The organism is Campylobacter sp. RM6914 (assembly GCF_004803835.1).
GTDB lineage: Bacteria > Campylobacterota > Campylobacteria > Campylobacterales > Campylobacteraceae > Campylobacter_A > Campylobacter_A californiensis.
Window position 1 is genome coordinate 1,207,113 of the sequence record NZ_CP012545.1, and the last position, 57,671, is coordinate 1,264,783.

Here is a 57,671-nt window from a genome sequence, read left to right on the forward strand (position 1 = left end):
ACCTAAAGTTTTAGCTACCCTATCAATGCCGTTTAGTGCGTTTTCGTCGTATTTAACACTATAAAGATCTTGTGAAATTTTACTTATTTTAGGCACAAATTTAGTGCGTTCGGCTTCTAAAATTTTAAAACTTCTAGCTACACCCTCTTTGAAATTTGCCAAAAATTCTGTTGTGAATTTAGCCCGTATAAAATTTCGCTTAAATTTTTCATCGACATTACTCTCATCGACAAAGTAAGCTAATTTTCCCTCTTTTAGATACGCTAAAATTTCAGCCTTACTTATGCCAATGAGCGGTCTATAAATTTCACACCACTCCCTGCTTTCATGCTCATTCATACCTAACATCTGCAAAAGTCCGGCGCCTCGTGAAAGCTGCATCATAAACCACTCCAAGCGGTCATCAAGCTGATGGGCTAAGATTAAATTTTTATATCCGTGTTCAAGAAAAATTTTCTTAAAAAATTCATACCTTATTTCTCTTGCCTTGGCTTCAAAATTCCCGCCTTCAAGCTTAACGCTAAGAGTAAAGATCTTTTTTTTAAAGTTTTTTGCAAGAGCTTTTGCACTTTTTACTTCGTCTTTGCTTTGCGCTCTTACGTTATAGTCTACAATAGCGATATCAAACTCAACTCCAGCATCATTTAGCAGATAAAAAAGTGCCGAACTATCGACACCATGAGAAAAAGCCAGTAAATTTTTACCGTTTTTTAAAGCATCGATACTCTCTTTTGATAAATTTATCATAGGATTAAGCTCTTTTTATAACCCTTGCAATTAATTTGTTATCAACAGAGTCAGTAACCTCACAAAGATACCTAGCACCAACTTCAAGCTCACGCTCATCACTTTCGTTAATTAAAATTTCGCCGTCTATATCTTTATCCCAGACATCCATTTTACCACCAAAAAACATCTCACCCTCGCTACTTTCGCCTTCTATACTGGCGATTATCTCGCGTCCTATTTGTAATCTAAAGCTATCATCTAATGTTTTTTTAATAACCTTTTCTATCTTTGATAGTCGTTTTGAGATGATTTTAGTAGGAATTTGCTCCATATCAAATGCAGCAGTATCCTCCTCTCTTGAGTAGGCAAATGCTGAAATTCTATCAAATTTAAACTCTTCTAAAAATTTACAAAGTGAGTCAAAGTCCTCATCGCTCTCTCCTGGATGTCCCACGATAACGCCGGTTCTTAAAAATGAATTTGGAGTAGATCTCATGGCGCTTAAAATTTCACGCACCTTTGCTTCATTGCTTCCTCGTTTCATCACGCGTAGCATTTTATCACTAATATGCTGTATAGGCATATCAAAATAGTTATGAAATACAGGCGAAGCAACTATCCTATCGATCAACGCCATTGTTGTTGTGCTTGGATAAAGGTATAAAATTCTAGCGCTTTTAACCCCATTGATCTTCTCTACTTCATCAATAAGCGATATAAGTCCGTCACTAACGCCATTATCACGCATCCACGAGCTGCTATCTTGAGATAAAAAGCTAAAATCGTAGTAGCCCTTTTGGACTAGTCTTTTTACTTCATCTATGATATTTTCAAGACTTCTTGACTTAAGTTTGCCTTTAAAGGTGGGTATCGCACAAAAGCTACATTTTTGATTACAGCCTTCAGCGATTTTAATATACGCATGATAGTTTGAACCAGTTATAATACGTTCTTCGTTGCTTTGTAGATACACGTCCGGGCTAAATAAATTTTGCTTTTTTAAGATTATTTCATCGATCTTGTCATAGTCACCCACGCCCGTAAAAAGATCTACCTCAGGTAGTTCACGCATAAGCTCTTCGCGGTATCTTTGCATCAAACAGCCGGTTACAACAAGTGTTGCGCCTTGTTTTTTAGCCTCTGCCATCTCAAGTATAGTGCGTACACTCTCCTCTTTTGCCGAAGCGATAAAACCGCATGTATTTACGATTATCACGTCTGCATCTGAAATTTCATTTGTTAGCTCGAAGTTGCGAAGACGACCAAGCATTATTTCAGAATCAACTAAATTTTTATTACAGCCAAGAGATATAAGATGAAGTTTGCTCATTTTAAACCCACAAATTATCTATCAAACGTGTTTTGCCGACATAGGCTGCAACAAGGATTATGGCATTACCAAGTTCTATCTTTGAAATTTCATTAAATTCTCTATCGACAACAGCAACATAATCAACCTGCAAAGGCTCAAGCGTATTTAGCATGCAAGCCTTTATCTCGCTAACATTTAATTCACCCTTTTTGATTAAATTTGAAGCATTCATTAGCGAGCGAGACAGCCTTAAGGCGTGGCATTTTTGCTCGTCGTTCAAGTAGACATTTCTACTTGAAAGCGCCAAACCGTCGCTTTCTCTTACGATCTCACAAGGTATTATCTGGGTGTTTATAAACATAGTTTTTACCATATTTTGCACTATTAAGACTTGTTGTGCATCTTTTTTACCCATATAAACACGCGTTGGACGGACTAGATTAAAGAGTTTTGTAAGCACTCTAAGAACTCCGTCAAAATGACCAGGACGAGTTTTACCCTCTAAGATATTTGCAAATTTTTCAGGTGCTTTTATCTTTGGTTCATTTTCAAAATACATCTCTCGCCCATTAGGTATAAAGATCGCATTAACGCCGGAAAGTTCGCACATTTTTATGTCTGACTCTTCCTTTTTGGGATAGCTTTCAAAGTCCTCTCCTGGCAAAAATTGAGTTGGATTAACAAATGTAGAAACGATACTGATACAGTTTTCGCTTACACATTTTTTTATCAAACTCAAATGCCCCTCATGCAAAGCACCCATCGTAGGCACAAAACCGATCTCGCCGTTACAGCTGGCTATAAATTCACGTAGCTCTTTTACGCTTCTTAAAATTTCCATTATATACTTCTTTTTTATGATTTTTAAGGCTGTATTTTAGCAAAATGCTCTTAAACTCATGATTAAATTTTGACTATAAGCTTTTTTTGGATAAAATCAGCCAAAAATTCAAGGAAATCATGTGGATAATTACGAATATACCGAGCTTTTAAAAACCCTATACACAAAAGTTCAAAACATCTCAGCTATCATAAAACCAGAAAATATTAAAGCAAGACTAAAAGAGATAGAAAATTTAGAACAAGATGAAAATTTCTGGCAAGATATCGCAAATGCTACTGCTATCGGCAAAGAAAAAACTAAAATTTCAAATATGCTTGAAAAATTTAACAGTGCAAAAAGTGCTGTTGATGACGCAAAAGATCTTTATGAGCTAGCAAACTCTGAAAACGACGAAGAGACTGTAAATGCACTATTTGACGATGCTTCAAATTTAGAAGACAAGATAACCAATCTTGAAATTTCAATGCTTCTAAGTGGCGAAGATGATAATAAAAACGCCATCATCTCTATCCACCCTGGAGCAGGCGGCACAGAGAGCAACGACTGGGCATCGATGCTATACCGTATGTATCTACGCTTTTGCGAACGCGAGGGATTTAAGGTTGAAACTCTTGACTTTCAAGAGGGGGACGAAGCCGGCCTAAAAGATGTTAGCTTCATAGTAAAAGGAGAAAATGCCTTTGGTTATTTAAAGGCTGAAAACGGTATACACCGTCTTGTTAGAGTAAGTCCTTTTGATAGTGCCGGACGCCGCCATACAAGCTTTTCAAGCGTCATGGTAAGCCCAGAGATAGATGACGATATAGAGATTGAGATCGATGAAAAAGATCTTAAAATAGACACTTACCGTGCAAGTGGGGCCGGCGGTCAGCACGTAAACAAAACCGAAAGCGCCATACGTATAACACACGCGCCTACTGGCATAGTAGTGCAGTGCCAAAACGACAGAAGTCAACACAAAAACCGTGCAACCGCTATGAAAATGCTCAAATCACGCCTTTACGAGCTTGAGCTCATGAAACAACAAGAGGCAAACGCAAATGTGGAAAAAAGTGAAATCGGCTGGGGGCATCAGATACGATCATACGTACTTTTCCCTTACCAGCAAGTAAAAGATGTAAGAAGTGGAGAGGCATATAGTCAAACAGACGCCATACTTGACGGCGATATTAAAAAAATGATAGAAGGTGTGCTAATTAGCCAAAAGAGTTGAGATTAAAATTTCAACTCTTTAAATTTTTCGCATGCTTCATTTATGCCACCTGCACAAGCTCTATTTAGAAATATTTTAGCGTCATTTTGCTCGTTTGTTTTAAGATATAACAGGCCAAGATCATAATCTGCCAAAGCAGAGCCCAAATTTGACGCTTCATAGTAATACGCCTTTGCTTTTTTGAAATTTTGATTAACCCCAAGACCATACTCATACATATAACCAACACTTCTTAAAGCCTTGGTATTACCATATCTTCCTGCTGTTTTAAACCAAAACATAGCACGCAAAAGATCTTTACTCACATGAAGCCCATCTCTATAATAAACTCCGACTTGATACATTGCAAGGATATTTCCGGCTTTTGCCTTTTCTTCAAAACGCATAAATGCCTTTTTGTATTTACCCTCTTCATGAAGCATTAATGCCTCTTTGAGCTCTAGAGCTTGCGGATCATCGTAGCTAATGTCGGAATTTGATTTTTGATTAAACACGCAGCCTGATAAAAACAGTGTCAAAACGAACACAAATATAAGCTTTTTCACCACTTTTCCTTTAAATTTAGCAAATATTATCCTAAAAGTCTTATAATGTTTATAAATTTTTAACAAACAAGGAGATTATAATGGATTATAACGCGCTTTTAAGTCAGCTAGGTTACACTATCAACGAAACTACAGTAGCTCAAATGCAAAGAATTTTTAACAACATGGACGGCGTAAATATACAAAATATCGTATCTTTAAACGATCATTTAAAGCCACATCTTTGTTTTGTTGCAATGAGTGGTAGCGAAGATAGGCTTAAGATAAAAAACGTAGCGACTATTGCAGAGATAAAAGAACGCGTTGAAGACATTATCGCTGATTGGGCGGAGAAATACAAAATAAAACTTGAAAAGATCAACGACACAACATACTACATCATCGGACGCGAATAACACTATACGCCACACAAGTTTTGTCTTATGAGCAAAACTTTTGGCGATCTAAGTGACAAATTTTACTCATCTAAGCTCAATCAAGGCGTTAAAATAATCTTTTTTGAGTGATTTTAAGGAGCAAATATGAAAAATTTTATACCATTTTTATTAGTAATACTTTTAACAGGATGTTCACAAATATCACAATTTTACCCGCAAAAAGATGACCAGATAATAGACCAAGAAAGTAAGTGGCAAGAAAGCGAAGATCAAAAAATAGTCAAAAACAAAAAACAGATCTCTCAAAATGCCATAATGCTTCTTGTTCCAAAATGCAACGAAGGAGAAATGTCAGCTTGCAATGATGCCGGAGCTAACTATGAATTTTTAAAACAATACGAAAATGCGGCAATATACTACGAAAAAGCCTGCAATGGCGGTGTTGAGCTTGGATGTGCGAATTTGGGCATACTTTACGAGCATGGTCTTGGAGTCAAAAAAGATCCTAAGCGCGCAGTAGAAATTTATAGAACAAGTTGCAACCAAGGAGGCGCTAGATCTTGCTATAACTTAGCAAATGCATACCGAAAAGGAGAGATCGTAGCACAGGATTATGCTCTTGCAATGAGTGCCTACGAAAATGCTTGCAAAAAAAACGATATCCCATCATGTGCAAACATAGGCGCTATGTATGAGCTAGGTCTTGGCGTAGAAAAAGACGAAAGAAGAGCGTATCAAATTTATAAAGTCGCTTGTTTTAGAGGTTTTAGCAAGGCTTGCCCTCAAATGAAACGCCTTGGCATAAAACTAGGCGAGATAAATGAATAAAAAGATCATAAATTTAGCTTTAATAATCGCTTGTGCATTTGCTTTTAGCGGTTGCTGGTCATGGCAAAAGATAATAAGCTTTGGCTATCTGCAAAGCGAAGAGGAAAAATTTGAAGAAAAAGCCAGGCAAGAGCAAGAAAAACTTATCGCGCAATGCGAAACCGGTCAAAGTATCGCATGCAACAACCTTGCTGTAAATTTTAGCAGGCTTTCAAATTTTAATGATGCTAAAATTTATTATGAAAAAGCTTGCAACAACGGGCTTGTGACAGCTTGTTCAAATTTAGGACAAATTTACGAGCAAGGGCTCGTGGATGAAAATATAGACGAGAAAAAAGCTATGCAACTATATGACTTTGCTTGCAAAAACAACGATGGAGTTGGATGCTATAACCAAGCCCTATTGCTCCACAAAAACAATCCTCAAGATAGCAAAAAAGTGCTTGAGCTGTTAGCAAAAAGTTGCAAATTTGAATACGCTCAAGCTTGTTTTTTATTAGCAAAACTAAGCAACAATGAGGCAAAAGCGAGAAAGCTATACGAGTGTGCTTGTAAATTTGGCAAATGCGAAGACAAGTAAGCTAAAACTTTTCTTCGCTTTACCGATATAGTTTTATGACTAAGTTAGAATTTTACTTTTGTATAATATAATTTTCAAATAAATTTTTGTAAAGGAAAAAAATGAAAAAATTACTTATTGTTTCAAGCGTTGTAGCCTTGTTTGCCTCTTCTATGTTTGCAGCTGACGGCGCAACTATCTATAAAAAATGTATCGCCTGTCATGGAGCAAAAGCAGAGAAAGTGTTTAACAACAAAGTTCCTGCACTAACATCACTAGATGCTGCTGCCATAGTTGCTTCTTTGCAAGACTACAAAGCCGGCAAAGCTAATAAATTTGGCATGGGTGCCATGATGAAACCTATCGCTACTCCACTTAGCGAAGATGATGCAAAAGCTGTTGCAGGGTATATTCAAACTCTAAAATAATCCAAAGAGGGGCATAGCTCCTCTCTTCTCTTTAAAAAATTTATATTTTCTTTCGTTTTTTAATGTTTAATTTTTACTAGGCATAAATTGTTTTATATTAAAATTTAAACGGCAAAATGAAACAGTTATTTTAAATAAGATATATTATGATTTGGATTATAAATTTTGAAGTGGTGACCCATACGAGACTCGAACTCGTGTTACCAACGTGAGAGGCTGGTGTCCTAACCGCTAGACGAATGGGCCAACAAATAACAATGGTGCCCCGTGTAGGGCTCGAACCTATGACCCCATCATTAAGAGTGATATGCTCTACCAACTGAGCTAACGAGGCTCTTCGGGTAATGCTTACCTTACTTCAACTTTAAACTAAAGTCAGGATGGCGCAGCGGACGGGGCTCGAACCCGCGACCTCCGCCGTGACAGGGCGGCATTCTAACCAACTGAACTACCGCTGCACCTAAAGAATAATGGTGGTCGCTATAAGACTCGAACTTATGACATCCACCTTGTAAGGGTGGCGCTCTACCAACTGAGCTAAGCGACCAAGTGGTGTCCTGTGTTGGATTCGAACCAACGACCCCCTCATTAAAAGTGAGATGCTCTACCGGCTGAGCTAACAAGACATTTTTAAAAAATGAAGTGTGATTATACTAAAAACATTACTTTTTGTCAAGAGTTGCAAAATCATTTCGTGCATTTATAGTAAATAAATATTTTATTTGCCATAAAGTTAATTTTATATAAAATTAATATCCAAAAATATTAAAGAAAGGCTGCATTGGACATGGGGCAAGTATTTTTTACCTGGGGTAAGGAATTTGCAACAAATATAGAGATAGTTGATATAGAGCATAAGTATTTAGTTGATATTGTAAATAACTTGGGTAATAAATTATCAAAACCAACCACTACTGACCAGGAAATAAAAAACATATTAGTAGAGCTTATAGAGTACTCGAAGTATCATTTTGCTCATGAAGAAAGCATAATGCAAAAATCAAACATCGACAAAAGACACGTTAAGCAACATTTAGCAGCACATAAAAATTTTATCAAAGAAATTTCACTACAAGAACAAAAGCTTGGCAAGAAATACAATAAAGAAAATGTTAAAAAATTACTTGATTTTCTTATACAATGGCTAACTTTTCATATACTTGGTATCGATAAAAATTTAGCAACCCAAATACACCTCATAGAGCTTGGCTGCGATCCAAAAGATGCTTATATACAATTAGATGATACAAACAAAGAGCAAGTAACAACGCTACTTCGTTCGTTTAACAACATTGTAAATGTTTTAATGAAATACAATGAAGAACTTTTAGTACTTAAAAAATCACTAGAAGAAAAAGTTGAAAGCAGAACAAAAGAGCTTGTCAACATGAATTTAATGCTTGAAAGCATTGCAATGAAAGATCAATTAACGGGAATTGCAAACAGACATAAAGCAATGTTAACTCTAGACAAACTTATAAAAAAATTTCAGAAAACAGGCGAGAAATTTTCTATCATAATGCTTGATATTGATAATTTTAAATTTATAAACGACACATATGGACACGACGCTGGAGATAGAGTTATGGTCGCCTTTGCCGATACTTTACAGCATAATATCAGAAACGACGACATGGCCTGCAGACTAGGCGGAGATGAGTTTTTAATCATCTGTCCAAAAACAGACAAAATAGGATGTTATCAGTTCGCCACAAAAATACATAAAGCAATTTTGCAAATACGCATCAATTTTCACAGTAGCTGTTGGTATGGCTCAACCAGTATAGGTATATCAACATATGATAACAAAGAACTTACAAAAGAAGGGTTGATAAAAATCGCCGACAATGGCGTATATCAAGCCAAAAAACAAGGCAAAAACAGAGTTTGTTGTTTTGATATATGAGAATTAAAATTGGACGTTTAAACGAACCCACACGCTTCAATACCGCATATAATATAATTTCAACATTAGTTTACATGCTATTTGATGATAAAATTTCTTCTAAATCACAAGCAGACATCCCCCCCCCACATAACCCATAAGAGAAATACCTTTTTACCGTCTCTCTTATAATCTCTCTTATAATCTTGCCTCTTTCTAATCTCTTTATAATTACGCACTTGCTCATAACTACATAGCATATAGCCATTAAAAGCCTTAGACTTCTAGCACATCTAAAAATACTTAATGCCATTGTTAAACCCAGGTAAATATCTTGCGCAAATAAATAAAAACAAGGATAAATAAATTTAGACCCTCTTTTTATTTATTTATTTATTTAAGTGTAAAGCCTTATTTACTTTGATGATATATGGTATTGACTTCATGATTAAATTTATTAAACTATAAAAACCTTACATATGCCATCTCTAGTAACTAGGCACTGTTTATTAAGCGGTATTTTTTAAAGACTAGTGATATAAAAGAGAAACATAAAGATTAGCACTAAAAAAGCAAAGAGCTAAGCAATTTATGATTTTTCCTGCTTTTATTTATCTCTTGCTTTTGTCCTACTTTAAATTTCTCTATTTTATTATAATGTTTTGTGTATTTATTTTACTCTTAATCTACTTATTTTGTTTAAGCTTTATGCTCTTACTTACTTATTTCCTCTTTGGCCTTCTCTTTTACCTTATCCTTGGCACTGCTTTTAATATCTTTTATCTCACTGCCTTTCTTGCTTGCATTATCTTTTGTCTTACCGGTTTTATTGTTAATATCCTCTTTTAGCTCTTTAGTCTTTTTGGCTGACTTATCTTTTATCTCTTTTACCTTAGGTTGCACTGTCGTCTTACCAGATACTGATATATCATCTTTTAAATTCTCATATGTCTTATCGCCTATGCCACTAATGTTTTTAATATCCTCTATAGAGTTAAATTTATTAGCCTTTCTATACTCTATAATAGCCTCGGCCTTACTCTCGCCTATACCGTTTAAACTCATTAGTTCATCTTTGGTGGCCGTATTTAAATTTATAACGGCAAATGCCTGAGTAGCTAGTAGCGCTAAAGATAGTAGAGTTGATTTAAAAGATAGTTTCATTGTTTTCCTTTGATTTAAGATTGAATTTGATTATAACTTAGTAGGGTAAACGCTTGTTTTACAATACATATAAAGAATAAATTTAATATAAAAAATATGAATATCTAAGATGGGAAATTTATGTTTACCACACCGCTCTTTTAGTTTTGAAAAAGCTCTCACTTATCTATATTTACCGCTAAATTTAACTAGATACTTTTTAGCATTTGTTTGCCGTTAAAATTCTTATTTGTTTAAAATATATACACAAGCTTACTTTTGGATTTATATTATTTATGATATTTTACCTGTCTTTATATTTATACAAATATATTTCAATTTTCTCTAAATTTAGCCTCTAAAATTCCACGAGGTATTATATACTTATTTTTAACTTCACTGCGTTAGTTGCTTTTAGAGAACATAAGTAAAACCATAAATTAAAACTCATTGTTTAGAGCTTAAGTTAAATTAAGCCTAATTTTATACACAAGAAGAAAAACATACACGAAAAATAAAAACAAGCTATCTATTTATCACACCATAGCTTTGGATAACTCCTGTCACATCTAAAGAAGAGTATATAGCATTCATTAAGACCGCCAAGGTTAAATTTATAAGAGCAAAAGATAGTAGACACAAAAGTAATCCGTCTATCACAATAAAACAAAGATAACAATAAAGATAATAAAGAGAAAGAAAAACCACAATAAATAAAAAGCAGTATCATAAAAGATATAAAGCATTAAAGATAGATGTTTTAATTATATGTTTATATAAGTTAAAATCTTAGTTGGTTTAGATCTAATATTAGGTAGTTTAAGATTTTGTATTTGGATAATAAGTAGTAGAATAATTAACAAAGCTCGCAGCGACTTACTTTCCCGACATCCCAGTAAGGGAGAGTATCATCAGCCAGGACGAGCTTAGCTTCTTGGTTCGAGATGGAGCAAGGCGTTTCCTCGTCTGTATAGCCACGAGCAGTGTTAAATAAAGGATTAGTGATTAATCTCTTATTTAACACTGTAGTGATATTTTGTTAAGAGTAAAGCATGTTTATAAAAACATTCTTCTTACTAAGGTTTTATCCTTAACAAGGAAGTGATGCTTAAAAGATAAGCAAACGAGCTATTAGTACTGGTCAGCTAAATGACTTTCATCAATTACACACCCAGCCTATCAAACTAGTAGTCTACTAGAGCTCTTAAAAGAAGATTCATCTTGGAGTTGGCTTCGAGCTTAGATGCTTTCAGCTCTTATCACATCCCAACGTAGCTACTGAGCGATGCCCTTGGCAGGACAACTCATACACCAGTGGTTGGTTCAACCCGGTCCTCTCGTACTAGGGTCAACTCTCCTCAATCTTCTTACGCCCACGGCAGATAGGGACCGAACTGTCTCACGACGTTCTGAACCCAGCTCGCGTACCGCTTTAAATGGCGAACAGCCATACCCTTGGGACCTGCTCCAGCCCCAGGATGCGATGAGCCGACATCGAGGTGCCAAACCTCCCCGTCGATGTGAGCTCTTGGGGGAGATCAGCCTGTTATCCCCGGGGTACCTTTTATCCTTTGAGCGATGGCCCTTCCACACAGAACCACCGGATCACTAAGACCGACTTTCGTCTCTGCTTGACATGTATGTCTCGCAGTTAAGCTGGCTTATACCTTTATACTCTACGAACGATTTCCAACCGTTCTGAGCCAACCTTTGTAAGCCTCCGTTACATTTTGGGAGGCGACCGCCCCAGTCAAACTACCCACCAGACATTGTCCTACTTACGGATAACGTAAGCTAGTTAGCTATCAGAATAAAGAAGAGTGGTATCTCAACAATGGCTCATATACAACTGGCGTCATATACTCAAAGCCTCCCACCTATCCTGCACATCTTTATCCCAATAGCAGTGTCAAGCTGTAGTAAAGGTCCACGGGGTCTTTCCGTCTTGCCGCGGGTAGGAGGAATTTTCACCTCCACTACAATTTCACTGGATCCCTCTTCGAGACAGCTCCCATCTCGTTACGCCATTCATGCAGGTCGGTATTTAACCGACAAGGAATTTCGCTACCTTAGGACCGTTATAGTTACGGCCGCCGTTTACTCGGGCTTCGATCAAATGCTTCGATTGCTCTAACATCATCAATTAACCTTCGAGCACCGGGCAGGCGTCACACCCTATACATCCTCTTACGAGTTAGCAGAGTGCTGTGTTTTTGGTAAACAGTCGGGAGGGACTCTTTGTTGTAACCTTCAATGCTTACGGAGTAAATCCTTCACAAAGTTAGGCACACCTTATACCGAAGATACGGTGCTATTTTGCAGAGTTCCTTGAAGAGAGTTCTTCCACGCGCCTTAGAATACTCATCCCACCCACCTGTGTCGGTTTACGGTACGGGCAACATTATCTAAACTTAGAAACTTTTCTTGGCTCGACAGTATCAGCAATTCACACGCTGTTCCGAAGAACTTTGTGTGCCTGTAGGGTCTCGGCTTAAAAAGATCCGGATTTGCCTGGATCTTAACCTACACCTTTCGACTAGCACTTCCATCCGCTAGCTTGCTTAACTCTAAGCGTCCTTCCATCGCACAATAATGTTGGCATTGGAATATTAACCAATTTTCCATCGCATACCCCTTTCGGACTTTGCTTAGGACCCGGCTAACCCTACGATGACGAGCATCGCGTAGGAAACCTTGGGTTTACGGCGTTGGGGATTCTCACCCCAATTATCGCTACTCATGCCTGCATGCTCACTTGCATCCGCTCCAGTACTCCTTACCGGTATACCTTCAACGCTGAATGCAACGCTCTCCTACCACTTAGTAAAACTAAGTCTAAAGCTTCGGTACTCATTTTAGCCCCGTTATATTTTCCGCGCAGAATCACTAGACCAGTGAGCTATTACGCTTTCTTTAAAGGATGGCTGCTTCTAAGCCAACCTCCTGGTTGTTTCAGTAACTCCACATCGTTTTCCACTTAAATGAGATTTAGGGACCTTAGCTGTTAGTCTGGGTTGTTCCCCTCTCGACGACGGATTTTATCACTCGCCGCCTGACTGCCATGATTACACACTAGGTATTCGGAGTTTGATAGGGTTTGGTACATTGGTGTATGCCCTAGCCCATTCAGTGCTCTACCCCCTAGTGTTACTACATGACGCTATACCTAAATATATTTCGGAGAGAACCAGCTATCACGATGTTTGATTGGCCTTTCACCCCTATCCACAAGTCATCCCATAGCTTTTCAACGCTAGCGGGTTCGGTCCTCCACTGGTTCTTACACCAGTTTCAACCTGCTCATGGATAGATCACATCGTTTCGGGTCTGCAACATCTGACTAAACGCCCTATTAAGACTCGCTTTCGCTACGGCTCCGGGTTTCCTTAACCTCGCCAGACATCACAACTCGCAGGCTCATTATGCAAAAGGCAGTCCATCACCCTGATAAATCATAGGGCTCTGAATGATTGTAAGTAAATGGTTTCAGGTTCTATTTCACTCTGATCACCTCAGTTCTTTTCACCTTTCCCTCACGGTACTTGTGCGCTATCGGTCTAGTAGTAGTATTTAGGGTTGGATCGTGGTCGACCCAGCTTCAGACAGGATATCACGTGTCCCGCCCTACTCAGGATACTGCTAAGTAAAACAAAGTTTTCATATACGGGGGTATCACCCTCTACGCCTAAGCTTTCCAGCTTATTCTATTAACTAAGTTTAGTCTATGTTGCAGTCCTACAACCCCGTTAGTAAACTAACGGTTTGCCCTCTTACGCGTTCGCTCGCCGCTACTAGCGTAATCTCTATTGATTTCTCTTCCTGTTGGTACTAAGATGTTTCAATTCCCAACGTTCGCTCCATTATATGGTAACTGACATCGCTATCAGTTGGGTTGCCCCATTCGGAAATACCCGGATCAAAGCCCCTTGACGGCTCCCCGAGTCTTATCGCAGCCTGGCACGTCCTTCGTCGCCTCTACTAGCCAAGGCATCCACCACTTACTCTTAGTAGCTTACCTTTTTTAGTATATATTATATTCTAATTCGCATCACTTCCTTGCTAAAGATAACCACCTATACTTCGCAAAGTAGCAAAGCTACTTTTTACGACAAGGAGTATAAATACTCCCTTGACCCACCTAAAGCACACCGCTTCTTACTGAAGCGCCGTAAATTTAGAATCAAGCTTTATAGTTTTTAGTTATTACATCTAGTATCTTAAACTCCAAGACGGAAAGCATTGACAGATAGTATAGATAAGTTTTAAATCCTATAGTATCTTGTGATGTCAAACTTCTGCAATTTAATGCAATGAGTTTAGATATCTAAATCTTTAACAAGTCCTGTAAAATTGTTTTTATTAAAACTTGCTTGTGACTCTTAACAATAATAAATAAAAGAACATTAGATTAAAAAATCTAAATCAAATTTTTGAAATTTAAAAACTTGATTTAGATTTCATAAGCCGATAAACTATTTAAGCACAATCTATTAAATTGGGGATGTGATTATAGCTAATAAATCTTATAATAATCTTTATGGTGGGCCTAACAAGACTTGAACTTGTGACCTCACCCTTATCAGGGGTGCACTCTAACCAGCTGAGCTATAGGCCCTCTTTAATAAAAAATCTGGTGGAGAATAGCGGGATCGAACCGCTGACCTCCTGCGTGCAAAGCAGGCGCTCTCCCAGCTGAGCTAATTCCCCATATTATCTATCTAATCTAAAACTAGAAAGATAAATCTTTATTAGCCGTCAATCTTTCAAAACTAAACAAGGATCGATTGAGTAAATACTAAGGTTAGTTAGTATTTAAATTTTCCTTTGATGAATATCTTGTGAGAGAATATTCATTGTACTCTAGAAAGGAGGTGATCCAACCGCAGGTTCTCCTACGGTTACCTTGTTACGACTTCACCCCAGTCGCTGATTCCACTGTGGGCGGTAGCTAGTTTAGCATTCCGACTTCGAGTGAAATCAACTCCCATGGTGTGACGGGCGGTGAGTACAAGACCCGGGAACGTATTCACCGTAGCATGGCTGATCTACGATTACTAGCGATTCCGGCTTCATGGAGTCGAGTTGCAGACTCCAATCCGAACTGGGACATATTTTATAGATTTGCTCCATCTCGCGATATTGCTTCTCATTGTATACGCCATTGTAGCACGTGTGTCGCCCCGGACATAAGGGCCATGATGACTTGACGTCGTCCACACCTTCCTCCTCCTTGCGAAGGCAGTCTCATTAGAGTGCTCGGCCGAGCCGTTAGCAACTAATGACGTGGGTTGCGCTCGTTGCGGGACTTAACCCAACATCTCACGACACGAGCTGACGACAGCCGTGCAGCACCTGTCTTAACATTTCTGCAAGCAGACACTCTTCCATCTCTGGATGATTTGTTAGATATCAAGTCCGGGTAAGGTTCTTCGCGTATCTTCGAATTAAACCACATGCTCCACCGCTTGTGCGGGTCCCCGTCTATTCCTTTGAGTTTTAATCTTGCGACCGTACTCCCCAGGCGGTATACTTAATCCGTTAGGTGCATTACTGCCATGACTAGCATAGCAACAACTAGTATACATCGTTTAGGGCGTGGACTACCAGGGTATCTAATCCTGTTTGCTCCCCACGCTTTCACGCCTTAGCGTCAGTTGAGTTCCAGCAGATCGCCTTCGCAATGGGTATTCCTGGTGATCTCTACGGATTTTACCCCTACACCACCAATTCCATCTGCCTCTCCCTCACTCTAGATTATCAGTTTCCCAAGCAGTTCTATGGTTAAGCCATAGGATTTCACAAAAGACTTGATAATCCGCCTACGCGTCCTTTACGCCCAGTGATTCCGAGTAACGCTTGCACCCCCCGTATTACCGCGGCTGCTGGCACGGAGTTAGCCGGTGCTTATTCGTTAGGTACCGTCATGGTTCTTCCCTAACAAAAGGAGTTTACGCTCCGAAAAGTGTCATCCTCCACGCGGCGTTGCTGCTTCAGGGTTTCCCCCATTGAGCAATATTCCCTACTGCTGCCTCCCGTAGGAGTCTGGACCGTGTCTCAGTTCCAGTGTGACTGATCATCCTCTCAGACCAGTTATGCGTCATAGCCTTGGTGAGCCATTACCTCACCAACTAGCTGATACAATATAGCCTCATCCCTTAGCGAAAAACTTTCCCGACTTAACTTATATTAAGAAGGAGTATAGAGTATTAGCAGTCATTTCTAACTGTTGTCCTCTACTAAGGGGCAGATTAGCTATACATTACTCACCCGTGCGCCACTAAGATTAAATAGCAAGCTACTTAATCTCCGTTCGACTTGCATGTATTAGGCACGCCGCCAGCGTTCACTCTGAGCCAGGATCAAACTCTCCATATAATTTATATGAAGTTTTTAATCTAAAAACTTTTGTTTTTTATTTATTAGTTTTAGTTTGCTAAGATAGCAAACTGGCTCAATCGATCACTTGTTTAGATTTCAAAGATTGACTAATAGTTTAACATTAATAATTTAAAAGAACAACGATAAAAAGGAAAGCTTTATTAACTCAAGAAGGTTAAAAGTGGTTTCTCTCAACTCGTGAGCTGGAATTATACAGGCATGATGCTTAAAGAAAGATTAAAAAGAGAGGGGAGATTGAAAAAAGTTGGGAAAAAATTTTCTACTTCTTACATTGGTTTGTAGAAGGGTCTAAAATACACGCATATCCAGTGTTTTGATGCACTAATATACTAACCGTTGAACTTCCATCTGATAAATTTATCCTGCAACTATCTTTTAAAAGCCTATCATATCCCCTTGCTGATCCGCCGCCATTAGTAGTACTTACTGTGCGCATAGGTCTTCCTAGCTCATCAAAAGATATAGTTTGCGATCTATTTCTTCCGCAACTACCTTCAAGCGTAACATTTGTTACTCCATATCTCTTTCCTATGTTTAAGGACTGGTCGACTTTTTTACAAGCCACTTTAGAAATACCTTGCCAACCTGCGCTTAAAAGATGTCCGTTTTTTATTATATTACTAGCTGCTTCCGACACGGAATTTAAATTCCCGGTTCCATCCTTTGCTATGTCATGATATATATGATATTTCCAACTTGATTTATTTTTCTTGTCAATATTGCAATTAGTTACAGAGGTATTATTAAAAGTTAAATTCCAGCGTTTTTTATACCACTCTTTTTGTGGATCGCCTTTGCTATCAAATTTAAATTTATCATCTTGCAAAGCCAAATGTTGCGCGTATCTTATGTGGGTAATTATCTGTTCGGCTGCCTCGCGTAAATTATCACGCTTAAGTCTAGGCATGGCAAGGGCCGCTAAAATACCGGCTATAACTATAACCAAAACAAGTTCGATCATGGTAAAGGCTCTTTTACTTGCCAACTGCATCTCTTTCTCTTATATCAAATGCAGCTATAGTTTTATCAAAAATTTCAATCTTCACATCTGCAAATTTATAATCACGCGAATTTAAAAGAATTGTGTCACTATTATTACTTACATTAATGTTATAAAATTTAAGTCTTAAGGCTAATTTATTATCTTCGGTATAAATTTGATCCAAACCCATCTCTTTGAGCCTATTTGCAAGATCTCTAGCAACATTAAATTTATAAACAAAATGATTATTTGGCTCATCTATAAATTTATAAGCAACTTGGTTGAAAATCAAGAATAGCCAGTTTAAGCCCAAAAATACAAGGATAAGTGCAGTTGCCAGCCTGTAAGTTTTGCGAAATTGCGGTAAACGAACGCGGTATGAGTTAAAAAACACTCTAACCATAAGCGGTGTTGCAATGATACAAAAAGGCAAAAATTCTTCCAGTTCAAGCTTTTGACGAACAGAAACGACCATGCAAAAACAAAACGAACAGATACAAACGAACCACAAAAGATCTTTTTTCTCTTTTATCCAAATTCTATAAAGAGTATAGACAAAAAAGATAAAAACAAATGGTGAAAAAACTGCGGCAAAGACCCCAAACGTATCCACAAAGTGTCCGCTTGGCCTGCCCCTGGTGTCAAAACCAAAAACATATAAACTAGCCAAAAAAAGCAAAGCTCCAACCCATGACAAAAAGGCGTTTTTTCTATATAAGCCGTATATAAAAAATGCCAAGTAAAGTATCAAAAAGTCGCCGTCTATAAAAAACGAAGCAAAAAATAATACATAAAAAATTCTGTTATATCCGGCATGAAAAGCATAAAGTATGGCAAGTGTTAGAAATATACAAAGCCCTGCATTATTTAGCACCAAAGCGCTAGCAAGCGTGCCAGGAAGTAGCATAAAAAGTAAGGTGCATATAATGCGATCCGGTTCAAATTTGAGATAAAATTTACTTAATTTATAAAGCAAAACGACACTTGATGCATGTAAAATAATCATTGGAAGGCGCAAAGCAAGATCGTTTTGTCCAAAAATAGCACAACTTGCGCGAACTAAATATCCTATAATCTCATCACTTTGAAAAAAAAGTCTTGCCTCATAATAACTAATGCTTAAATTTAATCCACAATACAACAACAAAGCAAGCTCAAATAGGCAGATTATAAATAAATTTCTAACCCTGGACGAACTTTCGTAAAATCTCATGCAATTTTCTCTTTTTTAATGTCGTTAAAATACAAAATAGCCATAAAGATTATAGCTACTAAAAGCATGAATGTCAAAAGTAGTAAAAACGCACTCCATCCTCCGTTTTGATAAATAAAACTAGGGGCAAAGCTGCCAAGTGCACCGCCGGTATAGTAAAAGCTCACATAAAACCCATTCGTCATAGCTTTATACTGCTTTGCTCTGGCGTTTATGGTACTTGAAGCCACAGAATGCGCTATAAAATTTCCTATACAAACAACAACCATAGCCGTAAATAAAACGATATAGCTATCAGACCAAAATATAAAAATGCTTAGGATAAAGATCACTATTCCGACAAGAATCGCCAAAAAAGGATTTTTAAAAAATTTGACAATATTTTTAACATTAAACGCTATCAAAACTCCCACAACATAGCCAAGATACATCATGCCCGTTTTTGAACCGCTAAAATTTTCGCCAAGACTCATCATGTAAAACGGAACAAAACTAAGTATGGCTTGAAAAGAGAAAAATACAAAAAATATAGAGGCGCAAATGTAAAAATTATGCTTTATTTTAAAAACCTCTTTAGCATCATGTAAGGTAGGCTTTATCGAATTTATGCTGCCGTCTTGAGATATTTTCTGTATCGCAAAGGCTAGCATAAGAAGAGAAATTCCAAGCGCGAAAAAGAAAAATCTCCAGCCAAAAATATCGGTAAAAAGCCCGGATAAAAACCTTGCTATAAATCCACCGATAATAGTAACCCCGACATATCTGCCGATATTTTGCCCTACTTCGCCGCTTGGGCTGTTTTGCGCGATATAGCTCATTATGCCTGTAAGTGCGGCAGGAGCGATAAGTCCTTGGATTCCTCGTATAAAAATGAGCAAATAATAACCGTTTGAAATGGCAAATAAAATTTCTAAAATTCCAAATGATAAAAAGGCATAAAACAAAACGTTTTTTATGGAAAATTTCTCCAAAAAATATCCATAAACTATAGAAGCAACGGCAAGCGGAGCCAAAAAAGATGTTGTAAAAAGTGATGCTTGAAAACGTGAAATTTCAAGCATCTTTTCAAAGAGTGGCTGGATAGGTTGTGTGGCATACATGACGCACATCGCAAGAATTGCGGCTACATACATCAAGTAAAGATTCGCTCGTGCCACAAGTTTAGTCCACTAAATATGTATATCCCAGAAAAACTCGACCCACTCCGTCGCTTCTTTGACTCTATAATCAGGCAATAAAAGTGCTTTTTGTTTATAAAAAACAGTAGCGATTTTAATCTCTAAATCAGGATAAATTTTAAGCAATTCTCGCTTTATCTCAACCATGCTTTCGCCACTATCGATAATATCATCTACTAATAAAATTTTCTTATATCCGGTAAGATTTGGGATATTAAAGATGTCGATAGTGTCTAGTTTATTTGTATTGTCATAGTGAATGGAATTTAGTGTAAATAAATTTCTGTTTTCAAGCGCAACTGCTAACGAGTGGCCTAAAGTAAGTCCACCGCGTGCTATAGCCAGTATGACTTCAGGCTTAAACTCATCGTTTATTTGTTTTGCCATTTTTTGCACATCAAGTGCAAATTCTTCATAAGAATAAAACATAAATTTCCTTTTTTAATGAACTAAAAATATAATAAAACTAATAAAGGCAAGAACTATCACGCCAAGGCTGATATCTTCAAATTCTCGCTTTAACAACTTAACTATCAAATACGCTATAAAACCAAAAGCCAAACCATTTGTGATCGAATACGTAAGTGGCATCAAAACAACGATAAAAAATGTCGCTATACTAACAGCCGTATCTTTAAAATTTACCGTTCCAAGCTCAGTAAACATAAGCACGCCGACCATTACAAGCACCGGATATATCGCATTTGCAGGTATAGCCTTAAACAACGGTAGCATAAAAAGCGTAAGGATGAAAAACGAACCGCAAAAAACAGCCGTAAGACCGGTTCTGCCGCCCTGCTCAACTCCACTTGTGCTTTCTACAAAAGATGTTGTTGTACTAACTCCTATCATAGAGCCAACAACGGTAGCAACAGCATCTGCTTCTAATGTTTTTTCAAGTTTTTCAACACCGTCTTTTTTGCTCTCATCAAACATTCCAACACGCGTACCAATGCCTGTCAATGTGCCGACTGAGTCAAATAGATCCGTAACAAAAAACACCACAATAACCGGCAAAAACGCTAATGTAAAATTCCCTGCTACATCAAAAAATACACTCTTTATATCAAGCTCTAAAAATATCGGAGCCATAGACGCGGGAAGTGAAATAAACTCGCTAGGATAAGGTGAGATACCTACTGCCCATGCCAAAGCAGATGTTAAAAATACCGCCAAGATAAAAGCACCTCTTATCTTCCAAGCCCAAAAAGTCACGACAAAAAATATCCCGGCGATGCCTAAAAGCACTTGCGGATCTTTTAAATTTCCAAGTCCTACAAGAACCGCGTCACTGTTTACTACGATACCCATTTGCTGAAGACCGATAAAGCTTATAAACGTTCCGATACCGGCGCTTATAGCACGACGAAGATCAAGAGGAATGGACTTTATAACCCAAATTCTAAAATTTGTAAAAGACAAAACAACAAAGATAATACCTGATAAAAAAACTACTCCAAGGGCTGTTTGCCATGCCATACCCATGCCGATAACTAGTCCAAAGGTAAAATAAGCATTTAAGCCCATGCCTACGCTCATCGCAACAGGAGTGTTTGCCCAAAGTCCGTTTAATATAGTTGAAAATATCGTAATGAGCGCGGTCGCGGTAATAAGTGCATCCATGGGAAGCCCTGCTTTGCTCATAATGATAGCATTAACAGGCACGATATACATCATAGCAAGAAATGTCGTAAGCCCCGCACTAAATTCTTGCCTTACACTTGTGTTATTTTGCGCTAGTTTAAAAAAGTCCAATGTAAGCTCCTTTTTTGTGATTAGTAAGTTTTTATTTCGTTATATAAGCTATCGCGTTCAACAGGGGTAAAGCCCGAAGTCTTTATCAGGTCGCAAAAAGTTTTTAAGGTAACCCCATGCGCGCTTGCGGCTCCAGCAGCACTTTGAATACTCTCTTTTTGTATGGTGCCGTCAAGATCGTCAGCTCCAAATTCCTGAGCTATCATGGCTAAATTTAATGTAGAAGTAGCCCAGTAAGCCTTTATATGAGGCATATTATCAAGCACCAAACGAGAGATTGCCATTGTTTTTAAAATTTCAACCGAACCCAAAAATTTCACGTCTTTAAGATAGTTATTTTCCCTTTGATACACAAGCGGTATAAATGCATTAAATCCACCCGTGATATCTTGCAAATCACGAATTCTAAGCATATGATCGATACGGTCAGCCCTGCTTTCTATATGACCAAACAACATCGTAGCGTTGCTTTCTTTGCCTTTTTTGTGCCATTTTTTATGAATTTCAAGCCAATTTTGGCTACTTACTTTTCCTTTGCAAATTTTAGCCCTAACATCTTCGGCAAAAATTTCAGCCCCGCCCCCAGGCATGCTGTCTACGCCGTATTCAAGCATCTTTTCTATAACCTCATCGTAGCTAAGAGAGTAATGGCGTGATAAAAAGTCTATTTCAGCCGCAGTCATCGCTTTGACATGGATAGTTGGGTGTTTTAACTTAATCTTCTTAAAAATTTCTAAATACCACTGCCAGCCGCTTTGTGCGTTATGAGCTGAAACGATATGTATCTCTTTGGCTCCGTTTTTAACGCTCTCGTCTACGATTTGCATTATCTCTTCGTGGCTCATTTTATAAGGATTTGGATTTTTACGATGCGCGGAAAATGCACAAAATTTACAGACGTCAGCACAGATATTTGTAGGATTTATATGGCGATTTATGTTAAAAAAGACCTTTTTGCCGTGCATTTGACGCCTTTTAGCATCAGCAAATTTTGCTAAATCAAATAGATCAAGTTCATAAAGTCCAAGCGCTTCCTCGGCGTTTATACGATCGCCGGACTCAAGTTTTTTAATCAAATTCATTATTATTTCTTTTCCTAAAGCTTAAACTAGTTTGGTGATTATATGAAAATAAAGCTTTGTTTTTGCAAAAATTTAATATCATTAGCGCTTACAAATTTTAAAGAGAGCTTTAGTTTATGTATAGTATCGAAGATATAAAACAAAATAAATTAATAATCAAGGCAGATGAGACCTTTGCTCAGTCACGTCAGAAAATGACAAAATTTTTCCAGAAAAACCAAGGTAGAAATTTTGTAAATTTTTTGATAAAAGAAAATGACGACTTTATAAAAACATACCTAAATGCACTGGTAAAAGAGTATTTTGGCGACTTTGCGCCTGAAACAGATGCATTTAGTCTTAGTATTTTAGCGACAAACAAATACGCCCAAGGCTTGGTTTCGGTTGATTCCGCTTTTGAAATTTTAATTGTTTATAAAAATATTCGCGGGTATAATATCAAAAATTTTATTAAAACTTTCATCGAACTACTCCACTCTTCTTCCATAAATTTACAGATAAAAACGATAGAAATAGATGAACTTTTTTTACATTACAAAGACGATATAAAGGTAAAAAGTGAAATTTCATGGGTAAGATATATCTGTGGCTCAAAAAGTATCTACAGGATGGCAAAAACCCAAATTCAACTTGCAAAAGAGCACAATAAACTTGAGTTTTTAAGCTATCATTTAAAGCCGTTTTTACCGTTTGAAAACATAAAATACTTAGAGCAAGAGCCAAATCTAAAAACAGGCTTTGGCGGAAGTGATGAAATTTGGCACTTAAACTGCATACTAAACTGCCTTGACAGCGAGATTTCGGTAAGAACTCAAGCTCTTAAATTTATGGACGAGAAAGAAATTAGCGAGTTTAATCTAAACACCGACTTTTTAATGAGCCTAAAATCAGCTCTAAATTTAACCAAAAACTCCGATACCTTTATCGCTTCAAGCGTAGACGAAGTGACAAATTTAATGCAAACCAAGTCTAAAAAGACACAAGATACCGATAGCATAATAAGCCAAAAAATGCTTAGCAATATGAACAATATCGCGATATACTCACGCTTTTTGGCAGCGTCGCTTTGCAGACCTATGTTTAAAAGCGAGCTAAATTTCACTCAAAGAAGAGCCGCAAGACTTTCAAACGGACTATATCAGATACAAAACATAGTCTATACGCCAACACACAAAAAACCAGTTGGTATAAACAAGCTCATAAAAGAACTTTTATCCCTAAAAGATATAGACTATAAATTTGATATAAGCACTATTTTCTACATCAAAAGGGCGATCATAACAAAACCTGAGCTAGAAAAAGCGATAATGAATTTTAAAAAGATATTTGCAAGAAACAATACATATTGTATCTTAAAAGCCCTGCTTGACGCCCAGATCATCCAAATTTTAGTAAAACCGATGGAGCACATATCGCAACTTGCACAATACGACGGTTATCACAACTTTACCGTTGATGAACACAGCGTTCTTAGTGTCAAATACCTTGAAAACATAAAAGATAAATTTATAAAAAATTTATACAGCGAGCTTTGTGCCGAAGGTCGCATAATGCTTAAAATGGTCACTTTAATGCATGATGTCGGCAAGGGTGTGAGTGGCGATCACAGCGTGGTTGGTTCAAATATCTTCCGCGCATACGCAAACAAGCTAGAGCTTAGCGCAAAAGCGACAAACACGGGTGTCACACTGATAAAGTATCATACTCTAATGAGCAACATCGCAAACAGAGAGGACATCTACTCGCAACGCGTGATATTTGGCTTCATATCAAAGCTAGCAGAAAAGCAAAATTTAAAGCTTCTTTACATCCTTAGTTACTGTGTCATAAATGCCACTAGCGAAACACTTTACACCCCATACACGGCAAAGCTACTCAAAAAACTATACGACCTATCATACGAGAGCTTTGACGATGAGACGCTACTTGATGAAGCAACAAGGCGTGTAAAAAAAGAACATAGTATAAAAAGAAACGAGGAATTTGAAAGGCTTGATGATGCTATAAAAGCAAAACTACTTAAAATTTCATCAAATTTATTATTTGCAAAACATAGTGTGGTCGATATCATAAACATAGCAAAACGTGCGTATAACCTAACATCAACTCAAATGGACGTCTTAAACAACCAAAGCTTAAGTGTAAAAATCATCTCAAACGAAAATTTAAATTTATCCGCCCTACTTGCAGTTTTGGCTGCTTACGATCTTGCATATATGGAAATTTATGAGTTGTTTGACGATAAATTTTTCATCCGCTTGGAATTTAACAAAAATGTAAAAAATAGCGAACTCTTAAATTTAAAAGTAAAGGCCGATGAGGCACTTCATAGTAATGAAAATATCAAGCTTGAATCCCCTAAGATAAGCCGCGATGAGATAACTTTTGACATAAACCACTCAAACGAATACGCAAGGCTCAATATAAACGCCAAAGATCAAAGAGGGTTAATGGCATACGTGATGAGTGTATTTGGCAAAATGAACTTTAAGATCACAAGCGCAAAGGTGCAAACTATCAAAAATCGCACACGCAACCTTTTCCTAATAGAAAAAAACGATGAGCTGTGTTATAATGCCGAAAAAATTTTAAAACTATTAATAAGCGAGTAAAATATGTGTGGAATAGTAGGATATATCGGAAAAGACGAAAAAAGAAATATAATCATAGACGGACTTAGAGAGCTTGAATACCGCGGATATGATAGCGCGGGTATGGCTGTCATGAGCCAGGATGAGATAAGCTATTTTAAGGCTGTTGGCAAGCTTGATAATCTAGCCGACAAGACCAAAGATTTTAGCTCAAGCGGTCTTGGTGTAGCTATAGGTCACACAAGATGGGCTACACATGGCAAACCAACCGAGATCAACGCTCACCCGCACCTTGGCGAGCACTCTTTTGTTGTTCATAACGGCATTATTGAAAATTACAAAGAGTTAAAAGAAGAGCTTGAGGGCAAAGGCGTAAAATTTCTAAGTCAAACGGATACCGAGGTCATAGTTCATCTTTTTGAAGAGAACTTAAAACATATAAAAGATCCTTTTAAAGCCTATGAAGCAACGATCGCAAGACTTCACGGAGCTTACGCCACGCTACTTATAACCAAAACAGCGCCAAATAAAATTTTCTTTGCCAAAGTTGCTGCACCTCTTGCCATCGGCAAAAACGATAAAAACGAAATTTACTTTGCCTCTTCGGATGCTCCGTTAATCGGCGTTGCAAAAGAGGTTTCATATCTTGATGATAAAGCTTACGGCGTAGTAGGTATAGATAGTATTGAAATTTACAAAGATGGAAAAAAGATAACTCCACACTTTTCAACACTACCAAAAGATAGAAGTTATGCCCAAAAAGAGGGTTATAGATTTTTCATGGAAAAGGAAATTTACGAGCAAAATACCGTTATTTCCGAAGCCATAATGGGACGCGTTAAAAACGGTAAAATTTGTCTTGAAAATTTAACCGATGAATATCTAAAAAATATCGACGACATCGTGCTTTGCGCTTGTGGCACAAGCTATCATGCGGCACTTACCGCAAGCTATCTTTTTGAGCGTTTAGCAGACGTTAGGGTTAAGGTCGAATTTGCCAGCGAATTTAGATACCGCAAGCCTAAGCTTAACACAAATTCTCTATTTATCGTTATCTCTCAAAGCGGCGAAACAGCCGACACACTTGAAGCTTTAAAGATCGCAAAAGAGGCTGGACTTAAAACCTTAGCGATATGTAATGTTAATAACTCGTCTATCGTGCGTCTTGCCGACACAACTCTTCTAACTAGAGCCGGCATAGAAAAAGGCGTGGCTAGCACAAAGGCGTTCGCAACACAGATCGTTTTACTTTGGATGCTTGTTTTGCAAATGGCAAGCGCAAAAAAAAGCATAAGCCAAAGCGAGCTTGATACTGAAATTTCAGCCTTACTTCATATACCTCAAATTTTAAATATCGACAATAGCTTGCAAGAGCGTATTCACCGTCTTGCAAAACATTATCTGCATGGACATGGATTTTTCTTTATCGGAAGAGATATATTCTATCCGCTAGCTCTTGAAGGGGCATTAAAACTAAAAGAAATTTCATATCTACACGCGGAGGGTTATCCTGCAGGAGAGATGAAACATGGCCCTATAGCACTTGCCGATGATAGGCTATTTACTATCGCACTAATGCCTCAAACAACGCTTTATGAAAAGACAAAAAGCAATGTTGAAGAGCTTGCAGCAAGGGATGCCTACATACTAGCCATAAGCCCAAATGAGTTTGAGCTAAGCGATGATTTTATAAAAACAAGCAAGCAAGAACACCCTATGAGCGAGTTTTTTGAAATGATGATAATACTTCAAATTTTTGCTCTTGAAATTTCAATAAGACTTGGCAACAACGTAGACATGCCAAGAAACCTAGCAAAAAGCGTAACCGTAGAATAACTTCATATCTTGCCTGACCACAGATCAAAGCGATAAAAAACGCTTTGGTTTTAGTCAGGGCAGACTCTAAATTTTAAAACTAACCTAAAATTTCGACCAAGCGAGACCTTGTCTCCTCACCCCATTCGCTTGCACTTATCACGCCATCAACATCGCAAAGCTTTGCTTCATTTACCATGCAGTATTCGCTAAGCGCATTTTTGTATCCGCCTCTTATACAAGCCTCTTTACCGATTAAAAATCCGGCTCCGCCAAATACCAATGCTCCAAGGTCAAAACACATCTTTATTCTAGCGCTAGAGCCACTCCTGACCCATGATAAAAAAATTTCATCATACCTTAGACTAAGTGCTCCGATACCGTCAGGAACAACCATCATATCTATACCATAAAGACTTTCTCCATAAATTTCAGGATGAAGCCTTATCCCGCTTTCATCGATAATCTCGGCTTTAAAAGCATAAGTTTTTACACTTATTTTTTCAAAAGTGCGTAAAAAACTATGTATCTGAGCAAAATTTAGCAAATTTACCTTGTCATATAACAAAATACCAACTTTCATCTCTATCCTTTATCAAAAATCTCAGCTAAATTTTAATGAAGCGCCTCATTTAACTTTATTGCTCTTTTACTTGCACTAGCGGTGATTTGTCCTGTTTGACTATTCTGACGGAAGTGAAGTCCACTTACTCCAGATAGCTCAAGACCTTTATAAATTTCTTTTTCAAATTTAAACTCAGGATTTATCAGGGCTAATTTACCGCGCTCTTCCTTGCTTATATACACTTTCGTTCCTTCAAGCACAGCTATGCCTGCGTCTACAATGCACTTATCTCCAAGAGGTATGCCGGTAACCGAATTTGCACCAAGCAAGCAGTTTTTACCGATACTTACTGGATTGCCATTTGTTCCGCTTAAGACGCCAAGTATGCTAGCTCCTCCACCGATATCGCTTCCCTCGCCAACCACCACCGAACTACTTACACGCCCTTCTATCATCACGCTTCCTGTAGTTCCCGCGTTAAAATTCACATACGCAGCTCCAGGCATAACGGTTGTTCCTGCGCTTATTAAAGCACCCATCCTAACCTTTGCACTATCAAGGATTCTCGTGTTATCACAAGGTATGATATGACTTAAATATCTTGGAAATTTATCTACGCTAACTATTGTAGGATACTCACCGTTCATCTTTAAATTTACCTCGTTTTGACGTAACCATTCAAGCTCGATCGGTTTGCTGTTTGCATCCCAAGCGACATTTGGCAGCACACCAAATGCTCCATCAAGCACAAGACTTCTAAGTGGCGCTTTTTGTAAACTAAGCAGATAAAGTTTAAGGTAAACAACCTCTACACTTAACGGTTTTGTATCTTCAAATATAAAAACAACACGAAATTTACCAACATTTTTTTGCTCTTCAAGAGCGTGTTTTACATTATAAACCACCTCAACATTTTTATGTGTTTGCATCTCATCTTTAAACACACCAAGAAGTTTCCATGCTTTTTTTGCTGCTCTTTGGCTAAATTCCGCCACAAATTCACTGCCATTAAAATCAACACTTATCCCATCTTCGCTCAAAGCCCAGATAATAGCTGCCGCACTTAAAAAATTTTCCTTAAAACTTACGGCCGCATAGCTTGCTTGCAAGATCTTATCTTGATCTAGCTGGCCTTTATCGACCCTTGCGATACCAAAAGCGATCGGGTCTTTATAGCCTTCGCTTGCTCTTAGGGTTTCGCAAAATTCTTTAAATTCATTGGCTGTTTTTATTTCGATTTTTGACATTTTTGCTTCCTGATTTTTTAAAAGAGTTTAGCAAATTTTGTATAAAAGATTGATGATTGAAAAATGAGAGTAAAATTTAAATTTATATGAAAGAAAAATGGTAACAAAATTCTAAGTCAAGCAAATCCGGTGTCGACTTAGAATTTTAATTAGCTTAAAAGTATTATTTACTGCAAGCTGACTGTCCATCCATTACAGGCTGTATAGCAGAGTTATCGGCACCGCCGTCATTATTTATCTTTTCTATCTCTTCCCAAAGCTTTTTAGCTGCCTCTTCGTAGCGTTTTGCAGTTATGCTTTCAGACTGATAAAAGCTTATAGGCTTACCGCTATCGCCACCTACACGCACTGCCGGCTCGATAGGAATTTCAGCTAAAATTTGAGTGTTATAATCTTTAGCTATAGCCTCTGTTGTGCCTTTGCCAAAGATATCATACTCTTTACCGTTATCAGGACAGATGAAACCGCTCATGTTTTCTACTATTCCTGCGATTGGGATATGTAGTTTTTCAAACATATCTAGTCCGCGTTTACTATCATCAAGTGCAACAACTTGAGGTGTAGTAACACATACTCCGGCAGTTACAGGCACGCTTTGAGCTAAAGTTAGTTGCGCATCACCGGTTCCTGGAGGCATATCTAAGAATAATATATCAAGCTCGCTCCAAAGCACGTCTTTTAACAGCTGCTCAATCGCTTTCATTATCATAGAACCACGCCAAATTAACGAAGCACCCTCTTCCATCAAAACACCCATGCTCATCATCTCAACACCGTGGCTAAGGATAGGCTTTAGTTTGTTGCCGATAACTTGTGGTTGAGTTTGTGTCTCGCCTAACATTCTAGGGATATTTGGACCGTAAATATCAGCATCTAAAATTCCTACTTTTTTACCAAGTTTAGCCATAGATATAGCTAAATTTAGAGTTGTGGTTGACTTGCCAACGCCGCCTTTACCAGAGCTAACCATGATGAAATTTTTTATCTGAGGCGCTATGTTTTTACCGCTAACAGAGTTGCTTTTCTCATCAGGTATCTTTGGCTGAGCGATACGAATAATCGCCACATGCGGTGTTAAAACACGCTTAATATCCTCTTTTAGCTCTTTTACCATCTCAGGATTTGAGCTTACTATCTCAACATCAACCTCTATCGGATCGCCCTCTTTAACGCTTTTTACAAAGCCAAAATCCACAATACTTTTTTCAAAGCCAGGATATATAACGCCTTTTAGGCGCTTTAAAATTTCCTCTTTATTTAACATTATTTTCCTCCGTTATCTTTCTTGAAATTTTATATGCACAAAATTTTGGACCACACATAGAACAAAAGTGCGCCTCTTTAAACACATCTTGAGGCAAGCTCTCGTCATGCAGCTCTCTTGCCTTATCAGGATCAAGCGCTAGTTCAAACTGCTTGTTCCAGTCAAAATTATATCTAGCATCGCTCATTGCATGATCGCGATCTATCGCTCCTGCTCTACCGCGAGCTATGTCGGCTGCGTGCGCTGCGATCTTATGGGCGATTATACCGTCTCTTACGTCAGTGGCATTTGGCAAGCCAAGATGCTCTTTTGGAGTAACATAACAAAGCATAGCTACACCATAAGATGCCGCCAAAGCCCCACCTATAGCACTTGTGATATGATCATATCCAGCACCTATATCAGTAACAAGTGGACCTAGCACATAAAACGGTGCATTATGACACCACTCTTGCTGAATTTTGACGTTGTATTCGATTTGATTTAACGGCACGTGTCCTGGACCTTCGACCATAACTTGCACGTTTTTATCCCATGCTCTAAGCGTAAGCTCGCCAAGTACCTTTAACTCGCTCAACTGCGCTTCATCAGTTGCATCATACAAGCAGCCTGGACGAAGACTATCTCCTAAAGAAAGAGCAACATCATACTTAGCGCAGATATCTAAAATTTGATCAAATGCCTCATAAAAAGGATTTTCTTTATGGTAGTGCATCATCCAAGTCGCCATAAGGCTTCCACCACGACTTACTATGCCCATTTTACGCTTTGATATAAGCGGCATAAATTTAAGTAAAAACCCGGCGTGTATCGTAAAATAGCTAACACCTTGTTTTGCCTGCCGCTCGATCACTTCAAGCATCGCTTCTATGGTCAAATTTTCTATCTCGCAAACATCATGTATGATCTGATACATCGGAACAGTACCAAGAGGAACGTTGCAATTTTTAATTATCGCCGTTCTTATCTCGTCAAGATCGCCTCCCGTGCTTAAGTCCATAACCGTGTCTGCACCGTATTTTAGACAAATATCAAGCTTTTCAAGCTCGCCGTTTATATCACTAACAAGACTTGAATTGCCGATATTTGCATTTACCTTTGTTTTTGCGTCTATACCGATCGCCATCGGGATTAAATTTGTGTGATTTATATTTGCAGGTATTATCATGCGTCCTTTTGCTACACACTCTCTAACAAAGTCAGGCTCTAAACCCTCAACCTTTGCGACATGGTGCATTTCAGGCGTTATGACACCCTGTTTGGCGTAATACATCTGCGTTGGAGTAGCATCGTTTTTACGCTCTTTTATCCACTCTTTTCTCATGATTTTTCCTAAAATGAAATCGGATAATTTTACTGCATTTTAACTTCTGTTATGCTTTAACATAAATTTATGTCTATCTTTTCAAATTTACAAAGCAAAATTCAAGTTTTATAGATGTATAATATCGTAACATTTTGATGTTTATTTACATAAAATACTCTTTAAAACAACATGCTTTAAAGTTGTTTTATGTTTTATTTTTTGCCTTTTCTCACAAAAATCTTAATAATGTTTCTAAAAGAAACTAAAAATATCAAACAAAAGGCAAAGCAAGGAGATAGATTTGCTAGATATTACACTTATTATGCTTGGAGCCGGGGATTCTACGCGTTTTGGACTACCGGTAAAAAAACAATGGCTAAGAGTAGGTTCTGATCCGCTTTGGCTAGTGGCAACTAAAAATTTGAGTGGTTTTTACTCATTTAAAGATGTTATAGTTGTTAGTAAAGAGAGTGAGTATATGTCCTCTTTCGCGCCAAATTATAAATTTATAAATGGTGGACAAACTCGCCAAGAAAGCCTAAAAAACGCACTTTCACTAGTAAAAAGCGAATTTGTTTTAGTAAGCGATATAGCACGCCCGATGATACCAAAAGAGCTTTTTAATAAAATCATAGAAGGCGCGAAGCAAGCAGACTGCGTAGTTCCTGCACTTAAGATCGCAGACACTGCCTATCTTGGCGAAGAGGCTATCGATAGAGAGAGAGTAAAACTTATACAAACCCCTCAACTTTCACGCACAAATTTACTAAAACAAGCGCTTGAAACAGATGTTACCTATACAGACGATAGCTCTGCTATAAGAGCGGTCGGCGGGTCTGTTTGGCATATTTTAGGAGATGAAAGAGCTAGAAAAATAACCACAAAAGAGGATCTTTCACGGCTTAACCTTGTCTCTCCTAGCCTTGAACAATTTGTCGGCACGGGATTTGACGTGCATGAGTTTGCAAAGGGCAGAGAGCTCTGGCTGTGCGGGGAAAAGCTTGAATTTGAACTAGGATTAAAGGCTCACAGCGACGGAGATGTAGCGCTTCATGCTTTAACAGATGCGATCTTGGGAGCTGCAGGGCTTGGCGACATAGGAGAGCTTTTTCCTGATACGGACGCAAATTTTAAAGACATAAGTTCGATGTTTTTGCTAAAAGAGGCTTATAAAAAAGTCCAAAGCGTTGGTTTTGAGCTTGTAAATGCAGACATAACGATAATGGCTGAAAAACCAAAAATTTCTAAATTTAAAAGAAAAATGGCGGAAAATATCGCGGTCGCTTTGAATTTAACACCAAATCGCATAAACGTAAAAGCAACTACCACCGAAAAACTTGGCTTTGTTGGACGTGGTGAAGGCATAGCCGTTATAGCAAGTGCGAGTTTAAAATATTATGACTGGACAAAAATATGAAAATTTTAATAGTAGAAAATGAAATTTACCTAGCAGGCTCTATCGCAAGTAAATTAGCTGACTTGGGTCACGAATGCGAGATAACAAATAACGTCAAAGACGCACTTAAATACGAAAATTTCGATGTTGTGCTACTTTCTACAGCACTTCCGGGGCAAGACTTCTACCCTGTGATAGATAAATTTAAAGATGCTATCATCATACTTCTTATCGCTTATATCAGTAATGATACCGTTTTAAAGCCGATACAAGCGGGAGCAAATGACTACATCCAAAAGCCTTTTATGCTTGAAGAACTCGTTAGAAAAATAAGGCATTTTGAAGAACACAAACGCATGAAAGCACTTTTACAAAGCTACGAAGACTACATACAATACACTCTTCGCAACTACAAAATAGACGACATAGACGTCAAAAAGGTAAAACTCCCTCTTTTAATACGCACGTCAAAAATACCTTATGCGGACAAATTTGTCCAGCTTTATATGAGCGAGATGAAGACCCCTTTTATCTTCTGTCCGGCAACTAAACTAGTCCAGATCGATAAAATTTTAAAACAAAATCCAAAAGAGTATCTTTATATCTCAAATTTTCAACTACTAAAAAATGACGAACAAGAGAGAATTTTATCGTTTTCATACAAAAAAAAGATAGTCATCTCAACAACAGACCTAGAGCTATCCGTGCCTTTTGATACGCTTGATATAGTAAATAAGGCGCAAGGATTTAGCGTGGATGAGATAGTAACTATCGACGAATACATAAGACACATTATAACCACATATCAGGATAGATTTCCAGATACGGAACTATCTAAAAAACTTGGAATTTCACGTAAATCACTTTGGGAGAAAAGAAAAAAATATGATATCCTCAAGAAAAAATAAAACTATAGCCATAAGCACCGAGGCGTTTGGAACGCTTGAACTTATCAAAAACAACATCATCTCAAATTTTAGCTCTTTTATGGACTATGATCAGATAAAAGCAACGAACAAATACGGTTTTTTCGAGGGTGAGCCGATGCCTTACTCTTTTGGATTTGCCCCATTTGGCGATGAAAATCAAGCAGTCGTAAAAAGCTTAAAACAAGGAGAGAGAGTAAATTTATCGCTAAAAGGTGAGATAATCGGGCATGTGGATGCAGATAAAATTTTTAAACTAGATAAACAAACAAGTGAAAAAAATATATTTTTAGCTAACGAATCAACAAGTGTCCATCAGATGAGACTTGGAGAATACGCCCTAAGCGGAGAATTTGAAATTTATGACCAAGAGCTAAAAAAGACAAAACAACGCCTTCAAAAGGTCATTAAAGAAACGGGTGCAAAGAGGATAACTGCGCTTTTCCTTACTGCTGATCCATTTAACCGAGCACATGAGCGCCTAGTGAGAATGACGATAGATAAAACCGACTTGGTTATTGTGTTTTTAGTAAGAACAACGCAAGATAGTCATATAAACTACGACTTGCGCAAAGAGGTACTTGAGTATTTTAACCAAAACTACTTACCGTCAAATAGGATTTTTATATTTCCGTTAAGAAACACAACCCTTTTTAGTTCACATAAAAATCCAACACTTGAGTATATAACTGCTCACCATTTAGGAGCGGACAAGCTAGTTATCGGGCAAAATCACACAGGTATAGGTATGTTTTTTGATCAAAACGAAGCCCATACTATACTTGATAAATACAAAGACGCTTTAAAGATGGATATCATCATCTTACCGGAACTTGTTTACTGCAACAAGTGCAAAACTCTTGTAAGCACAAAAACATGCCCGCATGGTGCACATCATCACATCAAATACCATCCAGACACTATAAAAACGCTACTTTTTCAAGGTATTTTGCCGCCTGCTATCTTGATACGCCCGGATATATCGGCGCTTATTTTGTCACAAATTTTACCGGATAGATTTAAAGATATTCAAAAACTATGCGATGATTTATTTCCAAATTCAGGTCTTCTTGAAAAACGCAGCGATCGCGACTTTTATGAAGAGTTAATGAAACTTTATCAAACATCATCAATGACTTAAGGACGATACATGCAAAAACTATTTTTGACATTTTTTGGCACTGGGCTTTTACCAAAAGCTCCTGGGACTTGGGGTTCGCTAGCCGGTATGGTTTGCGCATATATAATTCTTGCGTATTTTTCTTCTACGACGCTGTTTTTAGCTAGTATTTTGCTGTTTTTGCTTGGCGTAAGCGCAGTGGAAAGCTATGAAAAAATAACCGGTGAACACGATAGTTCACATATCGTTATAGATGAAGTTGCAGGTGTATTTTTAGCGATAGCTATTAGTGGAGCTACGTTTGCTCAAATTTTGCTATCGTTTTTATTTTTTAGACTACTTGACATCAAAAAGCCGTCTATTATCGGACGTATAGACAGAAATGTCAAAGGCGGACTTGGTGTTATGGGAGATGATATGGTCGCTGGATTTTTCGCGGGACTTATGAGTGCGATAGCTTATGGTATATGCCTAAAATTTGGTATAAGTTTGATCTAGGCTCGTTAATATACGAGCTTTTATCTTGCTCTATTTTTTCTATTCTCTACGCCTTGGCTTTCATACTCCTCTATCTCGACGACATACTCGGGATTTTTCTTCTTAAGTCCGGCGTTTAATACGGTTATTATCTTAGCATCGGCATTTTTATGACTACATATAAGAAGAACCAAATTTAAATATATTCCCGCTTCTTGAGGCGCTTTTCCGTTTTGTTTTTGTGGAAATTTAAACTCTTCTATAAATTGACTTACAACCATAGCTAGATCATCTTTGCTCTTTTTGCTATCAGAAGCTATACTGATAAGATCTTTTATGCTAGTCTCTTTTTTGGGCGTTGCTTGCTTTGCGGACTTAGGAGCCACTTTATGTTCTATGTCGTCATTTTTTATAAATTTGATCAAAATAATCATAAGCACGATAATAGCGATTAAAAAAATCGCTATTATAACAAGCAAAATCGTGCTTTGTGTGCTCATATTAAAGTCTTGAACAGATATTACGTTTTGGATACGCTAGAAGCGTAATCGCCACCATAACACCTATCATGATCCAAATAAAATCCGGTACCGGCAACGGATCTCCTGCTGCATACGAGTGCATACCCGCCAAGTAGAAATTCACACCAAAATACGTCATAAGTATCGCCCAGTATGCAAAAAACGATGCAACAGCAAAGGCGTATTGGTTATTAAGCTTTGGTATAAATCTAATATGTAAAACTGCCGCATAAACCAGTATCGACACAAGAGCCCAGGTCTCTTTACTATCCCAACCCCAGTATCTACCCCAGCTTTCATTTGCCCAAACACCGCCTAAAAAGTTTCCTAAAGTTAGCAAGCTAAGACCAAGTATCATCGCCATCTCATTTATACGAGTAGCCTCTGTAATGTTGCGTGAAATTTCTTCGTTTGGTTTTTTCTTGCTTTGCATGATGATAAGTATAAGCACAAAACCGCCAAGCAATGCACAAAGCCCTAAAAATCCATAACTAGCCGTAATAATAGAAACATGGATCGTTAGCCAGTAGCTTTGAAGAACAGGCACAAGCGTTGTTATCTGTGGGTCCATCCAGCTTAAATGTGCAACAAAAAGCGTAACACCGGCAAGTATAGATGTAAGCGCGATAGCTATCGGGCTACGTTTTGAAAACACTATACCAGAAAGACCAAGCGCCCAAGCGATATATACCATAGACTCATAGGCATTACTCCAAGGAGCGTGTTCTGCGATATACCAGCGAAGCCCAAGACCAACGGTATGAACTGCAAATGCAAGTAAATTTATGCCATATATCACCTTAACGATCTTGTCGATATTTAGCTTTGGAGCTAACATTTTTATAAACACAAACAGCAACAACACTAAGCCGGCTAGTAAATATATCGGTGTTAAGCGATCAAAAACTTGCAGCTTGTTAAACAAAAGCTCGGTTTCTATCTTTTGCTTTGCAGGCATTATTTGTGAGCCGTAGTTGTTTTGATACTCAAAAATTTTATCCAAAGCCTTATCCGCTTCACTCCATTCTTGAGTTTTTACTGCATTATCAACTGCTGTAAAATAATCCCTCATCATGCCTATAACCAAATTTCCCTCTTCAGGAGAAAAATACATCATTGCCGATGCAGGAGAGTACCAAGTGTTTGATGGATCATCTTGTTTTGGAAAAATTTTAAATATCTCTCCTATAAACATCATATAAAAGACATTTAGCCTTTCATCTATCTTGATCACATCTTTATCAAAAGTGCCACGCGAGCCAGGGTGTTTGCGGTTAGCTTGCTCGGCAAATTTAGTAAGCTTATACTCGCTTCTGCCATCTTTACCTGGTTTAAAAAAGTCGTTAAAACTAGCGTATTTTGCATTTTCAGATACTCCCAAAACCTTTTTTAACTCGCTGCTTGACCCAAGTGCGATCACAAATTCATTACGCCAAAACTCCGGCATAACCATTATGGAAAGCGCTGCTTGGTTTGAGTCAAGTGAACCGATACGATCTTTTCTGTGAAATTTGTTTAATACTTCTTTACTAAGCGTATCAAAAGGTTTCATCCTGCCGTCAGGACTTTGCACGATAAGCCTTGAAAGCTTTTTGGCATGCTCTGGACTTATACGAGGCAAGAAGTCGTCAGCCGCTTTTAGCTGAGTTAAATTTAAAGCAAAAAGCCCGATCACAAGGAAGCTTGCTACTTTTTTTACAGAGTCGTTATCTATCAGTTTTGCTAGCTTTCTAAATCTACTTGTGGGGTTTACTACATTTAAGAAAAATCCTATGCCAAGCAAAAAGTATCCGATATAAGTCGGGATCTTGCCGGGGTCTTTGTTTACTGATAGTATTGTTCCGCGCTCATCTTGATCATATGAGCTTTGGAAAAATCTATATCCATCATAATCTAAAACGTGATTCATATATATCCTATAATCAAAACTTGGACTATCTCCATCTTTAACGACAACTTCACTTGCATAGCTCATTGGGGAATTTGAGCCAGGGTATCTTTTTAATTCAAAATCTTTTAAATACAAACTAAAAGGAAGCTTTATCTGTTGAAGTCCCCAAGATGCGTTAAACTGCTGACCTGCGACTGTAGCTTTACTAGGCTCTATAAGGTTATAAAACAGTGGAATTTCTTTGCTCTCACCCTTATATGTTAAAAGCACGTTTACTACGTCAAATTCGCCATTTTGATTTGCCATGAGCTTTCTTTTTGCCTTAGCTGAAATAAATTTAGATATAAAATTTACTCCCTCTATCGTGTATAAATTTTTCTCTTCAAACTCATTTACACTCTCTGGGCTAATCACACTTTTAGAACTATCTATCATTGAAATTTTACTTAACTCCATGCTTGAAGTAACGCTAAATTTTCCATTTTCTAGTTTAAAAAGAACAAATTTTTGATTAGATTTTGGCATTGTGTTAAATAAGAAGCTTATATCACCTGCAACGACTTCTTCGCCCTCAAGTAGATATACATCTTCTCTATTTTCATCATCAGAGATCGTTAGCTCTATAACGGCTCTTCCACCCTCATCGTCGACAAATCTATATGCGGCGCTTGGCAGATACTCTACAAATTTCATATTAGCACTATCTTGACCGATCTTGAGCTTTATATCAAAGCCGTTTGTTACTATGTCGCTAAATGAACGAGGTATCGAAGTAGTAACCTCTTGTCCATCAACCAACGAACTTAGACTTATGTATGTGCCTTTTGTTGTTACAATATTAGTTTGGGAATTTTCTCTAATATGCACATTGCCTTCAAATCCAAAATACCTAGTTATCCCTGCGCCTATAAGTATAACTATAAAACCTGCATGAAAAAGCAATGACGGGAGTTTTTTGACATTTAAAAGCTTATATTGATAAATATTGTAGGCTAAATTTATACCTAACAATAACTGCACAAATGCAAACCAACCAGCACCATATACATAAAACCATGCGGCTTCGGTACCAGACTTACTCTCAATAATGGTTGCCGCGCCACTTCCGATAGCAAAGATGATCATCAATACTATCGCTGAACTCATACTTAAAAAAACTGATTTAAAACCAAACATTAAATACCTTTGTTGTGTAATCATACAATTATATAATAAAATATTTAACGCAACCGTTAATTATATGGTTTTTTAGGGAGTTTGTGAGGAAGCTAAAGATATAGCGTAAAATTCATATAAATTTATTATAAATTTTACGCTCTTAAGGATTGGTTGTCAAAAAGCGGGCTACCGATAGATATTTTATCTTAGATAGCTGCCTTGTTTTTTCTCGGTAGAAACAGGTTTATTTTTTAGCTCCTCTTGCTCACTTAATGCATCTTTGCCTTTTAGGTATGCGATTATCGCTCCAAGATCTTGGTTGTTTACTATCTTGGCCTGTGTTTGCATAAGTAGTCTTCCACCCTTGCCAAATTCCGTATCACTTCTATATGAAATTATAGAGTCTTCTATATCCTGGGCACTTAAATTTTTAAGAGCCGTTGATCCATAGGGTCGTTTGTCTGCATTTTCACCGTGACAGCTCATGCACTGCTTTTCATACAGTTCTTTTCCTAAAGATGCGCTATATCTACCTTTGCGATCGACGCCGATTTTTACTATCCTGTTATCTTTGTATTTTCTAGGGTCTTCGTCGATGAAAACTTGAATTTTCTCATTTTTTTCATTGGCCTGTTTTGTTGCCATATCAGCAAGTTCTTTGCCAAACTCTCCATACGCTCTTATATAGTAAACTTCTGAAGCGCCAAATACACTTGCCGCAAAAACACACGCCAAAAAAGAAATTTTAAAAATTTTCATAAGTTTCCTTTTAAATGTCCTAAATTTAAAAATCCCAAGTTAGGGATACTAACTTGGGATTATATCATAAGCTTGTTAAATAAAGCTAAGTGAATTAGAATGAGTATCTAGCCTCAAATCTATATTTTTGAGAATCACGATCAGGCTCACCTTTTTTATCATAGTTAGCCCATGAGTAGAATGTGCTGAATTTTAGCTTTTTGTTGTATTGGTAAGCTACAGCAGGCATTACTTCTTGATAATCTGTTTCATTACCTCCAGTGTATTTAACTGTACCAGCTACATAATCAACACTAAATTTAAATTTATCAATTCCATAACCTAGTTTAGCAAACCAGAAGTTACCTTTACCTTCAGCTAATGTATAATCACCAACTTTATCAGAGAATTGCTCAGCAACATCTATTAAAGAGCCTTGGTCTTCTAGGCTAAATGACGTCATGCCTTTGTTTTTAACATCATATCCGATATAACCAGCAGTTGCGCTAACGCCAAAGAATTCGCCAGATAACTCACCTGCATAGAATTTACCGTCATTATAATCAAAGCCTAGAGCTTTTCCTGCATTTTTAATATCTGAATTTGCATCAGAATTTACAAATTGACCTTTAAAGCCGATATTTACATCATTAGTAACATCAAAATCACCTGCTAGTTCAAGGGCAAGAAGGTCTGTTAGGTTTTCAAGAGAAGCATACCATAGTTGGAAACTAATAGGATCATAAGAACCGATAGCAGCTACACCATATAGGTTACCTGCATCATACACAGATAGTGTTCTCACATTCTCATTTGCAGCTTTGCCGGTTACTGCTTCAAAATCATAAAGACCGCCATCGCTCTCTTGCTTATCATTTTCAAGTCCATCAAATACTATAGCAGCTAGAGTTAAGCCCTCTACATCTTTATTTAAAACCTTAACGCCTGTGCCGATAGCATCATCAGTAAAGAATGTGCCTAGAGTTTGTTTACCTGCTGTGATTGTAGTGTTAGCATAAGTATATCCTAGGTAAAATTGGTGGATACCTAGATTGCTATCATTGTTTACATTTGTTTTGTCTGTATTATAATCTTTATCTTGACTACCTGTTCCATCAGTCTTGTTATATCTAAGACCTATAACACCAAAGAAGTTATCATCGATAGCCGCTTTGAAGTTAGCTATAAATTTAAACTGATGTCCTGCGCCAGTTTTGCTTCCAACTGCCTCTTCTGTGTTTGTGTTTGTATAGCGGTATCTTGCCATACCTGAAACGTCTACATTTTTAATAGCCTCTTCAAGTGGAGTAGCAGAAGCAACGCTTGAGAAAGCACCTAAAGCAACCAAAGTAGCTAGACTAATTTTAGCTAATTTCATTTTCTAAGTCTCCTTTTAAGAAATATTGTGAAAGCCATTATAATACAGATTTTTTGATTTTAAGCTTAAAAAATCATAAAAATCTACGAATTTGTTACCGTGTATTTACCGTATATAGAGCAAATATGCTTTTGTTAAGAAAAAGGACTTGCTAATGTAATATGAAAATATGCAAAAAAATAATTTTATAAAAAGAATTATGACAAAAAAGCATGAAAGATAAGGAAAGGGGCGAAGTTCCATCACAGCCCCTTAAAAGGAGTTCTAGTTTTGATTGCTTGGTGAAATTATAGTCAATGACGGTAAATCAACGGCTAATCAAAAAGATATATGCTCCTCTTTTGGTACTTCTATCTTTGTTTTTATATTTTTACGATTTGCATTGATTGTATTTTGCGGTTTTTTGATGCCTGAAATTTTTCCAGAAGAACTTCCTTCACGTATAAGAAGCATGCTCTCAAGGCTTCTGCCAACAAATGTCGCGTAAACAAGATCGCCTTTGTCATAGTAGTATTTATTAGCACAAAAATTTGCACTAGGTAACTTAGAATTTTTAGTGTCAACAGCAATGATAGTATAACAATATCCGCCATCTTCATAAGTAAGGTCTTTGATAAAACCTTTGATAGAACTTTTAGCAGGCTTTTGCACTACGATATTTTTTGGCTTAGATGGTTGTTTGTAAAAAAAGGAACAACCACCAAGAGCAAAAACTACAAAAATAGATATTAAAATTTTAAACATACAGACCCTTAAGCAGAAACATTTAGAACATTTCCACCAAGAGAAGCGATCTTTTCGTCGATAGAAGATAGGGTCTTATCGATAGTCTTTTGTGAAATTTCAGGCAAATTTCCACCCCATGCTTTTTGAGCTTCATTAAAACCTCTTAAAATTCCTTCGCGACCGGCTTGAAGCTTTTCTAAATCATCGCCTGCAAAAGATAAAACAAAGCCTGAAAGTCTTTGCGCGGTATTTGTAATACCAAAAAAACCCTCTTCGCTCACTAGTGCACTTGCTTCATCTACATTTAACTTATCTATAGCTGTACCGTTATATCCGATGGAAGATAGGTCAAGTCCGCTTAAAATTTCAGATAAATTTGACGGCACGCCGGATATCACACCGCTTAATGCGCTTTGAGCGGAGGAGTTCGATGTTGTTTGGGCTGAAATTTGTGCTTGAAATTGTAAAAAATAACTATTTGAAAGCTCTTTTGCACTCATTGAGGAGAATTCTTTTAATTTCTCTTCATTGTTCTTGTTTAAAAGAGTATCTTGTTTTGTTTGTGTTTTTTCGCTTATCGTTGTTAAAATGCTTGAATTTAGGCTAACTTGCATATTTACTCCTTTGCAATAATCTGCCACCAATATCGTCAAAAATGAAAATTTCTTTAGGTTTAAAAGGAAGAAAAAAGGGCGAAAATTTCGCCCTTGGGGTTTTATTTGCTTAAAGTTGCGTTAAGCATCCAAATTTCTTTTTCGTATTTTGCTATTTGCTCTTGAGCATAAGCTTGAGTTGTTGTATCGCCCTCGGCAACTTCGTCAAGGTCTTTAAATTCTTTTAAAAGATGTTTATACTCTGCTAAAACGATCTCCAAAACTTCTGTTGGAGTATAAGACGGTTTTGCTTCGTGTTTAATGCAAGTTAGTTTTGCCAACTCCTCAGCTTTAACAACAGCTGTACCGCCAAGCATGATAGCACGCTCTGCAACAGCATCGAAAATTTCGCTCATATCATCATATGCTTTTTCAGTGTATTCGTGAATGCTAAAAAACTGAATTCCTTTTACATTCCAGTGAAGATCGTGAAATTTAACATATAACGCGTTTGCGTCAGCCTGAATTTTATTTAGTCTTGCTATAACTTTTGACATTTTGTCTCCTTTTGTTAATTTGGCGTAATTTTAACACAGAATGCTTAATAATTATTAAACTAAATAATAAATTTTATTATTTAGGAAAATTTATCTTACTTTATAGTGAACACTTCCATTATAGCAAATATCTTCGGCTTTGACGTTATCATTTGTTAAAATTTCGCTTATTCCTTGTTTTTTATCTAGCTTGTCTTTATCAAACTCAACATCTTCTTGATATGCATAAACCATAGCAACAGTCGCAACCCCTTCGATCATCTCCATACGTCTAAAGGTTGCCACTTCGCCATTTACGTCGTCTGCGGTTACAACGGCTACGATTTTATCGTTTTTGTGAGCTATGATTTCTACATCTTTAAATTTACTAAGCTCGTTTAATACTAAATTTTTGTCTGCTTTTTCTTTTAAATTTATAACAACGCTTGAAATATTCATCTTACCTTCCAAAAATGTATGTTTTTCTCAAAAGCACTACTTAAAAGCGTATCAGGAGAGATAAAGACTATACTATTTATCGTATTTTGAGGAGTTTGCAAACGCTTTACTTGCGTAAGAGAATTTGTATCAAAAACATAAATTTCACTCAAATCATCTTGAATATAAGCACCTGTTTTTGCGTCAGTGCTTAAAGCTATATCCATCACTGAAGTTTTTGCCTTTAGACGTCTTATCTCATTGCCCCGCAAAACAGCCACGCTCATATCAACGCCTGCAGTAAGCACAACGTTACCGTCATAGTCGATAGCATACATTGTATCTTTATGCACGTCTACAATCCTGCTCATATCCCTACTTTTAACATCGTAAAAGTAAATTTTACCTCCTTCGGTAGCTATAGCAACGGTTGTTTTGTTTGGATTTACCTTCATATCAGCTAGAAGTGCGGTTGAAATTTTAAAGTCATGCTCACTCTTGCCGTTTTGTAAATTTATAATAGAAATTTCATTGCTGATAGTGCCTAAAATCGCTTTATTTTCACTTAGAAACAGAGCTTTTTTAGCAGCTTCGCCAAGCTGGGAAACAAGCTTTATGCCGCTATCTTTTACAAGATAAAGCGAACGTTTATTAGAATTTGCTTCAGTCAAAACCAGCAAAGAACCATTTAGCTCATCTATGCTTAGGATATTTGGTCGCAAAATTTCATCATTTATATTTTTAATGTCGTCAAAAACAATACTTTGCTTAAAAGTGTCATTTTTTACATCATAAATTTCTATACTACCGCTATAAGTTGCGATATAAAGGTTGTCATTTACAAGCGTCATAGACATGACATTTGCTTGTGTTTGTATGGTCTTAAAGGGCAAATCCTCGCCAAAAACAAAGCCCAAAAACAGTAAAAAAACTAAAAATACTCTCATAAGCTCTCCATTTTAATCGAATGTTTGAAGCAAGCATTAATACACTCGCCACATGAGTTACAACGCTCGTTTATCATCGGACGAAAAACACCAAGAAAATCAATCGCCCTATACTTGCACGCATCTTGACAATTATAGCATATGACATCATTCCAAGCTAAGCAAGAATTTACTTGTATTGCTGTTTTTGCTCCGATATTTTGGCTAAATTTTAGATCTAAAACACTCTTTTTAACCGATTCGCAAGCTATAGCACACTCTTTACAAAAGTTGCAACCCCTATCCTTAACGTCAAAAATCACTCTTTGTCCGTCAAAACTAAGCAACTCTCTTGCACAAATACTAACGCAAGGTGCATCGCAACCCTCACAATCAAATTCACCGCTAAAATAAGGCGGAGTAATAAAGCGCGGTTGCTCCCCAACGGCAGTAACCGGCTTTAAAATTTTAGTAAATAGTGCGCGACGCTGCAACTATCTTACTCCCTCGTTTAAGATATCAAGTAAATTTGACTTAGCAGAGCCGTTGGCATCTCTAAATTCAGGAGTGAAGTTGTTTTTGATAGGCACTTTAACATCCGCTTGAGAAACGTGACAAGTTGTGCAGTTAAAGCGCTCGTCGTGCAAAATTCCCTTCAAGTCGGTTTTATTTCTTAAATCATACAAGTGTGAAGCAGGTATCGGTGTAGCTCCGCTATCTGCGGCAAATTCAGGCATATGACAGGTTACACACATGTTCATATCTTTAGTAATAGGCACTAAACCCTCTAAATCATGCGGGATAAACGGAGGTGCGTTTTCAAACGATCGGTCAAATTTCTTTGACATACCGGCAGGCTCTGCACTATAATTTATATCTCTAGCCGCGATATTGTCATTAGTAAGATCGCCTCTAAAACCCATATCGGTATCGCTTATGCTTTTGTTTGAAACCGCACAAGCACTTAAAATAAGCGCAAGTAGTGCGCCAAATGCTATAAATTTAAATTTCATCTTTCTTCCTTTAAATTTCTTATACTAAATTTCATCGCATCATCATTGCAAACATCAATACAGCGTCCACAACTTATGCACTCGCTATTTGTTACAAAACCGCTTTTATGCCCTACCATCGAAAGGACTTGCGGCTCGGGGCAAGCTTTTAGACATTTTGCACATTTGTTGCATTTGCTTAGGTCGTGACTAATGCGAATTAGTGAAAATTTTGACAATAAAGCGTAAAACGCACCCAAAGGACAAATGTATCCACATATGCCTCTAGGTAAAACAAACATGTCAAAAACTATAATCACAAAGATCGCTGCTAATACAAAAATATCAAGATATATGATACCTCTTTGCACCATACCCACAAAACTTACACTCTCAAAAACAGGTAAAGAGAGCAAGGCTGAAAACACAAGAATTGCCAAAAGTAGGTAATATCTTGTATTTTTAGGTAAATTTAAAAGCTTTGCGTCTTTATTAAAGCCTAGTTTTTCGCGTAGTTTTGCAGCCATATCCGTAAATAAATTTACAGGACAAACCCAAGCACAAAATGCACGTGGAGCAATAACAGCATATAAAATAGCCACAATCACAGCTCCAATAATCACACTCATGCCGACACTTGCTCCTGCTAAAATAAGCTGTAGCAAAGCAAATGGATCAGCAAATGTGATCGCACCAAAAAGCGATGAGGCACTAAGATCGCCCAAAAGCAACTTTAAACCATAATGGTTTGATACGATAAACGCAACTAAAATTAAAATTTGAGTAAGCCTTCTAAAAAGTAAAATTTTCATCACAGCTCCCCATCATTTAAATAATCTTTAGCTTTATTAATATCAAGCTTTATGTTTGTATCAACGCCCTCGAGTCGCTTCTCGTCGCCTTCTACCCAACCTTTGACATAGTTTTGATCCACAGAGCCCATAACGATATCTCTAGGCATGATCTTAATGGCTGGATTTTGCGTAATGCAAACTCTTTCACATACTCCACAGCCTGTACAAACATCCATATCAACAACCGGTAGCAAAAATGCGTGTTTTGCGGTGCGTTCGTTTCGTCTGTACTCAAGTTTCAATGCCTTGTCTATAAGTGGACAATCACGATAACAGGCATCACAGCGGATACCCCAGTATGCAATACAGCTGTGAGTATCTATCATGGCAACGCCCATTCTTGCTTTATTGATGTCTAGCTCACCATTTGTGCTAACTAAAATTTTATCAAGTGCATTGGTCGGACAGGCTACCACGCAAGGTATATCCTCGCATAACTTGCAAGGAGTTTCACGCGGAGTAAAGTGTGGAGTGCCGTTTGCCACACCAGAGCTAAGCGTTGCTAGCTTTAACGTATCAAAAGGACATGCCTCAACGCAAAGCCCGCAACGTATACAGCTAGCTAAAAATTCGCTCTCATTTTTAGCTCCGGGCGGTCTAAGCAAAACTAGCTTATCCGCCTTTACAGCCTTTGTCCAAACAAAACTACCGGCAGCAGCCAGCGCAACGGCTTTAAGTCCAAATTTTAGGACTTCTCTTCTATTTTGCACGACTAAGCCTTATAAACCTTAACGGCACATTTTTTATAATCCGTCTCTTTTGAGATAGGACAAGTCGCATCTAAACATACCTTGTTGATATACACGTTTTCATCAAAAAATGGTACATACACAAGTCCTACAGGCGGCTTGTTTCTACCATTTACATCAACACGTGCTTTGACTTTACCACGGCGGCTCTCTACCCATACTATCTCATTATCAAGAACGCCGATCTTTTTCGCATCATCTTCATGCATGTAGCAAAGCGCCTCAGGAACAGCACGATAAAGTTCAGGAACACGCATTGTCATAGTGCCGGTATGCCAATGTTCAAGCACCCTTCCCGTACATAGCCATAACGGATACTCTTTGCTTGGCATTTCGCATGGATCCATATAAGGGCGGAAGAAAATTTTAGCTTTATTTGTTAGAGGAGTCTTATCTTGCGTTATCACGGCTTTTAAATTTCCGCTTGGAAGAGCTGCGTTTTTGTTACCGTAGAATGCAAAATTTTCACCCTCTTTTGCATATTTTTTAGCATAATAATCAAATTTAACGTTAAATCTCCACTGTGTCTCTTTGCCATTTACTACCGGCCATCTAAGTCCGCGCACTCTATGATACGTATCAAAATCAGCCAAGTCATGTCCATGTCCTACGCCAAATTTTCTATACTCTTCCCATAGATATTTTTGAACAAAGAAGCCATAACCGTTAAATTCTTTACCGTCTGAGCCGACAACTTTACGTTTGTCACCAAACACTTCAGAGTTATCGTAATCCTCCATAATAGCGTCTTTAGCGTTAAAGCTTTTTGCGTATTCATTAGCAAATAACACATCATAAAGCGTGTCTTCTTCGCTATAACCCATAGCTTTTGCTTCTTCAAGAACGCTAGGAAGAGTAACTTTATCATTTACTTTTACTTCGCCCCAGAACTCTTTTATCTTAAATCTTTTTGTAAATTCCATAATCTGCCACGTATCACTCATCGCTTCGCCGACAGGAAGAACTTGTTGTCTCCAGTGTTGAGTTCTACGCTCTGCGTTACCGTATGCACCCCATTTCTCATATATCATCGCTGTTGGAAGTATAAGGTCTGCAACTTTAGCAGAAATTCCAGGATATGGATCTGAAACAACGATAAAGTTATCCATCTCACGTGCCGCTTTTATCCAGTGGTTTGCATTTGCAGTGTTTTGCCAAGGGTTGTTTACCTGAACCCAGATAAATTTATTTTTACCATCTTCAAGATCACGAAGCATTTTTACATAATGAGAAGCAACAACGTGGTTTATAGTATTTTTAGGAAGTTTCCAAATTTGCTCGGTTATCTCTCTGTGTTTTGGATTAGCAACAACCATGTCGGCAGGCAAGCGATGAACAAATGTTCCAACTTCGCGCGCTGTTCCGCATGCGCTTGGTTGTCCTGTTAGCGAGAAAGCACCGGATCCCGGAAGCGCTTGCTTGCCAAGCAGGAAGTGCACCATGTAGGCTTGTTCGTTTACCCATGTTCCTCTTTGGTGTTGGTTAAAGCCCATTGTCCAAAAGCTAACTACTTTGCGATTTTTCTCGATATAAAGGTCGGCTAATTGTTTTAATTTGGCTTTAAATTCATCTAGAGGCTCACTTGCGTCACCTTTTGCTATCTTGGCTGTAAATTCCAAAGTATAAGGTGCAAGAGCTTTTTTAAACTCCTCAAAGCTTATATGCCAGTGTGCATCTGCCTTGCCGTTATTTTTATTTTCAAGAGTATCTCCTGCTTTCATGCCAAGGTACGCCAAAGTAACACCCTCAGCTTCACTTAAAACTTTTGATTTCTCTGTTGCTGCGGTATCTAACTCACTTGGTAGATATTTTGCGTGTTTGGTTTCCGGTCTAAGTCCGTAACCTATATCAACCGGACCCGTTGTAAATACGCAGTGACGTTTTACAAATTCCTGATCTATCATTTCAGGATGATTGTAAACTATCTCGCGAGCTATATAGTTCCAAATAGCAAGATCTGTAGATGGAGCAAAGATGATCTCTATATCTGCTAAATTTGAAGTTCTGTTTGAAAAAGTAGTTAAATTTACCACTTTAACCCTATCAGGATCACCAAGCTTTCTATCGCTTATGCGTGACCACAAGATCGGGTGCATCTCAGCCATGTTTGCGCCCCATGTTACGACAGTATCTGTCATCTCGATATCATCATAGCAACCAGCAGGCTCATCCACACCAAAAACTTGCATAAAACCGACAACGGCAGATGCCATACAGTGTCTTGCGTTTGGATCTATGGAGTTACTTCTAAAGCCGCCTTTCATCATTTTTGAAGCGGCATAACCCTCCATGATAGTGTATTGGCCAGATCCTAAAACTCCTACGCCATGAGGACCTAGCTCTTTATAGGCTTTTCTAAATTGCACCTCCATTACATCAAAGGCTTGCTTCCAGCTAACTTGCTTAAATTTACCTTTTTTATCAAATTCACCTTTTTCATTTACACGAAGCAAAGGATGAGTTATACGGTCTTCGCCATACATTATCTTTGCATTAAAATAACCTTTAATACAGTTTAATCCACGGTTAACAGGTGCTTCAGGGTCACCTTTGACGGCTACGATCTTACCGTCTTTAGTAGCCACCATGATACCACAACCCGTACCACAGAAACGACAGGCAGCCTTATCCCAACGCCAACCTTTTTCTACTTCGTTTGCGTTAAGTCCGCTAGGTAGTGCGATACCGGCACTAGCACAAGCAGCCGTTGCGGCAGCTGATTTTATAAATTCCCGACGATCCATATTTTCTCCTTGATAAGAATTTAAGTCTTTGTACTTATTTGCCTAAAATATTAATATAACATAAATTTCATTTAAATCGGATTAACCCAGATCAATGAATGATAAGAATTTATAATGATTATTAAATAGTTAAGTGGAAAATTGTGAGATAAAATTTAATCAAAGACTACAACCACGATCGTAACGCAAAATAGTTTAAATATTGATAAGCATACTTATAAAGGTTATCCATAAATTTCACGAAAAATTTATCTATATTTTACGCAAGAGATAGAGTTTTAGTTTTGAATTTCTAATAAAAACGAGAAATTTCATTTTTTAAATGCATAGCAAGATAATATATCACACTATATTTTTCAATCAAAATCACAATAAAACATACAACAAACTTGAAGATTAATATAAATTAAATTTTCACTCAAATCTCGATTTTAACGTGATTTGGTAAATAGTTATAAATTAAAATAAATAGCGGTAAATAGATAAGTGGTGTCCCCATCAGGATTCGAACCTGAGGCCTCAAAATTAGGAATTTTGCGCTCTATCCTGCTGAGCTATGAGGACAATTTGCAATTTAAAGCGATAAATAATTAAATTTATATAAACTAAAAAGCCACCCGAATTTGGGTGGCTAGCTTTTGGCTTTTAGCCGTTTCTTTTCTTAATAATCTCTTCACTAACATTCTTTGGAACTTCTTCATAGTGATCAAATTCCATAGAGTATGTAGCGCGACCTTGAGTTTGGCTTCTAAGGTCTGTTGAGTAGCCAAACATAGACGCAAGTGGGCAGAATGCTGTAACGATCTTGTTACCACTTCTTTCATCCATTGAGTTTACTTGACCACGGCGCTTGTTAAGGTCACCGATAACATCACCCATATACTCTTCAGGTGTTTCAACTTCAACCTTCATCATAGGCTCAAGTATAACAGCGCCTGCTTTTTTAGCGCCCTCTTTAAAGCCCATAGATGCAGCAAGTTTAAACGCCATCTCAGATGAGTCAACTTCATGGTAGCTACCGTCAAATAAAGTAACTTTAACGTCTTCAACAGGATAACCAGCAAGGATACCGTTTTGAAGTGCCTCTTTACAACCTTTTTCAACTGCAGGTATATACTCTTTTGGTACTACGCCGCCTTTGATATCGTTAACGAATTCAAATCCACTAGCAGCTTCAAGCGGCTCGATACGCAAGAAAACGTGTCCGTATTGACCACGACCACCTGATTGTTTAGCGTATTTATACTCTTGCTCAACTGTCTTGCGGATAGTCTCACGGTAAGCAACTTGCGGTTGACCAACTTCTGCATCAACTTTAAATTCACGCAACATACGATCAACAATGATTTCTAGGTGAAGCTCGCCCATACCGCTAATGATAGTTTGACCACTCTCTTCATCGGTACTAACTCTAAAGCTTGGATCTTCTTGTGCTAGTTTCTGAAGAGCAATAGCCATTTTCTCTTGGTCAGCTTTAGTTTTTGGCTCAACCGCAACAGAGATAACCGGCTCTGGAAAGTCCATTCTCTCAAGGATCACAGGATCTTTTTCACTTGAAAGCGTATCGCCTGTTAGTGTATCTTTTAGACCAACAACCGCCCCGATCTCACCAGCGTGTAGAACTGAAATTTCTTCACGTTTATTTGAGTGCATTTTTAAAAGACGGCCGATTCTCTCTTTTTTACCTTTTGTTGAGTTAAATGCATAACTGCCACTCTCAAGACTTCCGCGATAAACACGAACGAAAGTTAGCTGACCAACAAAAGGGTCTGTCATGATCTTAAATGCAAGACCTGCAAATTCGCCATCATCGGTTGATTCAACATTTACTTCTGCACCATCTTCATATTCGCCTCTAATCGCTGCAACTTCATCTGGAGCAGGAAGGTAAGACACGATAGCGTCAAGTAGCGGCTGAACGCCTTTATTTTTAAATGATGTTCCGCAAACCATAGGTATAATGTTCATAGATAAACAACCGGCCTTTATACCTCTTTTGATCTCTTCAGCGCTTAGTTCTTCGCCACCAAAGAATTTTTCCATTAAAGCATCATCTGTCTCGGCAACTGCTTCGATCATTTTTGCTCTATACTCTTCTGCTTTCTCAACTAAATCAGCAGGAATTTCTCTCTCAACGAAAGTTGTAGGCTTGCTATCGTCTTCCCAAACTAGGGCTTTCATAGTAACTAAGTCTACTACGCCCTTAAACTCATCTTCTGCGCCGATAGGAATTTGGATAGGCACAGGATTAGCTTTTAGTCTAGTTTTGATTTGATTTTCAACATTGTAAAAGTTGGCACCTATACGGTCCATTTTATTTACGTAAACCATTCTTGGAACTTTATACTTGTTGGCTTGTCTCCAAACTGTTTCAGACTGAGGTTGAACGCCACCAACTGAACAAAATACTGCAACAGCACCATCAAGAACACGCATAGAACGTTCAACTTCGATAGTAAAGTCAACGTGTCCCGGAGTGTCGATTAGGTTAATTTGGTGATCTTTCCAAAAGCATGTAGTCGCAGCAGAAGTAATGGTAATACCACGCTCTTTTTCTTGCTCCATCCAGTCCATAGTAGCAGCGCCGTCATGAACCTCACCAAGCTTGTGACTCATACCCGTAAAGAATAAAATTCTCTCACTCGTAGTAGTCTTACCAGCATCGATGTGAGCTGCAATACCAATGTTTCTAACCATATGTAATGGGGTTTTTCTATCTGCCATAGTTTCTCTTTCTTACCAGCGGTAGTGAGCAAACGCTTTATTAGCCTCTGCCATTTTGTAAGTATCTTCTTTCTTCTTAAATGAAGCACCTTTTGAATTTGCAGCGTCAAATAGTTCGTTTGCAAGTTTGTCTATCATTGTTCTTTCACTTCTTTTTCTAGCAAAAGTGATAAGCCATCTAATAGCAAGAGCTTGCTGACGTGCAGGGCGAACTTCAACAGGTACTTGATAAGTTGCGCCACCTACACGGCGTGATTTAACCTCAAGAATAGGTTTTACGTTTTCAATAGCGTCGTTAAATACATCAATACCTTGTATCTCGCCACCTTTTTTCTCGATAGCTTTGATCGCACCATACATTATCTCTGTTGCGACGCTTTTCTTACCGTCATACATAAGTGCATTAATAAATTTAGTGATTACTTTATTTCCGTAAATCGGATCAGGTAAAACTTCCCTTACAGGGGCTTTTCTTCTTCTCATTTGATTATTTCCTTCAAATTTTATAAATTTTACTCAAACGCAACCAAATCTAGGGCGCGTCTGCGAACCTATTTGCTTACTTTTTTGCGTCTTTAGGGCGTTTAGCACCGTATTTAGAACGTGAAACAGTTCTTTTTGCAACACCTGCGGTATCAAGTGCACCACGAACGATGTGATATTTAACACCCGGTAAGTCTTTAACCCTACCACCGCGTACTAGCACGATGCTGTGTTCTTGTAGGTTATGTCCTTCACCGCCGATATAGCTGATAACTTCAAAGCCGCTAGTTAGTCTAACTTTGGCAACTTTCCTCAAAGCTGAGTTTGGTTTTTTAGGAGTTGTTGTATAAACTCTCGTGCAAACTCCTCTTCTTTGAGGACACTCTTTTAGCGCAGGAGACTTTGATTTATAAGTAACCTTTTTGCGCTCATTTCTGACCAATTGATTTATGGTTGGCACAGTAATTCCTTTCATCTAAATTTATTAAAAAGATCTAATTTTATTTAAAAAAGGCTTAAATAATGGTTAAAATAATTTTAAATTATCAACTAATCTTGTTTAACAGCGTATTTTCCACTGCCACAAAATACAATACAAAAAGCCATACAAATATAAAGATATAAAATTTCGGCCTTAAAACCACCATAGTTTGTGATCTCCAAAGGATTTGGATATGCTGCGTAAATTATAAAGAGCGATGTAGCTATGATAATGGAAGCAGAAATTCTTGAATAAAATCCAATAATTAGCATTAAAGGAGCTAAAACTTCACCAAAATAAACTCCGTAAGCCAAAATTTCAGAAAGTCCTGATTTGACAAGTATTGCCTTAACACCACCGATACCGTTTGTTATCTTATGAAACCCATGCAAAAAAAGACAAATTCCAAGCCCAAGCCTAATAAACAATAATCCTAAATTAAAATTTTTCATTTTGCCTCGTAGTATAAAGTGTAGAGTTTAAATAAAAAGCCTCCTTTTTACGGGAGGCTTGAGATTTTAAAGTTGTTTGATTTTAACTTTTTTATCTTTGTATAGACCTGTTCCAACAGGTATCATACGACCAAGTATGACGTTTTCTTTTAGATCTTCAAGATAGTCAAATTTAGCCGCTATCGAAGCTTCAGTTAAGACTTTTGTTGTCTCCTGGAAAGACGCCGCAGAGATAACACTATCTGAACCGATTGCTGCACGCGTAACACCAAGAAGTATAGGCTCGGCGATAGCAGGCTCGCCGCCCATTCTCATGATGCGCTCGTTCTCTTCTTTAAATTTAGCACGAGAGATCATATCTCCCACGATGAAATTTGTATTTCCGCTATCAACTATCTTAACTTGACGTAGCATTTGTGACACAATGATCTCGATATGCTTATCAGCGATCGCAACACCTTGACGGCGGTAAACTTGCTGAATTTCACTAATTAAATAGTAGTGAAGAGCTTTTTCGCCAAGAATTCTTAAAATATCATGACTTGAGATAAGACCGTCAGTTAGTTTTTCACCGGCGTGAACAAATTCGCCGTTTCTTACTTGAATTTGACGTGATTTATCTATCAAATACTCAGCCGTAGCACCGTCTTCAGCTTCTATAATTATGCGCTCTTTTGAACGAAGCGGCTTATCAAAGCGAACAACACCATCAATCTCTGCAACGATAGCTGTATTTTTAGGACGTCTTGCTTCAAACAACTCACTAACACGTGGAAGACCACCAGTGATGTCTTTTGATTTGGCAACAGCTTTTGGAGTTTTAGCCAGGATGTCCGCCTGTAAAACTTCTGCTCCGTCATTTACAAATATCGCTGTTTTTGGCTCAAGCTGGTATCTGATTAATCCACCACTCTTAGTCGCTATAACTATCGTCGGTTTTACACCGCTTGGAAGATACTCATTGACAACAAGACGACTTTGTCCTGTTGCCTCATCAAACTGCTCTGCAGCGCTATAACCAGGATCGATATCTTCAAAGCTAACAACACCGGCCTCTTCAGCTATAGTAGGAGTTGAGTATGGGTCCCACTCAGCAATCACGAGCCTATCGTTACTTTCAGGTAGAGCTATAAGTGTTTTTGCCTCAACAGTTTCGTTATCATCTAACTGGATGATAGAATTTCTTGGTATGTAGTGGCGAACAGCTTCACGTCCATCTTTGTCTGAAACGATAACAAATAGACCTTTTTCAGTAACCTTATGACCTTTTTTAATATCTTTAAGACGCTCTAAATAATCACCGTTTAGGATGAAGAATTTAATAACGCCGTTTGCGCCAGCCGGAATTTTTTGTGTTACAGGCTCGCCGTTTGCGATCTTAAGCTCACTTGCAAATGGGATACGATTTGGCACATTCCAGCCCTCTTTGATAATCTCAACGATACTTTCATTAGCATTTACCATATCACCGTTTGAGTAAGGAAGATACATCTTGCCCTCTATCTTGCCACTAACGCCTGCTAGCTCATTTGGCTTAGCAACGTCATTTCTGCGGATAGTGTATTTTATCTCCTCTTTTTTGCCTTTAATCACGATATTTACATCTTCGTGAGCAAATTCTATCTCTATCCTTCCGTCAATTGGAGCTTTGATCTTTGGCTCAACAAGTAGCACGGCTGCACTTCTGCGGTTTGCAACTATTGTTTTACCGTTATTTTCATACGTATTTAGGTTATAGTAGCGTATGAAACCCTCTTTTTGAGCTATAACTTGGCGATCTTGCTGTTCAGTCGAAGCCGTACCACCAATGTGGAATGTTCTTAGTGTTAGCTGAGTACCTGGCTCGCCGATTGATTGAGCTGAAATAATACCTACGGCCTCACCAGGTTTTACCAATTTACCCTCGCCTAGGTTTATACCATAACATTTAGCACAAACACCCTTTGGAGCTTTGCATGTTATAGGCGTTCTTATACTTACGGCTTTTATGCCTGCTTCTGCGATAACTTTTGCTTTTTCTTCGTCAAGCAATGTTCCTTCGCTAAATAAAATTTCATTAGTAATAGGATCTATCACATCGTCAGCAAGAACACGTCCAAGAACTCTCTCTTCAAGGCTTTCTATAAGCTCGCCGTTTTCAGTAATATCAGTTATCTCAACACCCTCGTGCGTACCGCAGTCATGCATAGTTACCTTAACATTTTGCGCAACGTCGATAAGCTTACGTGTTAGGTAACCGGCATTGGCTGTTTTAAGAGCGGTATCTGCCAGACCCTTTCTCGCACCGTGAGTCGAAATAAAATATTCCATTATATTTAGACCTTCACGGAAGTTCGAGGTAATAGGCGTTTCAATAATCGAACCGTCAGGCTTAGCCATAAGACCACGCATACCTGCCAGCTGTCTTATCTGAGCCGCACTACCCCTAGCACCAGAGTCTGCCATCATATAAATTGAGTTAAATCCGCCCTTATCGCCTTGAATAAGCTTCATCATCTCGCTTGCAACAGAGTTATTTGTATCAGTCCAAATATCAACGATCTTGTTATATCTTTCAGAGTCTGTTAAAAGACCTGCACCGTATTGGCGTTGAATTTCGCGAACTTTTTTCTTGGCTTCATCAATATGTTTTTCTTTACTATCAGGAACAATGATATCTGCAATAGATATAGAAATTCCGGCTTTTGTCGCATATCTAAAGCCTAAATTTTTAAGTTTATCAAGGAAATCAGCCGTTACTTCAAGGCCACCGTTTTTATAAACATAATCAACCAAATTCGCAATATCTTTTTTCTTCATGATCTTATTCCACATATTATCAGGAACAAAATCAGGAATAATAGCGCGAAGTATCAAGCGACCAGCTGTTGTAAATAGCGTTTTACCATCTACCATAGTTTTTATCTTGGCATGAAGCTCTAAAGAGTGTGCTTCCTCGGCTATCATAACTTCATCAACGCTTGAGAAAATTTTATTTGCACCTTTAGCTTCTGTTTTTTCCAAGCTTAGATAATAAATTCCCAAAACCATATCTTGTGACGGAACGGTTATTGCCTTACCGCTTGCAGGAAGTAAGATATTCATCGAGCTTAGCATTAAAATTTTACATTCAGCTATCGCCTCTTGTGAAAGTGGCACGTGAACAGCCATTTGGTCGCCGTCAAAGTCAGCGTTGAAAGCCGCACAAACTAGTGGGTGAAGCTGGATAGCCTTGCCTTCAACTAACACTGGGTGAAACGCCTGGATAGATAGCTTGTGAAGCGTTGGAGCACGGTTTAGCATTACAGGGTGGTCTTTAACAACCTCTTCAAGACACTCCCAAACCTCGTTAGTCTTATCCTCTATCATCTTTTTAGCTTGTTTTACAGTTGTCGCATAGCCTTTTTCTTCAAGACGAGCTAGAAGATGTGGCTTAAATAGCTCAAGGGCCATCCTCTTTGGAAGACCGCATTGATCCATTCTTAAACGTGGTCCAACAACGATAACCGAACGTCCAGAGAAATCAACACGCTTACCAAGTAGGTTTTGACGGAAACGTCCTTGCTTACCTTTAATGATCTCTGAAAGTGATTTTAAAGGACGTTTATTTGCACCTTTTACGGCGTTAGCGCGACGACCATTGTCAAATAATGCATCAACAGCCTCTTGAAGCATACGCTTTTCGTTTCTTATAATAATTTCAGGTGCATCAAGCTCTAAAAGGCGTTTTAAACGGCTGTTTCTATTTATAACACGACGATATAGATCGTTTACGTCTGAAACCGCAAATTTACCTCCGTCAAGACTAACAAGCGGACGTAAATCAGGTGGAAGAACCGGTAAATTTGTTATCATCATCCACTCTGGACGGTTGCCTGAATTTAAAAAGCTCTCGATAACTTTTAAGCGCTTCACGATTGTTTTTTTCTTAGCTTCTGAATTTGTTGATTCGATTTCCATTTTAAGTTGAGTTAAAATTTCCATCAAATCAAGATCAGCTAGCATATCGCGAATAACTTCGCCACCCATCTTAGCTACAAATCCGCTCTCTTCATAGCGTTGTGCTAAAAGCTGATACTGTTCTTCATTTAAGACATCGTATTTTTCAACTTTTTTAGAGTTTTCATTA

46 protein-coding genes, 8 tRNA genes and 3 rRNA genes (2 of these 57 cut by a window edge) are annotated in these 57,671 nt (G+C 37.9%); 12 read left to right on the plus strand and 45 right to left on the minus strand.

Annotation, left to right across the window (positions count from 1 at the left end; translation table 11 throughout):
* The 3 genes in view from tilS to panC are tightly spaced (at most 4 nt apart) and all read right to left on the minus strand, a layout consistent with a single transcriptional unit that may run on beyond the window.
* Positions 1–747 carry the 5' portion of a tRNA lysidine(34) synthetase TilS gene (tilS, locus tag CCAL_RS06250; RefSeq protein WP_170015726.1) on the minus strand. 237 nt of this gene lie to the left of the window's left edge, so the window shows 747 of its 984 coding nt (coding positions 1–747); its start codon is at positions 745–747; the stop codon falls past the left edge of the window.
* A 4-nt stretch (positions 748–751) separates the two neighbouring features.
* The gene (rimO, locus tag CCAL_RS06255; protein WP_170015728.1) at positions 752–2,059 is read right to left on the minus strand and encodes a 30S ribosomal protein S12 methylthiotransferase RimO; all 1,308 of its coding nucleotides are present in this window, start codon (positions 2,057–2,059) and stop codon (positions 752–754) included.
* Position 2,060: 1 nt separating this feature from the next.
* Positions 2,061–2,882 (minus strand): pantoate--beta-alanine ligase, encoded by an 822-nt coding sequence (gene panC, locus CCAL_RS06260; protein WP_169971396.1) that lies wholly within the window; start codon positions 2,880–2,882, stop codon positions 2,061–2,063.
* Positions 2,883–3,003: 121 nt separating this feature from the next.
* Here panC and prfB point away from each other — a divergent pair, with 121 nt between their 5' ends.
* Positions 3,004–4,098, plus strand: a complete 1,095-nt coding sequence (gene prfB / locus CCAL_RS06265) for a peptide chain release factor 2 (RefSeq protein ID WP_170015730.1) — start codon at positions 3,004–3,006, stop codon at positions 4,096–4,098.
* A 2-nt stretch (positions 4,099–4,100) separates the two neighbouring features.
* On the opposite strand, the gene CCAL_RS06270 is transcribed toward prfB, so the two are convergent.
* On the minus strand, positions 4,101–4,643 hold the full coding sequence (locus CCAL_RS06270) for a tetratricopeptide repeat protein (protein WP_169971394.1): 543 nt from the start codon (positions 4,641–4,643) through the stop codon (positions 4,101–4,103).
* Positions 4,644–4,723: 80 nt separating this feature from the next.
* Between CCAL_RS06270 and CCAL_RS06275 the strand changes: the two genes are divergently transcribed.
* The 4 genes from CCAL_RS06275 to CCAL_RS06290 all read left to right on the plus strand — a co-directional run bounded on the left by CCAL_RS06275 (position 4,724) and on the right by CCAL_RS06290 (position 6,835).
* The gene (locus CCAL_RS06275; RefSeq protein WP_169937252.1) at positions 4,724–5,038 is read left to right on the plus strand and encodes a type II secretion system protein; all 315 of its coding nucleotides are present in this window, start codon (positions 4,724–4,726) and stop codon (positions 5,036–5,038) included.
* A gap of 126 nt (positions 5,039–5,164) precedes the next feature.
* Positions 5,165–5,848, plus strand: coding sequence for a tetratricopeptide repeat protein (locus CCAL_RS06280; RefSeq protein ID WP_170015732.1), 684 nt, complete (start codon positions 5,165–5,167; stop codon positions 5,846–5,848).
* A complete protein-coding gene (locus CCAL_RS06285; RefSeq protein ID WP_170015734.1) occupies positions 5,841–6,428 on the plus strand; it encodes a tetratricopeptide repeat protein in 588 nt (195 codons plus the stop codon). The genes CCAL_RS06280 and CCAL_RS06285 overlap by 8 nt, the downstream gene beginning before the upstream one ends.
* 101 nt (positions 6,429–6,529) lie before the next feature.
* Positions 6,530–6,835 carry a c-type cytochrome gene (locus CCAL_RS06290; protein ID WP_170015736.1) on the plus strand — a complete coding sequence of 102 codons (306 nt, stop codon included), beginning with the start codon at positions 6,530–6,532 and terminating at the stop codon, positions 6,833–6,835.
* A gap of 171 nt (positions 6,836–7,006) precedes the next feature.
* Here the strand turns inward: CCAL_RS06290 and CCAL_RS06295 are convergent.
* The 5 genes from CCAL_RS06295 to CCAL_RS06315 form a co-directional block, all read right to left on the minus strand.
* Positions 7,007–7,081 (minus strand) — tRNA-Glu (locus tag CCAL_RS06295).
* Between the two features lie 12 nt (positions 7,082–7,093).
* Positions 7,094–7,169: transfer RNA gene (locus CCAL_RS06300), tRNA-Lys, on the minus strand.
* A 47-nt stretch (positions 7,170–7,216) separates the two neighbouring features.
* A tRNA-Asp gene (locus CCAL_RS06305) sits at positions 7,217–7,293 on the minus strand.
* Positions 7,294–7,306: 13 nt separating this feature from the next.
* Positions 7,307–7,382 (minus strand) — tRNA-Val (locus CCAL_RS06310).
* 3 nt (positions 7,383–7,385) lie between these two features.
* Positions 7,386–7,461: transfer RNA gene (locus CCAL_RS06315), tRNA-Lys, on the minus strand.
* A 161-nt stretch (positions 7,462–7,622) separates the two neighbouring features.
* Between CCAL_RS06315 and CCAL_RS06320 the strand changes: the two genes are divergently transcribed.
* Positions 7,623–8,741, plus strand: coding sequence for a GGDEF domain-containing protein (locus CCAL_RS06320; protein ID WP_170015738.1), 1,119 nt, complete (start codon positions 7,623–7,625; stop codon positions 8,739–8,741).
* Between the two features lie 693 nt (positions 8,742–9,434).
* On the opposite strand, the gene CCAL_RS09565 is transcribed toward CCAL_RS06320, so the two are convergent.
* The 12 genes from CCAL_RS09565 to mqnE form a co-directional block, all read right to left on the minus strand.
* Positions 9,435–9,884, minus strand: coding sequence for a helix-hairpin-helix domain-containing protein (locus CCAL_RS09565; protein ID WP_169938844.1), 450 nt, complete (start codon positions 9,882–9,884; stop codon positions 9,435–9,437).
* Positions 9,885–10,726: 842 nt separating this feature from the next.
* Positions 10,727–10,845, minus strand: a 5S ribosomal RNA gene (gene rrf, locus CCAL_RS06330).
* Between the two features lie 129 nt (positions 10,846–10,974).
* A 23S ribosomal RNA gene (locus tag CCAL_RS06335) occupies positions 10,975–13,881 on the minus strand.
* A 520-nt stretch (positions 13,882–14,401) separates the two neighbouring features.
* Positions 14,402–14,478 (minus strand) — tRNA-Ile (locus tag CCAL_RS06340).
* A gap of 16 nt (positions 14,479–14,494) precedes the next feature.
* Positions 14,495–14,570 (minus strand) — tRNA-Ala (locus CCAL_RS06345).
* A gap of 157 nt (positions 14,571–14,727) precedes the next feature.
* Positions 14,728–16,238, minus strand: a 16S ribosomal RNA gene (locus tag CCAL_RS06350).
* Together the 16S, 23S and 5S rRNA genes with 2 tRNA genes alongside form the textbook arrangement of a ribosomal RNA operon.
* A 283-nt stretch (positions 16,239–16,521) precedes the next feature.
* Entirely contained in the window at positions 16,522–17,247 is a 726-nt protein-coding gene (locus tag CCAL_RS09485) for a pilus assembly FimT family protein (protein WP_172285073.1), read from the minus strand.
* Complete coding sequence (locus CCAL_RS06360; protein WP_172285074.1) at positions 17,237–18,457, minus strand: hypothetical protein; 1,221 nt, start codon at positions 18,455–18,457, stop codon at positions 17,237–17,239. Before CCAL_RS06360 ends, CCAL_RS09485 begins: the two co-directional genes overlap by 11 nt.
* Positions 18,454–19,590 (minus strand): MFS transporter, encoded by a 1,137-nt coding sequence (locus tag CCAL_RS06365; RefSeq protein ID WP_236860480.1) that lies wholly within the window; start codon positions 19,588–19,590, stop codon positions 18,454–18,456. Before CCAL_RS06365 ends, CCAL_RS06360 begins: the two co-directional genes overlap by 4 nt.
* Positions 19,591–19,626: 36 nt before the next feature.
* Positions 19,627–20,064 (minus strand): phosphoribosyltransferase, encoded by a 438-nt coding sequence (locus CCAL_RS06370; protein WP_169937844.1) that lies wholly within the window; start codon positions 20,062–20,064, stop codon positions 19,627–19,629.
* Between the two features lie 12 nt (positions 20,065–20,076).
* Entirely contained in the window at positions 20,077–21,390 is a 1,314-nt protein-coding gene (locus CCAL_RS06375) for an NCS2 family permease (protein WP_172285076.1), read from the minus strand.
* A 20-nt stretch (positions 21,391–21,410) separates the two neighbouring features.
* Complete coding sequence (gene mqnE, locus CCAL_RS06380; RefSeq protein ID WP_236860506.1) at positions 21,411–22,475, minus strand: aminofutalosine synthase MqnE; 1,065 nt, start codon at positions 22,473–22,475, stop codon at positions 21,411–21,413.
* Between the two features lie 113 nt (positions 22,476–22,588).
* Between mqnE and CCAL_RS06385 the strand changes: the two genes are divergently transcribed.
* Positions 22,589–25,084, plus strand: coding sequence for an HD domain-containing protein (locus CCAL_RS06385; protein ID WP_172285078.1), 2,496 nt, complete (start codon positions 22,589–22,591; stop codon positions 25,082–25,084).
* Positions 25,085–25,087: 3 nt separating this feature from the next.
* Positions 25,088–26,899: a glutamine--fructose-6-phosphate transaminase (isomerizing) gene (gene glmS, locus CCAL_RS06390; protein ID WP_172285079.1), complete on the plus strand. Its 1,812-nt coding sequence runs from the start codon at positions 25,088–25,090 to the stop codon at positions 26,897–26,899.
* 79 nt (positions 26,900–26,978) lie between these two features.
* Here the strand turns inward: glmS and CCAL_RS06395 are convergent, their stop codons facing one another.
* From CCAL_RS06395 to thiC, 4 genes are all read right to left on the minus strand, one after another.
* Positions 26,979–27,461 (minus strand): type 1 glutamine amidotransferase family protein, encoded by a 483-nt coding sequence (locus tag CCAL_RS06395; RefSeq protein ID WP_169937834.1) that lies wholly within the window; start codon positions 27,459–27,461, stop codon positions 26,979–26,981.
* Positions 27,462–27,493: 32 nt separating this feature from the next.
* Entirely contained in the window at positions 27,494–28,690 is a 1,197-nt protein-coding gene (locus CCAL_RS06400) for a tetrahydrodipicolinate N-succinyltransferase N-terminal domain-containing protein (RefSeq protein ID WP_169937832.1), read from the minus strand.
* 163 nt (positions 28,691–28,853) lie between these two features.
* Positions 28,854–29,954 (minus strand): Mrp/NBP35 family ATP-binding protein, encoded by a 1,101-nt coding sequence (locus tag CCAL_RS06405; protein ID WP_170016793.1) that lies wholly within the window; start codon positions 29,952–29,954, stop codon positions 28,854–28,856.
* Complete coding sequence (gene thiC, locus CCAL_RS06410) at positions 29,944–31,278, minus strand: phosphomethylpyrimidine synthase ThiC (RefSeq protein ID WP_170016791.1); 1,335 nt, start codon at positions 31,276–31,278, stop codon at positions 29,944–29,946. The genes CCAL_RS06405 and thiC overlap by 11 nt, the downstream gene beginning before the upstream one ends.
* A gap of 283 nt (positions 31,279–31,561) precedes the next feature.
* Here thiC and CCAL_RS06415 point away from each other — a divergent pair, with 283 nt between their 5' ends.
* From CCAL_RS06415 to CCAL_RS06430, 4 genes are read left to right on the plus strand one after another with little or no spacing between them, the layout of a single operon-like run.
* On the plus strand, positions 31,562–32,677 hold the full coding sequence (locus CCAL_RS06415) for a bifunctional 2-C-methyl-D-erythritol 4-phosphate cytidylyltransferase/2-C-methyl-D-erythritol 2,4-cyclodiphosphate synthase (RefSeq protein WP_170016789.1): 1,116 nt from the start codon (positions 31,562–31,564) through the stop codon (positions 32,675–32,677).
* Positions 32,674–33,564 (plus strand): response regulator, encoded by an 891-nt coding sequence (locus tag CCAL_RS06420; RefSeq protein WP_170016787.1) that lies wholly within the window; start codon positions 32,674–32,676, stop codon positions 33,562–33,564. The genes CCAL_RS06415 and CCAL_RS06420 overlap by 4 nt, the downstream gene beginning before the upstream one ends.
* Complete coding sequence (locus tag CCAL_RS06425; protein ID WP_170016785.1) at positions 33,542–34,723, plus strand: sulfate adenylyltransferase; 1,182 nt, start codon at positions 33,542–33,544, stop codon at positions 34,721–34,723. The genes CCAL_RS06420 and CCAL_RS06425 overlap by 23 nt, the downstream gene beginning before the upstream one ends.
* 9 nt (positions 34,724–34,732) lie before the next feature.
* Positions 34,733–35,200 (plus strand): phosphatidylglycerophosphatase A family protein, encoded by a 468-nt coding sequence (locus CCAL_RS06430; RefSeq protein ID WP_169937821.1) that lies wholly within the window; start codon positions 34,733–34,735, stop codon positions 35,198–35,200.
* A gap of 20 nt (positions 35,201–35,220) precedes the next feature.
* On the opposite strand, the gene CCAL_RS06435 is transcribed toward CCAL_RS06430, so the two are convergent.
* The 20 genes from CCAL_RS06435 to rpoC all read right to left on the minus strand — a co-directional run.
* Positions 35,221–35,679, minus strand: coding sequence for a fatty-acid--CoA ligase (locus CCAL_RS06435; RefSeq protein WP_172285080.1), 459 nt, complete (start codon positions 35,677–35,679; stop codon positions 35,221–35,223).
* Position 35,680: 1 nt separating this feature from the next.
* Positions 35,681–38,767 carry a cytochrome c biogenesis protein CcsA gene (gene ccsA / locus CCAL_RS06440; RefSeq protein ID WP_170016781.1) on the minus strand — a complete coding sequence of 1,029 codons (3,087 nt, stop codon included), beginning with the start codon at positions 38,765–38,767 and terminating at the stop codon, positions 35,681–35,683.
* A 183-nt stretch (positions 38,768–38,950) separates the two neighbouring features.
* Positions 38,951–39,508 (minus strand): c-type cytochrome, encoded by a 558-nt coding sequence (locus tag CCAL_RS06445; RefSeq protein WP_170016779.1) that lies wholly within the window; start codon positions 39,506–39,508, stop codon positions 38,951–38,953.
* Positions 39,509–39,602: 94 nt separating this feature from the next.
* The gene (locus CCAL_RS06450) at positions 39,603–40,865 is read right to left on the minus strand and encodes a major outer membrane protein (RefSeq protein WP_170016777.1); all 1,263 of its coding nucleotides are present in this window, start codon (positions 40,863–40,865) and stop codon (positions 39,603–39,605) included.
* A 318-nt stretch (positions 40,866–41,183) separates the two neighbouring features.
* Complete coding sequence (locus tag CCAL_RS06455; RefSeq protein ID WP_170016775.1) at positions 41,184–41,609, minus strand: hypothetical protein; 426 nt, start codon at positions 41,607–41,609, stop codon at positions 41,184–41,186.
* A gap of 8 nt (positions 41,610–41,617) precedes the next feature.
* Positions 41,618–42,205 (minus strand): hydrogenase-4 component G, encoded by a 588-nt coding sequence (locus CCAL_RS06460; RefSeq protein WP_170016773.1) that lies wholly within the window; start codon positions 42,203–42,205, stop codon positions 41,618–41,620.
* 101 nt (positions 42,206–42,306) lie between these two features.
* Complete coding sequence (locus CCAL_RS06465; RefSeq protein ID WP_169937807.1) at positions 42,307–42,741, minus strand: Dps family protein; 435 nt, start codon at positions 42,739–42,741, stop codon at positions 42,307–42,309.
* A gap of 90 nt (positions 42,742–42,831) precedes the next feature.
* On the minus strand, positions 42,832–43,179 hold the full coding sequence (locus CCAL_RS06470) for a chaperone NapD (RefSeq protein ID WP_169937805.1): 348 nt from the start codon (positions 43,177–43,179) through the stop codon (positions 42,832–42,834).
* Positions 43,176–44,105 carry a WD40 repeat domain-containing protein gene (locus tag CCAL_RS06475; RefSeq protein ID WP_170016771.1) on the minus strand — a complete coding sequence of 310 codons (930 nt, stop codon included), beginning with the start codon at positions 44,103–44,105 and terminating at the stop codon, positions 43,176–43,178. The genes CCAL_RS06470 and CCAL_RS06475 overlap by 4 nt, the downstream gene beginning before the upstream one ends.
* Positions 44,102–44,578: a 4Fe-4S dicluster domain-containing protein gene (locus tag CCAL_RS06480; protein WP_170016769.1), complete on the minus strand. Its 477-nt coding sequence runs from the start codon at positions 44,576–44,578 to the stop codon at positions 44,102–44,104. The genes CCAL_RS06475 and CCAL_RS06480 overlap by 4 nt, the downstream gene beginning before the upstream one ends.
* A complete protein-coding gene (locus CCAL_RS06485) occupies positions 44,579–45,097 on the minus strand; it encodes a nitrate reductase cytochrome c-type subunit (RefSeq protein WP_169937800.1) in 519 nt (172 codons plus the stop codon).
* A complete protein-coding gene (gene napH, locus CCAL_RS06490) occupies positions 45,094–45,888 on the minus strand; it encodes a quinol dehydrogenase ferredoxin subunit NapH (protein WP_170016767.1) in 795 nt (264 codons plus the stop codon). The genes CCAL_RS06485 and napH overlap by 4 nt, the downstream gene beginning before the upstream one ends.
* Positions 45,888–46,640: a ferredoxin-type protein NapG gene (gene napG, locus CCAL_RS06495; RefSeq protein ID WP_170016765.1), complete on the minus strand. Its 753-nt coding sequence runs from the start codon at positions 46,638–46,640 to the stop codon at positions 45,888–45,890. The genes napH and napG overlap by 1 nt, the downstream gene beginning before the upstream one ends.
* A gap of 2 nt (positions 46,641–46,642) precedes the next feature.
* The gene (gene napA / locus CCAL_RS06500; RefSeq protein ID WP_170016763.1) at positions 46,643–49,423 is read right to left on the minus strand and encodes a nitrate reductase catalytic subunit NapA; all 2,781 of its coding nucleotides are present in this window, start codon (positions 49,421–49,423) and stop codon (positions 46,643–46,645) included.
* A 487-nt stretch (positions 49,424–49,910) separates the two neighbouring features.
* A tRNA-Arg gene (locus tag CCAL_RS06505) sits at positions 49,911–49,987 on the minus strand.
* 81 nt (positions 49,988–50,068) lie between these two features.
* Complete coding sequence (gene fusA / locus CCAL_RS06510) at positions 50,069–52,147, minus strand: elongation factor G (RefSeq protein WP_170016761.1); 2,079 nt, start codon at positions 52,145–52,147, stop codon at positions 50,069–50,071.
* 12 nt (positions 52,148–52,159) lie between these two features.
* Positions 52,160–52,630, minus strand: a complete 471-nt coding sequence (rpsG, locus tag CCAL_RS06515) for a 30S ribosomal protein S7 (RefSeq protein ID WP_169937789.1) — start codon at positions 52,628–52,630, stop codon at positions 52,160–52,162.
* Between the two features lie 76 nt (positions 52,631–52,706).
* Positions 52,707–53,090 (minus strand): 30S ribosomal protein S12, encoded by a 384-nt coding sequence (rpsL, locus tag CCAL_RS06520; protein WP_169937788.1) that lies wholly within the window; start codon positions 53,088–53,090, stop codon positions 52,707–52,709.
* An 89-nt stretch (positions 53,091–53,179) separates the two neighbouring features.
* Complete coding sequence (locus CCAL_RS06525) at positions 53,180–53,563, minus strand: DoxX family protein (protein WP_170016759.1); 384 nt, start codon at positions 53,561–53,563, stop codon at positions 53,180–53,182.
* 66 nt (positions 53,564–53,629) lie between these two features.
* Positions 53,630–57,671: the 3' portion of a DNA-directed RNA polymerase subunit beta' gene (gene rpoC / locus CCAL_RS06530; RefSeq protein ID WP_169937784.1), read on the minus strand. 467 nt of this gene lie beyond the right edge of the window; only the last 4,042 of its 4,509 coding nucleotides appear in the window; its start codon lies off the right edge, out of view; its stop codon occupies positions 53,630–53,632.

Coding starts and splice junctions, on each gene's coding strand:
- rimO (WP_170015728.1), bottom strand. CDS start 2,059: ATGAGCAAACTTCATCTTATATCTCTTGGCTGTAATAAAAATTTAGTT.
- panC (WP_169971396.1), bottom strand. CDS start 2,882: ATGGAAATTTTAAGAAGCGTAAAAGAGCTACGTGAATTTATAGCCAGC.
- CCAL_RS06275 (WP_169937252.1), top strand. CDS start 4,724: ATGGATTATAACGCGCTTTTAAGTCAGCTAGGTTACACTATCAACGAA.
- CCAL_RS06280 (WP_170015732.1), top strand. CDS start 5,165: ATGAAAAATTTTATACCATTTTTATTAGTAATACTTTTAACAGGATGT.
- CCAL_RS06285 (WP_170015734.1), top strand. CDS start 5,841: ATGAATAAAAAGATCATAAATTTAGCTTTAATAATCGCTTGTGCATTT.
- CCAL_RS06290 (WP_170015736.1), top strand. CDS start 6,530: ATGAAAAAATTACTTATTGTTTCAAGCGTTGTAGCCTTGTTTGCCTCT.
- CCAL_RS06320 (WP_170015738.1), top strand. CDS start 7,623: ATGGGGCAAGTATTTTTTACCTGGGGTAAGGAATTTGCAACAAATATA.
- CCAL_RS09565 (WP_169938844.1), bottom strand. CDS start 9,884: ATGAAACTATCTTTTAAATCAACTCTACTATCTTTAGCGCTACTAGCT.
- CCAL_RS06360 (WP_172285074.1), bottom strand. CDS start 18,457: ATGAGATTTTACGAAAGTTCGTCCAGGGTTAGAAATTTATTTATAATC.
- CCAL_RS06365 (WP_236860480.1), bottom strand. CDS start 19,590: ATGTATGTAGCCGCAATTCTTGCGATGTGCGTCATGTATGCCACACAA.
- CCAL_RS06370 (WP_169937844.1), bottom strand. CDS start 20,064: ATGTTTTATTCTTATGAAGAATTTGCACTTGATGTGCAAAAAATGGCA.
- CCAL_RS06385 (WP_172285078.1), top strand. CDS start 22,589: ATGTATAGTATCGAAGATATAAAACAAAATAAATTAATAATCAAGGCA.
- glmS (WP_172285079.1), top strand. CDS start 25,088: ATGTGTGGAATAGTAGGATATATCGGAAAAGACGAAAAAAGAAATATA.
- CCAL_RS06395 (WP_169937834.1), bottom strand. CDS start 27,461: ATGAAAGTTGGTATTTTGTTATATGACAAGGTAAATTTGCTAAATTTT.
- CCAL_RS06400 (WP_169937832.1), bottom strand. CDS start 28,690: ATGTCAAAAATCGAAATAAAAACAGCCAATGAATTTAAAGAATTTTGC.
- CCAL_RS06405 (WP_170016793.1), bottom strand. CDS start 29,954: ATGTTAAATAAAGAGGAAATTTTAAAGCGCCTAAAAGGCGTTATATAT.
- thiC (WP_170016791.1), bottom strand. CDS start 31,278: ATGAGAAAAGAGTGGATAAAAGAGCGTAAAAACGATGCTACTCCAACG.
- CCAL_RS06420 (WP_170016787.1), top strand. CDS start 32,674: ATGAAAATTTTAATAGTAGAAAATGAAATTTACCTAGCAGGCTCTATC.
- CCAL_RS06425 (WP_170016785.1), top strand. CDS start 33,542: ATGATATCCTCAAGAAAAAATAAAACTATAGCCATAAGCACCGAGGCG.
- CCAL_RS06430 (WP_169937821.1), top strand. CDS start 34,733: ATGCAAAAACTATTTTTGACATTTTTTGGCACTGGGCTTTTACCAAAA.
- CCAL_RS06435 (WP_172285080.1), bottom strand. CDS start 35,679: ATGAGCACACAAAGCACGATTTTGCTTGTTATAATAGCGATTTTTTTA.
- ccsA (WP_170016781.1), bottom strand. CDS start 38,767: ATGTTTGGTTTTAAATCAGTTTTTTTAAGTATGAGTTCAGCGATAGTA.
- CCAL_RS06445 (WP_170016779.1), bottom strand. CDS start 39,508: ATGAAAATTTTTAAAATTTCTTTTTTGGCGTGTGTTTTTGCGGCAAGT.
- CCAL_RS06450 (WP_170016777.1), bottom strand. CDS start 40,865: ATGAAATTAGCTAAAATTAGTCTAGCTACTTTGGTTGCTTTAGGTGCT.
- CCAL_RS06455 (WP_170016775.1), bottom strand. CDS start 41,609: ATGTTTAAAATTTTAATATCTATTTTTGTAGTTTTTGCTCTTGGTGGT.
- CCAL_RS06460 (WP_170016773.1), bottom strand. CDS start 42,205: ATGCAAGTTAGCCTAAATTCAAGCATTTTAACAACGATAAGCGAAAAA.
- CCAL_RS06465 (WP_169937807.1), bottom strand. CDS start 42,741: ATGTCAAAAGTTATAGCAAGACTAAATAAAATTCAGGCTGACGCAAAC.
- CCAL_RS06470 (WP_169937805.1), bottom strand. CDS start 43,179: ATGAATATTTCAAGCGTTGTTATAAATTTAAAAGAAAAAGCAGACAAA.
- CCAL_RS06475 (WP_170016771.1), bottom strand. CDS start 44,105: ATGAGAGTATTTTTAGTTTTTTTACTGTTTTTGGGCTTTGTTTTTGGC.
- CCAL_RS06485 (WP_169937800.1), bottom strand. CDS start 45,097: ATGAAATTTAAATTTATAGCATTTGGCGCACTACTTGCGCTTATTTTA.
- napH (WP_170016767.1), bottom strand. CDS start 45,888: ATGAAAATTTTACTTTTTAGAAGGCTTACTCAAATTTTAATTTTAGTT.
- napA (WP_170016763.1), bottom strand. CDS start 49,423: ATGGATCGTCGGGAATTTATAAAATCAGCTGCCGCAACGGCTGCTTGT.
- fusA (WP_170016761.1), bottom strand. CDS start 52,147: ATGGCAGATAGAAAAACCCCATTACATATGGTTAGAAACATTGGTATT.
- rpsG (WP_169937789.1), bottom strand. CDS start 52,630: ATGAGAAGAAGAAAAGCCCCTGTAAGGGAAGTTTTACCTGATCCGATT.
- CCAL_RS06525 (WP_170016759.1), bottom strand. CDS start 53,563: ATGAAAAATTTTAATTTAGGATTATTGTTTATTAGGCTTGGGCTTGGA.